Raw genomic sequence first — 57671 nt, 5'->3', positions numbered from 1 at the left:
CAACTTAATGAACATTTTGATTTCATCTATTGTCGCTTTGTGCTGCATCATTTGCATAGCCCACGGCTAGCCATTAACCTTTTTTATCAAGCCTTAAACAAAGAGGGAATTTATATCGCTGAAGAGGGGATTGTCAGTGCAGGATTTGCCTATCCCCCATCAAAAGCCTGGCAATATAATCGCCCACCAACCCTCCTCCCTGAGGAAGAAAAAGAAGGGACTCATCGTGATGGTGAGTTTGGAATGAAACTCTATTATTGGATGAAAAAATCAGGTTTCACTATTCGAGATGCAAAGCTAGTACAGCCCTTATTGATTACATATAAACAGAAAAAGAGGTTAGTCGATGGTCATGATGCCTATAAAAAGACCGCTCTTCTTCATGACCAAAGTGAGGCAGATTGGGAAGAACAAAGACAAGAACTCATGCGTTTAGCCAGCGATGACTTTTCGATCGTGGGCTTTTATCAATCTTGTCAGGTATGTGGTATTAAATCATGAACAATATGGGATTTCGAAAGAAAGCAAGGAGCTTACCTCATGATCATTTCATCTGCTTCTGATTATCGAGAAGCTGCAAAACGCAAACTGCCGCGTTTTTTGTTTGATTATATTGATGGTGGCTCCTATGCTGAACATACGTTAAAAGCTAACACCGCGGATCTTGAAAAAGTTACCCTACGACAGCGTGTTCTAAAAAACATAGACAGTTTGAGCCTCGAAACCGAATTATTTGGACAAAAGCTAGCAATGCCTATCGTATTAGCCCCAGTAGGTATTACCGGCATGTATGCGAAGCGCGGAGAGGTGCAAATGGCCAAAGCAGCTGCTAACAAAGGTATACCCTTCACATTATCCACGGTATCCGTTTGCTCTATAGAAGAAGTGTCTTCACAAAGCTCACAGCCTATCTGGTTTCAGCTGTATGTGCTTAAAGACCGCGGCTTTATGAAGAATGTACTTGAAAGAGCGCAAGCTGTTGGCGTGCAAAATCTTGTCTTTACAGTGGATATGTCAATGCCTGGCGCTCGCTATCGTGATGCGCATTCAGGAATGTCTGGCCCCTTCGCAACGGGAAGACGCATCCTTCAAGCCATTAGAAAACCCAGTTGGGCTCTCAAAGTTGGACTCATGGGACGTCCACATCACCTTGGGAATATCTCAGCGTATTTGCACAAAACCATAGGGTTGGAAAATTATATTGGCTGGTTGACTAAAAATTTTGATCCATCCATCAGCTGGAAAGATCTAGAATGGATTCGCAATTTCTGGAAAGGTTCAATGATAGTTAAAGGTATCCTGGATCCCGAAGATGCAAAGGAGGCAATCCAATTTGGGGCGGATGGCATCATTGTTTCCAATCATGGCGGTCGCCAACTGGATGGGGTATTGTCAACAGCAAACGCCTTACCTGCGATAGTAGACGCTGTGGGCAATGACCTTACTGTTCTAGTCGATTCTGGGATACGTTCAGGCCTTGATGTGGTTCGCATGCTGGCTCTTGGTGCAAAAACCGTACTGATTGGACGATCTGCCGTCTACTCTTTGGCGGCAGCAGGGCAAGCTGGTGTCGAAAATTTGCTGAATATCTTTGCCGATGAAATGCGCATTGCTATGGCTTTAACTGGAGTTACTGCTGTCGAGCAAATTACTCAATCAAATCTTGTCTATCCAAGACCAACGTACCCCCTGAAGAAAAACTAATCAAGCAAGGCATCCCTAAAGTTTTTAAAAACATGCTTGTTTTTTTTCCTATGGTTTCATTAAGATAGCGTGAATTGTTTTTGGATATTTTCTTCAGTGCAAAAAGCTAACAGACTAGACACTGCAAGCAGTGCTTTTTTTTCCTTAGGCTTTGTAGTCGCGCAGCTACGATACTCACCTTTTAGTCTGTTGTCGGCTCTGTCGAATATTGGTGCTTTATTCTTTTATTCAATTGGTTATGGACTATGGTTGCTTGCTTGTCAGTTGTACCCTAACTATCCGCGGCAAAAAGACCATTGGTATGGTTTTGCAGAAGTTAAGGATCAGCACATCATTGCAGCAGTAATAGGAGCAGCCGCTATTGCCTGTTGCATCGTAGGAATCTTGGTTCCTGCCGCCCTTGTGCCAGCAAGTTGGTTGTTCTTCCTAAGCAATGCGGTATGGTGTATCGCTGAGTATCACAAACAAAAAAATCCACCTAAAGACGATGACGAATACTCAGGAACCAAACAAAGTGCCTATGTGCGCTGTGCCTGCGTCAGCACATTAATGACACTGACACCAGCCATAGCAGCCACTATTTCCTTATTTTTTCCCCCGGCAGCGCTCATAGCATTTATAGCATCAACTACCCTCGGCGGTTGCTTAGGATCTGTTGCCATCTACTGTTGGGTAGAATATAACTTCAATTCGACTGACATCCCTCACAAAGAAAGCTATGAGGTATTTACCGAAACCCTTGGTTCTCCGAGGAAATCTGATGAGCTTCAACACGTGTCTCAAAGCCCCAAGAACGAAAAACATACCTCTCTATGGACAAAACCACCCACCATTAGTCCTGAAAAATCCTCGTCAGAGTTAAACTTATCCTTTGACCTGTAGCATTAGGGGAAAGAAAGTTGCCATCCTCATAATGCTCCTCGGGATCTGACTTATCCCCACAAATTTTTGTGATAACTTATTGTTTTTAAATAAAGCACATAATGCTTATATAGTGCCTACGTTCCGCGGCTTTGTCCGCGGAATCCATTCTGCGGGCTTGTGAAGATCGTTGAATGGATACCGCGCATAAAGCGCGGTACGTAGTGGTTTCAATTTCATGGGGATACATCAGCTCGTATAATGCTCTTTGGACATGAAGAATGACGCCGTTATATTTATTGCCTAGACTTAGGTTTCAGATAAAATGATGAGAGAGTCTGTCCAAAGGATAAAAAAGTTGCCTAATAAATAAGGATGTCTATTATGAGCAAGATTAGCGAGGAAGCTAGGAAAGCAATACAAAATTTAAGCAATGAACGTCTAAAAAATATCCTTCTTGCTCATCTTACAGATGATGCTCAAGATCAAACACAACTATTTACCAAGCAACACGCCTACGATAGACGTTTTCCAGATTTTGAGAGAGCAACCTACATCCTGCCTAGCGGTTTGACATTCGATCTTTTGCTAAATACGGTATATGTCTATGCACCAACTGCAGTTTGCCACGAATTAACGAACGCTCTTCTTGAATGTCAAGATACGGAAATTGTTAGTTTCCTATCTAAATCCAGTCAGCATCACAGTGATCCTAGAGCCAACGAATGGGTCATGGAAACAGTGATGAAATATGCTCCCGCAGAATCAAGAGCGCAAATCATACAAAAAGTGAAAACGTTCACGAATGAAAAAAACATCATAGATAGCCTTTTCGGAGATTTTTATAAGCGCGATTTTAATCATTTCATTCGTCTGTTAAATTTTGCGGATGAAGCAGCTTCTCTTTGTCTTATTGAGACCTTATCTACCCTTGATAAGCAGGTTTTATTTGGCCTTTTTCAAACATCCCCTTTCCCAGCTACGACTCATGATGCCTTAATCGATTTTTTTTCAACACGACCACCAGAAAAGCTAGCGTTCGCGGCTTTAAAATTGCTGTTTAAATTTGAGAGTGGTTATCTATCTAGATTGGTTTTTGGAGGTGGCTACTTCATTGGAAGTAGCAGCAATTTGCTGCATAGCATTTTTGAATCACAATCAGAGAACGTTGTTAGCGAAATTTTACTTTTTTTAATGCAAAAATTAAGCGAACAAGAAATCAAAAGCTTATTAATGCAAAAGGCAAGTAACGGCTCTCATAATACCCCTTTAGAGCTTGCCTTCCAACGCAAAGATAACATGGCGGTAGCAACAACAATAGCCAAAGCAATTTACCAAGTTCCTAATCTAAAGCCTCTACTGTCTGCTGTCTCCGTATCACAGTTTTATTCGGCTATGCACCTTGCAGCACAAAACAATAATACGGAGGTGATTACTTTTTTTGTTGAACACCCAGATGCCCCTATCGATCATACCGTTTATTCTCAATCCAGGACCATGATGGATCTCGCTAAAGAACAAGGCCATCAACCCACACTGAATGTCTTTCTGGCTTTAAAAATCTATCACTATATTTATCAGGCTGTGGATAAAGGCCCTCAATATGAAAGCTGGATTAAAGAGTTGCTCAGTCAAAACCCTGAAATTGTCCATTGTCGTTTCAGCGAGCAAAAAACACTTCTCTCCCATGCCGCGTCCAAAGGCCTTGCATCATTGGTCTCACTGCTATTGGAAATGGGGGCATTGCCAGAGCCAGATAGCAGAAACTTAACCCCAATTGACGAGGCACTAAAAAGCAATTTCTTGCAGGTCTTAAAAGCATTTACCAACTCGAAAATAAATCCTGAAATTATTGGTGAAGCACTCGTTCATTCACTTGCTAAAATAACTAAACCGACGCCCAGTTATCACGACCTAGGTCAAGCATTACAACAGACAAGCCAAAGTAACACCTGGGCAACTCAAATTGAAGATTATTGTTTTCAAAAAAATGACTGTTTTATTTTTCTGCTGTTTACGATAGCCGATTTATTATCAAAAACAGGCGAGGAAACACTGATTCAAGCTGTCAAAACCTTTGTTCTAGAAAGCTTACAAAAGCTAAACGGTGATGCGACCTATCTTGAGGCAAATGCAATCCAATTGCAGCTTGTCGTTTTACTTTTTTCCATGACGCCATGTCATTTTTTTTCATTGCTTTATTCTATAAATTTAGATGACAATGGCAAAAAAAAATTGCAATTGGTATTGTCTCGCGGATTAGTACAATCTGCTATTTTTTCTCGATTTACGCTTGAAGAACATCAGCTTTATTATAAATTTATCAGAGAATTAAGCCCGCAAGACGATCCTCTCCAAAGCATTGCTGCTATTCACTTTAAGTATTCACCATTATTCCTTCTACCAGCCATAATTCTCAGAGAACTAGCCGCATCCTTACCCGCTGAATCCTTATTGATTTGTAATGAACAACGACTTAACCCCTCGCTTATTGTTTTAACCATTGAAAAATTGCTGGAAAAAGATCCTGTTGATGAAGAAAAAATAAAAGGGCTATTTGCTAAGCTAGATAATGAATTGCAACTATTCAGTAAAAGCGCATCAATAAATCAAGCTGAGTTTCAGCAAATGCTAAATATCAGTTGTCATCCCAGGGTAAAAACACATATTAAAAAAAGTCTGATCACAAATAGTTCTCTCAAAGAAAAAGCAAAACTCCTCTGCACAAATTACAGAAAAAAAACCGTCATCATAGGTGATGGCTTATTGCATGACTTGCTTATGGAGTTCGCTAGCAATTCTGAATGGCTAAGCCAGAATGAAAATCATCGAGCTTTCATTGAACTTCTTACGACCTTAACGCCGGCGGATGTACAGAAGATAATTGGTAACCTACAGAATACACTACAGCCGCAGCGCGTGATTCTTGGCACATTAGCACCCGTTTTAATACCTTCCCCTACTCAAAACAACTTAAGCTTTTCCAATTGGATTTACAACCTTGAAAATAAAAGAAGACGGCTAGCAATCGCTCCTTTAGTCCACCATCTCGATTCTATGCAAGAACAAACCAGACAGTTACTTGCTCTCTTGGATAAAGAAAACCCCACGCCTCTGCAAACGTTCCTGAATAAATTAGCCGTCACTCTAGATGATTTGGCTACGAAATTATTTCAGACTCATCTTGCAAAAACCGGTCTGGTATGGAATGAAGATATTGCAGATGTCTTAAAAAAACTGGAACTAAATTTTGATACTGTTAAAAGAGCGTTGCAAAATAGCAGCGAGGTTTTGGATTTAAGAAATAAATTTCCACAAGAATATAGTCATTTTGACAACTTAATTTCTGCGGATAATGTCCATTCGCTTTGTCATCAAATCACTGTCATTCTGCAACAAATTGACACCGATAGTAATCAATTTGCAACAAACGTGGTCAATAAATTTGCAACCGAGCGAGATGGAAGTGATGTAACGCCATTTTTCGAACCTGATCCACAAGTATTTTCCACAGAGTTCACGGTCACCATGGCTACTCAATGCTCGAAAAAAACACAAATAATCAGTCAATGTGAGGAGCGTATTTTAGAGGGAGTTTTAGGCAATCCAGATCGCGCTCAGCTACTCCCACTACTTTGCGAGCGAGTGCAACGTTATGGCAGCTCTTCACATAAAAACCTTTTACTTGACAAGATGCCAGAGCTACTACAAACAACCTCCAAACAGAATTGGGTTAAAGTTAATCAACAGACCAATGAAATACTGATTGTAAGAGAGAACATTTCGCTTCTTTTATTAGATCTTCAAGTACTTAATCTTTCAACGTTTGAACTTAGTGAGTTATTGACCATTTTTTATGAGACCAAGGAAGAAATCCTTAATCAATTTGTAGCTTTTTGCTCTTCTCCCCAATTGTTTGATATTCGAAATATTGCAACGTATGTCTTGGAAGCAAAAAGGCAGCAAATTCCTTTGGACATCCTCAAATCGCAAAATCCACTTGCTTTCGGTGAAGATCTATCTCTATGGTTACAGCATAAACTGGAGGCCATAGAAAAACAGGCTATTCATGCCATGTCTTATAGAGTTATTGAAGCAGGATTGCTACGAGAACGTGAACCCGTTGGATCCCGTCTAGCTGCTTTGGATAGCGTCATTGAAGAGTATCATGTTAGTCCTAGTGCAAAAGCGTTCAACTTATTGATCTCCTCTTATTCTAATTTACTGCAAGCTAATCCCTCGATGGAAAGCCGTTCATTTCTCCTTTCTTTAAGCAACTTAATGAAAAAAATGAACGTCGAAACGATAAACGAAGCTATATCGCAAATGCCATCACCACTGGTAGAACATTTGGTTGCTCACTGTCTGGCGGGCTTAAACAGTGATGACCCTTCTCACGACCACGCTTGTAGACTGCTTTTGACTAATTTTTGCCAATTGCAATCCACCTCCAACAAACAAATGCTGGAACAAATTAAATGTCAGCTTGGCCAACAAGATTTAAGTCTCCTTGGTGAAAGTTCGCTGGTGGCAATTGCCCAAGATATTCTCAGAGCGAATGAGAGCGACCTCATGGACATGACCTTTAGTGGGATATGGATACAACGCCTGTTAACCTCGCCTCGTTTTGTAGCAGCTAGTAACCCACAGGTTATTAAGGCATTACTTGATCGTTATCGCCTTATTTCACTAACATTAAAACAAGATGAGTTTGACCAACTGAATCACTGGCTGAAAACAAAACTAGCCTTTCATGAACATCACCAGCAGAGCATGATCCGGCTTGAAAAATCGATCACGGTTAGCGATCCCAAGCGTCGAGAGTATTTCCTGCAAAAAAGAAAACGCCTTCTGGAGTTTCGTGCTGACGATAGTATCCGTGCTTTACTTACTCAATTGGAAGATCAGTGTATAGCGGAAAAACAAAGTAATCCTGAAATGGCTGAGGCTGCTTTGGATGTTCTATATACCCATTACAACAATAGTTTAACCAGCTTACGTTCCGATTTTCTCTTTAAGGTGGCGGATTTTATTGTTGGCCGTGTTTCTCGCAATAAAGGTGACCTGGAGAAAGCCCAAGATACGCTACTCAAATGGCTTTCCTATTATTTACCCCATAAAAATTTCGAGCAAACGGAGTTAACTCGAAAAACACATGTTACGCTCCATGATGCTGAAGGTACTCAAATTGGCTTTTTAAATGAGGGTAATCATGCCATGACGTTTATTGAAGATGAGCCCCGTTCACTCCTGGAGGTTCATGGCTCCTATGCTGGAATGCCACTTTATGATGATACTCGTTGTCTGATCGGATATTTGACCAGTTCTGGGGAAGTTAAGCGGGAAAATTTATTTCAGAAGGAAACCAGCGCCTTGTTAATCGCCAAAGTTCCTGCGGAGCAATTAAGCAAATCACCTGCCGCTCTTGAATTACTGATGACGGACGTTTTTACTGAAAATACCCTTGGGCAACTATACGCAAACAGTGAAGCTGATAAGCATGCTTGGATTGAAGAACAAATCTCTGCACACTTAACAGACACTAAAAAAATAATTCACAAAGACAACCTTGTGGTGATTGTGCAAAAACACTCTGCGAATGATACCTTTAGCCTGTTAGAAAAAATGAAATCAAAAGACAATGCGGCACAACTCTTTGAAGCGATATTAGATGATGAAGTCCAGCGCGATGAACTCTTTGATTCTAAACGACAAAACGCCGTGTTTTCATTTTTTGCACACAATAGTATTGAACAGCTTTTGGCTAATTATCTTTTAAAATATCATACTGCACCGTGGTTTAAGAATGGTTTGCAGTTATTTGCCAATTTTGCCCATACCCACTCACAGCCTGAATTACTAAGTAATGCCCTAACGGTACTTCAAAAGCGAACGTTTATACAGAAAAACATCACGGAAACCACTTATGATACCATCCTTAACAGCTTAATTGGTTCTGAAGCCTGCAGTAAAATCATATGGAACTCATTTCTTAATGGCCGTGACGACACCACAATTGATCAGATTGATTCTAAGTTAGGGGAAAATCTGAGTGGTTTTTTTTGGAAACACCATTGTATACCACTTATCAAAAGTGTGAATGAACAAAAAGATTGGTCGCGAAGCTCGCAGTATCGCATGCTTCTGCTTATCCTTGCCAAACAACGTAAGCAAATTTTTCAAGAGACCGAATTGCGTTATTCAGAAAAATTCGCCTGGTCCAGTCCTGAATTGCAGCAGGTAAGCCGTTTCGTTAGCCGCCATCTACGTCAACCCCAAAATCCCGATGCCAATCTGCACATGGGCAATAAGTTAATCAGTCAGCTGCTTTTCCGTTGCGCCAATTTTGGTCAAGTAGAATTGTTTTATGATAATAAAGGTCGGCTTGATGAGACTATCGCTGGGAAAATTATTGAACGTTCCTACCTTGATGCGATTGCTGCAAGAGATTATTTGCCAACAGCAATTAGAAATACCATTGACGGTATTGTTTCCCAGTTCAAAAGCTGGTTTGATGATAAACATCAAGAAAATGAACAATTAAGACAACTACTCAAACAAAATCAGGCGTTAATAGATTGGAAACAACTCTGTCAGCAAAGCTGGAATGTAAGCGACTCTACAACCGCTTTACCAGCAATTAGTGCTTATTTGCTGAACTATTCTGGTAAACCTGAGGCTTTAACACGATTGGTTAAGGACTATTTTGCAGCCAAGCCATTGCGAAGCGATCCGAAAAAACGCCAAGCTGTTTCCCAGGTCATGGCAAAATTCCCACAAAGGGATATAAGTAGTTCCCTATTTTTGATCCTTGAGGAAATTTTTACAGATCATCCGCAATTATTAGACCGCACGATGTTAACTCATATGGCTAAATTTTATACATATAAGTACAGTAAAAAAGAAGAGAAATCGCCAGAAATGGAAATTGAGCTGATAAAGCACTTTGGTTTGCAAAAAAAGTATCAGCTTGTGCAGCAATGTTGTGAATTATTAACTGGCTCCAAATCAAACGCATCGTATGAACAGCTCTTACAAAAAATACAACTTGAGGCTAAGGTAGAAGGACAATTAAGTAAATACTTAAGTTCTTGGTTTTTTAGTGTTATTTGTTTTTTCAAACGCTGGTGGCATTATGGTTTTGGTGGCGAAAAAAAATCCTCAAATTTGGTTAATTTCTGCGATGCACAGACCGATTATACCCACCCTGTTGGGCATTCAGAGAAAATTAAGACCCCAGTTCTTAGTGGACAGACCATAGCAACACAGTTAGAAACCGCTAAAAAGCTTAAAGCTCTTCGTGAACGGTATTCACAATTTCTTAAAAAATATCCACCGAAGGAAACCAGCAACTCTAAAAAACTCTTCCATGCTAAGGATGAATACAACGTTCCCAGAAACCCTATTTACGGAACAAAAGACAAAAGTACGCTCACCTTTTTTGACAACCTACCCAGCAACGATAACTTAGGCAACAATCCCTCTCATTTTGCAACAACGGGAATTCCTGAGGTTTTTGCTTAGAGAAAGTACCTTGGGAAACGGCCCCTGGTTTTAAAATTTCAACTATAGTTAAATTAGGGAGTCATTTGGAGAAACGTGATGAAAAGAGTTCTTCCACTTGCAACCTTGATCATTGCTAGTGCAGCTTTTGGTTTTCAACCAAATAGCACGAGCCCACAGAATCCAAGCATTCTCTTTTATCCGAGTTTGCAGGAAGGCTATGAATTGAGTCCTTTTAATCGCCCACCACAAAATAACGTTCTAACAGGCAATGACAAATCGACAACAACCTTCGATCAAAGTGGCTATATGGATACTACTCCCGTTGATGATACGGGTACAGAGAAAGATATTTATCATAAGCTACAACCTAATTGGGTAGTACCGATTCCATACTAAACTGACCTTTCGGCAAGCGTGCGTAACTAAAGACAAGTAGGTTGCTATACCTAATTCAGGTTATTAGACAGGTCTTCCTGAACCAACAAGTTCTTTTTCCCATTGTGCAAGCTCTGACCCTGCCTTATAGGTGGATTCCAAAAACATATACAAGTCTTCTTCGGGGTTTTGAGATTTTTGGACGTCATCATAATCAAGTATAAATAAACCCATGGAACTATCCCATCGTGCGGCGGCAGGTTTGATCTGACTTTGCTCAATTCCGTTTGGTTGTGGGTAAGTAAATGAATAATATGCCGGGCGAGGATAGTTTACACTTCCACTCCACCATCCCGTTTCAATCTGAGTTTCATTCATTGCATTTCGACGAATATATTCGGCATTGATTCCTGTGGTAGGAACAGAAACTCCCTGGTAACGCGCATCTCTCAAATCAAAAGTGCCCCACATCAAACCAATAGGCGGTGTTTTACCATTAAATTTCGCATGATATCGCTGCATAACCCGATATGAACTAACTAAGATTCGCCACCATGCGTTAGCAAGTGTCGTGCTGTAAGTCCGTTGTTTTGTGTCTTTATTAAAAGGGATGGGAGAGGCAATTTCCTGTGGCATAAGATTTATTTCTATTTTTATACCCGTCTCAGACAATAGCTTAAACAATGATTGCGTAAATTCAGCCACAGACATGGAGTGCAACTTAAATTCATTCATAGATTGCCAGCTGGTAGTGCAAATAATTATATGAGCAATGAAATCAATGTCTATTGAAAAGATTCCTGTGTCATATGGAATCGGGCCCGTTGTGAGACCACGACTGGTTATCCAAAGCGGGACATTTGCCCATTGTGGTTCAAATGGAGTGGTTAATTTTAATTTGCCAATAACCTGCATGCCCATATGCAATAAATATGCTGTTGGCACAAAATCTTTATAAGGTAGCTCAGGCCATGGTTCATATTTAAATTGTTGTAGTCCGTCCATATGTATTTCCTTATACAATATGTGTTAATTATAAATGATTATACAAGGTAGGAATTCATCAACTACCGTAGCCTGGCTGCTTGCAGCCAGGATCTACTGATGCGTACAGTTAATGCAAGCAGCCAGATACGCAAATTTTTAGAGGCAGAGATAACGATACCCTAGACTTGTAAGCCCAATTGATAATGAGTATAGTCTCCCACCTATCTAGGAGTAATACATGGTCGAGTTAACAAAAGCAATGATAAGGCATGCAAGGGAAGTCTTGGAGAATGCTTATGCACCCTACTCCAATTACAAAGTGGCTTCATGCTTATCTAGTGAAGATGACAATTTCTATGTCGGCGTTAACGTGGAAAATGCCGCCTATGGCCTGTCTGTTTGTGCTGAAACATCAGCCATTAGCCAGATGATTGCAGCAGGAAAAAGAAAAATTAAACATCTTGTTGTGCTCAACAATGCTCATGTTATTTGCTCACCATGTGGAGCTTGTCGTCAGCGAATTTTTGAGTTTTCTACACCAGAGACAACAATTCATTTATGTAATGGGGAGAGTGTAATAGAATCCATGCGTATTGATGAATTATTACCCAATGCTTTTAGATTTAAACCTTAAGCAGGACTAACAACCATGACGCAAACAAATATGACTTCCGCCCATTTAGCCGCGGAACAAATAAAGAAAAAGGTTCCTCACTTCAAGCCGGTTATAGGAATTGTCTTAGGATCAGGTTTGGGCAGTTTTGCTGAGCAATTAGAAGATGCCGTTTCCATTCCTTATGAAGAACTACCAGGCTTTCCTAAACTGACCGTACAGGGACATGGGGGGAAGCTGGTTTTGGGGTATTTGTCAGGAGTGGGTGTAGTGTGCCTCCAAGGACGTGCTCACACTTATGAGGGAAATAGCTACGACGCGGTGAAAACGTATGTGCGCACCCTGAAATTGCTCGGATGTGAGTATTTTTTTGCCACCAATGCTTCTGGTTCACTTCGTGAAGACGTTGGCCCAGGTGAATTGATGTTAATCACGGATCACATTAACATGCAACCTGGGAATCCTTTGGTTGGTGCGAATGACGATGAATTTGGTCCTCGCTTTTTCCCTTTAGATAATGCCTATGATCAAGAGACTCGAGAAAATTTATTGCATATTGCCCATAAAGAAAACATTTCTCTCAATCAAGGTGTGTATCTTTCAGTCCTAGGCCCTAACTATGAAACCGCCGCCGAGATCAGAGCATTTCGCATTCTTGGGGCTGATGCTGTGGGAATGTCAACCGTACCTGAGGTTTTAGTAGCTAATCATTGCGGAATGAAAGTTGCGGTCATTGCAACGATAACAAATTATGCAACCGGTCTTGCCCATACTAGCCATAGCCATGAAGCGGTAGTCCTTATGGCCTCTAAGGGCGCCGAAAAACTCAATCGCCTGCTCAAACATTTTATCGAGAACTTAGCATGACTCTCGAAAGCCAATTTTTAGCGGCTCTTGGCTCCATGAATGAAGCTGCCTGGGATACCGTAGAGCTTAAATCTAAAGCCATTTCATTGATTGATTTAACTTTACTTAATGAAGCAGCTACTGCTCAAACGATACAGTCTCTTAAGCATAAGGCTCGTACCCATCATGTGGCAGCTATCTGTGTTCTGCCACAACATATACAGCTGCTTGCTCCTGCAGAGCCCATCAAAGTTGCTACAGTGGTTAACTTTCCTACCGGTAATGCAACAACCAGAGAAGTGCTATCAGAGATTGATGAAATCACAGCAAATACAATCATCGATGAAATAGATTACGTTTTCCCCTACCAAAGTTATTTAGCAGGAAAACAAGCGTTTGCGCTATCGCAATGTCAGCAGGTCTATTCTCATTGTAAGAAGCATGAGCTAACCTTCAAAGTAATTTTAGAAACAGGCGCTTTGCCTAACTTAGATTGCATTTATCAGTTAAGTTCAGAAGTGATCATGAATGGCTGCGATTTCTTGAAAACTTCAACGGGCAAAATAAGTAAAGGGGCTAGTCCTGCAGCAGCGTTTGCCATGCTAAAGGCTATACACGATAGCAAACGCCCTTGTGGCTTTAAGGTTTCCGGGGGCATCAGACAGCCTGCGCAAGCTTGTACCTATATATGCCTCGCTAAGCAAATGCTTCATCGTGAATTAGATCCATCTTGGTTTCGCATTGGCGCAAGCAGTTTACTAGATGCTCTGGTAGATAAATTCGGGACCATTCATTAAACTGTTAAACTGGGTCATTCTCGCGTAGGCGGGAATCTATTCTGGAATGGCATGAGGCTTTAATCAGGATGGATCCCCGCCTGCGCGGGGATGACATAAAGCGAGGATGCACATAAAATGAGTCGATACCTCAGTCCTTGGGCTTTGGGCGGGGACGGATATCAAAAGGCGTTGGCGCTGTTGGCTTGTTTTCTTCATTTGACAACACTGCCTGAACAAGTGCCGATGGTCCCACATTTTTGTCTCGTAGCTGTAAGGCAGCATCTGGATGATGTGGCAGTAAATTTTTATTCATCAATCGCGTAATAAACAAATCAAAATACTGAGGATTAGGAATCTTAATGGATAGTGTATTGTGATCCCGCACCATCGTGATAGGTCCGATTTCTATATTCTTTGCTTTTAGCTCCATCTTGAAGTTATTTAACTCATCCTCGATGGCATCAAAAAGCGCATCTAAGTCGTTTTGCTCATCTTCCTTTAAGTCCTTCTTGCCTTGGAGTACCAATGAGCCATTCTCCATGTCAAGTGTAATTTTCAACAGAGGATTTTCAAATTTAAAAATCAGATCTGCATCTTCTTCTAGGAACCAAACCTGACTTTCGTTCAGGTATTCTATAAGTGCCGGAACAGGCGAAAGCTCTAAATGATACGGAGCACTCCCCGCACGTGAAGCGTCATCCTTTAGATCATTAGAAGAGTCTGAACCACCTCCCCCTCCACTACCGCCTCCACCACGGCAACGGCAAACAGGAAGACGCTTTGCACGACAAATGCCACAGGGATTTGTTTTAATTGCGCGCTCCCGCTCATCTTTTTCCATATCTGGTTTTGCAGAATTAGTTGACATATTAAAAACCCATGCTGTTAATTGAGGAAAATTATAAGAATAAAACGATATTGTATTTTAATAATACAGTATATTTTGCAAAAAATTTACACTTGCACTAGGGTCTGGTGACATTTTGCTTTAAAGATGAAAAGGAATCCCTTTCTGATTCTTACATTGTTCGATAACAATATGATTTGCAGCTAAAAAATTTTTGAGTTCTTCATATTGGTAAAAATAGGTTACCCCCCACGAAACACCATAAGAATGAGATTGACTTTCAAAAAAATAAAAATGTCCGGGATCAGACCGATCATAGCGGATAAATTTTCCAGAAGCACAAACAAAATCATTGGGTTGCGCACTGTAATATTTTGCCTGTTGTTGACGATATTTATTACTTATACTGCGCTCCTGAGATAGGGCATAGATTGCCGGAAGCAAACAAATGAGAGGAATAACTAAAATAACCATTGAATGAATAGTACCTTTTGCAAATTTGCGAGAAAAATATAGACAAAAGAATACAATCAATGGATATAGCCAGATGTAGTAACCCCAAATTTGCACACCTATTTTTGTTCTCATTTCCTCTGCTTCTGGCCCGCCGCACAGCCCTGCATAACAAGCATAGGCAATCAGCGCATAGGGAACGATCAATAAAGATAGCCACAAGAAGGTGATCAAAATAGTCCGAAAAAAAGCGTACATACTAGATATCCTCCTCCCATTCGTTATCGACTACGAATAGCTCGTAGTTCGGGTATTCAAATAACAACGAATCACGGCAATCATCAAAGGCACAACTCCAAACACAATAAAGATTAAATCGGCAGGTGTCCGCAGCCACTCAATAAGTCGCGCGGATTTCTGGCCAGTATAATCCAGGCTTCTGGCATGCCAATATCCATTATTTAAAACATCCAATAATTGGAGAACACCGCCAGGGAATAAACTGGAAACCAACATCAGAAAAAGACCAAGATTTAAGCCAATAAAAGAAATTTTTACGTACTTTTCCAGCTTGTGCCATTGGGAGTCGCTAGAAACATGGCGTATTGAAAAAACAAGCAGGGCCATTGCCAACATCCCAAACACACCCATCATGGCGGCATGACCATGGTTAGGTGTAAGCATTGTGCCAATTTCAAAATAACTGACGATAGGCAAATTAATGAGAAAACCAAAAACACCAGCACCCACGAAGTTCCAAAAACCCACCGCCATAATAAAATAAAAAGTCCATTTATGTGGAATATGAACATGCTCACCCGAAGGTAAACGCTCCATCTCGGTGACTCGGATAAAATCCCAAGCATCTAGTGTCAGCAGTGTTAATGGAATCACTTCCATAGCGGAAAAAATAGCGCTTAAAGCCATGTTAGCCTCGCTATGACCATTAAAGTACCAGTGATGACCAGTTCCCACTACTCCGCCGCCAAAATACAAGATGGCATCCAAATAAATAACGCGGGTGCCTGTTGCTCGAGTCACGACACCAAGCCCCATTAATATCAAAGCGACCAATACTGTAACGAAGAATTCAAAAAACCCTTCAACCCATAAATGGATAATCCAGAACCGCCAGGTATCTACGATGGAAAAATGAGTAGCACTATCAAAAAACATGGCGGGCAAATAGAAAAGCGGGATGGCAAGCGCTGCAAAAAAGAACAAACGAGAAATTTCCGATAATTCAGGGTCGTTCAACACTGGAATGATATTTCTCACCAACAAAACTAGCCAGAAAACCAATCCTATTGCAAGACCTATCTGCCATACACGGCCAAGCTCTAAATATTCCCAACCTTGCTGACCAAACCAAAACCAGTATTTGCCCAGCCACTGAAATGTGCCGGCCCACTCCCCTAATAAACTACCCACTACAACAATAAATAGCGCAGTAAACAGCAGATGAATAAGCTGCGTTTGATATTTTGCTTCGCGACCGCCTAACTCACGGGATAATAACAAAGCACCCGCCACATAAGAGGTTGCTATCCAGAAAATAGCGAGTTGTAAATGCCAGGTACGCACTACATTACTTGGAAATATTTCTGATATATCGTAACCATAAAAATCGCCTGGTTCCGCACGGTAATGCGCAGTTAGTCCGCCTACCAGAGTTTGTGCCAAAAACAGGAACATCACGATAACGAAAAATTTTATTGTAGCTCTTTGGCTGGAAGTCGGTTGGCCAATTTTAAATCGCGGAAGGATTTTTTCCTTACTTCGCTTCCATCCCAGATAGTCAAATTTCCCAAATGCCAGCAACACTAGAGCCGTTCCGCCGAGTAATGCGATCAAACTGATGGCGCTCCAAAAAGTAGCAGCGCCACTTGGCAAATTTCCTGCTTGCGGATCGTAGGGAAAATTATTGGTATAGGTAACGGACTGTCCGGGTCTATTTGTGACAGAAGCCCAAGCAGTCCAGGCAAAAAACGCTACTAAATCATTTAACTCATCACCTTTTGTAATAAAATTCGCTGGCAAACCACCATTCCCCGACGATTTTGCAAAATAACGCGCCCACCAATCTATCTGGTTATGATAGGATACGGCTTCTCCTTCAGTATAAATCAATCGGCCAGTTTGGGGATCATAACGATTCTTTTTTAGTGCGCTACGAGTGAGAGAACGCACAATCGTTTGTTCTTCCTCATTGAGTTGGTCAAATGCCCGCTGATACTGCTTTTCGGAGATAGTTTTATCCATTGTTTGCGTCAAATTATGTAAATAGTTTGCTGAAAAATCCGGACCAAGATAAGCACCATGCCCCCAAACGCTACCATTGTCCATCAAACCATATTTGAGAAAAACGGCCTGCCCGGCCATAATATTTTTTTTACCAAAAAGCACATTGCCCTGAGGATTCATCACCTTTTCAGGAATTGGAGGCGCATCTTGATAGACCTTGGTCGTGAGCAAAAGAAGAATTGAAAATCCAATAGCCATGGTAATCAGCACGGCTCTTCGCCACCAAGGTGATGTCTCTTCAGTATTCCCATTTGATTTAATTGTTGTTTGCATTCAAATTCCTTTTGCCTATATATCCTCTGGTGTGCATCCTCGCATGCCTCATTTCTATCAGTAAGCATTAAAATAATACAAAATTAGGCGGCCACACTGTAGTAATAGCAATCCACATTATTAACCCATACCAATGGTTGGATGAAAATGCTCTTAAGCAATCTGCTGGTTTACGTTTGCTTAGAAGCTTTTGTTGATAGAGTAAATTTAAGCCCGCAATTCCCCAGCAAAACCAAAATGACAATGACGTCAACATCACGCCTAGAGGCAGCCAGCAAAAATGAAATAGGAACTGCAAGATAGCAATAATCAACTTGTCATAAGCGGCAAAGAGAATGGCAGTCGATTTGACACCAATGCGTAAATCATCCTCACGATCAACCATCGCATATTCCGTGTCATAAGCGATAATCCACAGGAAATTAATCAGTAATAAGATTAACATTGTTTTGTCGGGCATACGATTTGAAGCCGCATAGGCCATTGGAATACCCATTGAAAACGCGATGCCAAGAACAAGCTGTGGGCTTTGGAGAAAGCGTTTACAGAAGGGATATAAAACAGTAATAGATACGGCCATTAAAGCGTAATAAAAGCAAACCTTGGGCAATTGCAGCAAAATCAGCAATGAAACAAACAGTAACATACAAAGTAAAACCAAAGCTTCAAGCAAACCCACGTCCCCAGCGGTCAAAGGTCTGTTTTTTGTGCGTTGAACATGCAGGTCAATGTGTCTATCAGCAATATCATTCACCACACAGCCCGCCGCGCGCATGAAAATAGTGCCTAGCAGGAATAAAACAATTAATGGCAGAGGAGGGCTACCCTGATGAGCAAGCCAAAGCGCCCAAGCAGTCGGCCACCATAGGAGCAAAATGCCTATTGGCCTATGAAAACGCATTAATTTTAAATAGGCTCGCCAGTTCAACATCTTATCCTTATTACGCCAGGCAAAAGTATTTCTACAAGATAAAATGGATCATCTTTCATTAATGAAAACACGGATAACCGGGCCCAGAGATAATCACATCGCTCTGTCAAGAAATCACAACACCAATGATATTCTAAGGAAGATGAATTAACAGGATAATAAAACATCTGATGACGTTTAACTGCAGCCGTATTAAAAATGATACTCCCTAAAGATTCTTGCTTTAATCTGGCAAAAAATCCAGGATTAGCTTGATAAGAATGTTCAGGAATAATCGTTCTAGCGTACCAACAAGTTGTATCATTAGCACACATCAATATTTCTCGATGAATCACTAATTGTGAAGGGGATAAGTCTAAAATAAATCTATCCCACCAGATTGGACTATTCCAGCGTTGCTTAAGAACGCTTAGCTTGGCTTCCCCTACCTCCCTTTTTAGTTTGTCAGTTAACGATTGTTCATATATAAGCCAAGGTAACAATTCTGCAGGTGGACTGCAAGCGAATGTTAGTAGTTTTGTGGCTTCAATGAGCATGATTGATAGGTTGCCTGAATAAAAATGGTAAGATTATATAGTATTTGCTCTGCTAAAGAACTATTATCCAAAAACCGAATTACCGTGGCTTAACCACGGTATCCAAAGAGCTTCAATGATCATGGATACCGTGGTCAAGCCACGGTAATTCGATATCTAAAGGTCAAGCGATAAAAACTTGATGATTTAAGCAATAGACCCCTAACTCACTCTACAGCTTGCTTGCTCACTCGGCCAAATCGATTAACCACTAATTTTACCTGCTTAGATTGCGCGGTGAGGAGAGCAAAATGTCCCGTTGTAGCCGCATGTTTTAAATCGCTAGAAAATAAAAGGTAAGCATTCGATTGAAACCCCCTCCATCTCACTCGCAATCTTGGATGATGCCATTGCCATTGATGAATAACCTGATCCCCTGGTTGGTATTTGTGGTTCTTGTTATCAACAAAAAGAATCATGCCATAAGACCAATCCTCAGTGCCTGACAAGGGGGCTAAAGCCAAGCGACTTCCATGAAGTAAAGCCATATCTCTGGCATAATGTATTGCCATCGTTATTTCATTCTCCACAGTCTCTAATTGATTCCTGGTAAGAAGAAATACACCAGACGGAAGGCTAATAAGAAACAATAGACCTAACACTATCAAGCAGCATATTAACTCGAAGAATGTCAAACCTTGCATCTTTTTCACGATTTTTCCGCTAAGAATTGTTTTACAGCCCTGAGATCAATATAAGCTTTTTTCTTATCGATGGGGTTGCGCAATAAATAAGCTGGGTGATAACTCACCATAAACGGGAAGTTATTGTATTTGTGAATCTGCTGACGCAACTTATTGAGAGGTAGTAATTGATTCATTAAAAACTGGCCAGCAAATCGACCGAGTGCAAGAATGAGGTGTGGGTTAATTAATTCAATTTGTCTGGTCAGATAAGAACTGCATTGAGAAATTTCTTCCGGTTTGGGATCGCGATTCTCAGGGGGCCTGCACTTCAAAACATTAGCAATATAAACATCGTTCTCAGTTAAACCAATGCTTTGCAGCATTTGATTTAATAACATACCGGCCTTCCCCACAAAAGGTAGACCCTGTTTGTCCTCATAAAAGCCTGGGGCTTCCCCAATAATCATTAATTTTGCCTGAGGATTCCCACGAGAAAATACTGTTTGGCTGCGTGTTTTATGTAACACACATCGCTCACAGGAGGCCACTTGTAGTGCTAAATGTGATAACTGAGCTGTGCAGGAAGAAGAGTGTTTGCGTTCAAGCCAAACGTCCACGCCCATGGTTTGCAAATAATAAGGATGCAGTGTATGTGACATGTAAAAAATCAAAAAACATTAATAATCAATTATGACAAATTAAGTTACGCTTGCGAAGGGAATAGTAGTCGGGAATACCCCTCTTGCAAAATAACCACCTATATCGACAATCAGTCAGATACAATAAGATAAACGGCGCTTAGTATAATGGAGAATGCTTAAGAATTTCTTAGCAATGTAGGCCGGGTGAAACGAAGTGAACCCGGGTTGCGGTCCTTCGGACCTCCACCCAGGCTTGTATCTTTAAAAAGTGGGCAGAAAAGCTTAATCTCAAGGGCACTTGGGATGGGAGAAGAGATCTTGTACCCAGGCAAGGCATAAAGCCTGATGTGTAGATTAGGACCTTCTCCCCACTTATCAATCGACCGAACAGTATCTTAGGCCGCTCTCATCAAAGTAAGCCTGTATTTGCAAGCTTGGTCAACGATAAATAACCCCAAGTATTTTTACAGCCATTGGAGATTAACATGAGTGCATATGAATTTGTAGGTATTGATATTGCCAAGGATAAATTTGATAGTGCTCTAAGCATCGATAATCGCTATAAACATGCTGTCTTCTCAAATTCAAAGAAAGGCTATGAAGATTTCCTTAAATGGCTTAATCAATATGCATCATCTCCTTGGGTGTGCATGGAAGCAACAGGTCATTATAGTGAGGGACTTGCTGATTTCTTAGTGGAGAAAGGTGTTCGCGTCAGTGTTGTAAATCCCTTCCAGGTTAAGAGTTTTGCTAAAGCCTGCCTAGCCCGTAATAAAAATGATACGATTGACGCTAAAATCACCGCTCAATTTTGTCAACGAATGGAACCACGCATTTATCAATCCAGCTCTGCAGAGCAAAAGGAAATCAAAGAATTAACCAAAGTATTGGATATGTTGAAAGTTCAGGTTATTCAATTAACAAACCAACTGCATAGTATTAGAGGTCGTGCGGCACAGAAAAGCTTAAAGAAAATGATAGAAAAACGTAAGCAAGAAATAAAAGCGATTCAACAACAAATTGATGAGTTAATTAGCAATAATCAACAACTTCAAGAAAAATTGGACTTGTTACTTTCTATCAAAGGCATAGGCAAACTCACTGCTTATTATGTGCTGGCACGAATGCCTGATATCCAGTGCTTTCAAACAGCCAAACAATTTGCCGCCTATATAGGTATCACCCCCAAACAACATCAATCCGGCTCTCTCATTGGCAAAACAACTCTCTCAAGACTCGGAGATAGTCGATTAAGAAAGGCTCTTTACATGGCTGCTTTAGTCGCCAAACGCTACAATAAAGCTTTGGATGGCTTTGTCAAAAGACTCCAATGCAATGGAAAAACTCCAAAAACTATAATTTGTGCCGTGATGCGTAAATTGGCTCATATCATTTTTGGAGTCCTAAAAAATAAGCAACCTTTTAACGAAAATTTAGGTTGCTTTTGAAGACAGTATCTACATTGCTTACTTTGGCTGGATAGTCAGCTCGATCGGTTCATTAGAGGAATTTATCAGAGCCTTTTTTTGCTCCAATTCGGCTTTTAACTCTTGGTATCTGGTACTCATATCTGCAATTACCTTTTCTGGCTGAGCTTGCTTAATCTTTACGTCTAAGTCATCGATTTCTTTTTTTAGTTCAGCAAGCTGTGTGCCTAAAGAAACTGATGGTTTACTTGCATATTTTTTTGCAAACTCTTCATATAAAGCATGTTGAGTTTCAACAAAGCTGAGAACCTCTTGGAAGGTGCTAATATGATTATCAATGTCTTTTTTTAACTGTTGTAATGATGCTTCCGCCTGCGCTATACGCGCAAGACGCAAGTTACGCTCAGTTTCACGTAAGAGTTTATTATAGGTGGTATAACCAGCTCCCTTTTCAAAGAATACCATGCTTTATACTCCAGAAAACTATACATTGCTACTATCTAATTTTGTACTTAAATCTAACTTTTCGCCTTCAGGTTCTACTTCTTTTTTCTTAGTCACAACAACATCGGTTGATGATATACCAGTCGGTACACCCTTAACAGCTTTTTCTGCAGTATCCAGAGAGGAATCGTCTACGACCACCTCTACCTTGTGTTGCATCTGAACAAATTTTTCATGATCAACCACAAGCGATGATTCCTCATCATCCTCAATCACAAGAGGTTTCTCTTCAACCGCCACTACTGCGGCTTTCTGCACTGTTTCAAAGAGCTTATTAAACTCGTCTTCACTAAAATTCGCACCCAAAATTGCCCGCATGACGGCTTCAGAATCATTTGGTAAGTCAACCTCTAGATTTCCTGCAACTTCAGCCAACATTTCAATGGTAATTTTCCCCTTACCAAACTGACTAATGTCAATATTAGGATTAATCTCTTTAAGTTTTCTTTGAAAATTGGCATTAACTGATAGGCTTTCTTGTTCTGCCTCCAATTCTTGCTGATAAGTGGATAACTTATTTTCATCTACGCCCACTTTTATCGCGCTTGCCCCTGCCGTAATAGCAGCACCTCCCCCTACGACCGCGGTAACAATGGTCGTTATCAATCCTAAAGTCAAACCTAGAGGAGCAAGAACACCCGTTAAAATTAAAATAGCACTGACCAAAAAAAGTAGTGATATGACAATACCGGTGAGAGGGCCAGCATTTCTACGTAGAAATGACTTTTCTGCCTCTTTATCCATTGCCTCATCATGAAGGCTTAGTTCGTATTCGTGATACCAAGGACGTAATTCTGATTCATACCACCCTAGAGCTTTAACGACGTTTTGTTTTTGCTTTTGTATCAAGGCCTCTTTTACGATTGCTACTTGCTCACTTGTTAGCTCCTTCCATTGCTTTTGATTCAAAACTGTTTTTATTACGTCTTGATGTTTCTCTTTTAACTCATTCCAATGCTCTTTTTGCAAAATCTCATCGACAAGTGGCCACTCTCTGTCCGGAAGATCTAACTGCCATTTCTTTAAACCTTTTTTTAGGGTTGTAAATTCCTCGTCAGATAATTCCCCTTGCTCGTCCCAAGCCTTTTTGATTGCCACTTGTTCCTTGGTTAACTCATTCCAACTCTCCATCTTTGCATATTGGCTCTTTAGGGAGCTAACTTTACTTGTTTCGTTATCTTCACGTTCAGGCTTATAGTGGGGAATTAATTCTTTTAGTTTTTCAATATCAACAAGCCCGTCTCTTATAAAGATACCGTCTAGTTCTCTTTGAATTTGTTTGGAGTTCAAAAAATCGTAAAATAAAGCAACAGCAGTCTGAGAACTATCTAGTTGATCACCCTGTTTGCTTTTAATAATATCTTCAGGGCTTAGAATTAGTACCTCTCTGTCTTTAGGCTCACCAGTGGGGTTTCGTATAACAGCTGCAGTCCAAAGTTCAGGATCTAATTTTGAGTAATGAATGCTTACACCGCAAAGAACTCCATCATCATCATAAAAGGAAAAACTTAAGTTATCTCTGTTGTCACCATGATAATAGCTCTTTTCGTTAGTCGAAACCCGAGTCTCTTCTGTGCGTGGAACAACCCCTTCTTTTACTTCCTCTTTGGGGAATTTATCACTAATCATGATGAACGTTTGAAGAATCGTTAGATAGAATGAACCCGTCATGTTTCCTTGAGAAAAGGATCTGGATGCACTTGGAGACAACCAGGTGGCCAGATAGTCGTCATAAGTGCGACCATTTGATGGAACGAAAGTGTTGCGAGATAAGTCTTTTAAAATCTCAAAAGAGGGGTTCGGAGAATGTGCTAACCAAGCTTGTTTATTCTGAGGCCCATATGCATTGAGATCTCTATCCAAAACACTGTCATAAGTACCAGTAATTACTCTAACTTTAGGCATGATATTCAACCTATTTATAGCTACTATTAAGGAAAACTATAGCATGTCAAGCTTAAGGAAAGATTAAAAAATAAGCAGATTTTTTTCAAATCTTTAAATCCTTACAAATTTCCTCACTTACGTGCCTGATATTTGCTCCAAAGCTCTTTCACAGGACCATCTATCGTTAGCAGCTCTGATGTTTGCCCATCGGCAATGATTTCACCCTGATCAAGCATGATGATACGATCAAATTGTGGCAGTAAATGCAGCCGATGGAGTGAAACAATCATCGTTGCATCGTGATAATTGCCAATGACACCCGAAAGTATCTTTTTCTCCGTTGCCAGATCAACACTGGATGTCGGTTCATCCATTAAAATCAATGAACTAAACCGTGCTGCAAACAATCCGCGTGCCAGCGCAAGCCTTTGTTTTTGACCGACTGAAAGGTTTAGCCCTTTTTCTCTGATATCTGTTTCAAGCCCCAAAGGAAGTTTTTCTAAAATGGGCAAGAAACATGATAATTTAACCACCTTTTCAATGACGTTTGGTTCTGCTTCGAGATCCATGGTGATATTAAAAGCAATGGTATTCTCAAAAATTTCTGGTTCTTGCGGAATCAATGTTGTGATGGCATGCATGGGTTCAAGTGAATTAAATTCAATGCCGTCTATCAGAAGCTTGACGTTGTCAGGGACATATAGACCCGACAAGAGGTTAAGTAAGGTACTTTTTCCCGCACCACTTGAGCCAATTAAGGCAATTTTTTCGCCGCGGTTAATGGTTAGATTTAAATGGCGGATAATAGCATGTTCGTGACCATTATGTGAGAAATTGAGGTCAACAATCGCTATCTTATGCCATTTTTCAGCGACAGAGGCACCAGGTATGCGGTGAGCCAAGCGATGAATATCATCAAGAATCGGCTGCACACCCCTAACGTCTGTATTCATACGCACTAATTCACTGTAATGCATACTCAAACTATAAAAGACTTCGCTGAGATCCCACTGATAGCGAAAAATCATCACCACGGTGCCAATCAGAACAGCATCTGCCGCTTTTAAATGGTAAACAATATACCCAATTAAAATAATCGACTGCGCAACAGTCAATAACATGTTCATTGCAAACCATTTTACTTCATTGAGCACAGCCTCTCTTCTAAAGAATGGCCAAATGGCCAACAGTCGCTGAAATAGATTGTGTTGAGTTAATTGTGCCAGGCGAAGCGTTAACACGGTGGTGATGTTACTAATGTAATCGAACAGTCCTGCTCCAATATGATTTTCAACGTCATTTTCAGACTCATACAATGGAATTAATTTGCGATCGAATAAAATAACCGTCATTGCGGCTATCACACAGGAGAGAGCACTTAAAATGCCCACAGGTAATGAAATCCAAAACAAGAAGGCGATAGAAACAACAAATTTTATGATGATTTCTATATAAATAAATTGCTCTTCGGCAAATCGCTTTAGTGAGGAAGCAGAACGATTTAATCGGGTAATGATATTGCCGGAATGATGATCTTGATGCCACTTTAAGGGTAACTGTGTGAGTTTTTTATAAATATCCAATAGAAAAGATTGCTGAACTTTTAAAGCCACTTTACGCTCAACAACTCGCGCGGGTCCATGAAAAATCCAAAAAAGAGGATGCAATACAACACCAAAAACAAGCCAGAAAATGACTTCATGCAGTCTTCCTGGCTGAAAATGTTGTAATACATCGATTGTTCTACCAAAAGCATAAGGGTTTAAACCCATTAAACTTTGCGCCACAATATAAGCTAAATAATAACCAACAATTGTGCGGCGCCAGGGTTTACCATTTTCCCAGACTGTTTGGATTAAATTAAAATATGGGTTCATAGGGTGATTATCTTGGAAAACTTCTTATGGCTTAAAAATACTATTTGATCATACCCGTTAAGAATAAGCAATTTAAATAAAGATAGATAGTATTTCTCTTTGCGCAGACAGATTGCTCATATATTTGTCTGCTACTTACGAGAAATCTCACCAATGAATCCCCGCGGCATTTGACCTTCCAATTAGCCTTAAGTTTTAGTTGACAAGCTGGTTGCAATGTGGTTTTTTAATATCCCTCCAACCCGTTCATGCTGAGGAGGCGCTTTAGCGCCGTCTCGAAGCATTATTGGAACATCGTTATAAGGATGAGAATTAAATCATGTTTTTTGTCTACATTCTTCAATGTCGGGATAAAAGTTATTACACAGGTCATACTGATAACCTTGAAAATCGATTATATCAACATCAAAATAAACTGCTTCCAAATTGTTATACCAGCACACGGCTGCCAGTTAATTTGATGTATTCACAAGCATTTCCCTCACGAGAAGAGGCACTTGCTGCAGAGCAACAAATCAAAGGATGGACTCGTAGAAAAAAAGAAGCGCTCATCCATCAAAATTGGCAATCGCTGTCAAACTATGCGAAGCGTGCTTCGAGACGGCGCTAAAGCGCCTCCTCAGCATGAACGAAGTATCCTAGCAATAAAAACTTAGGCTAATTGGAAGGTCGATGCCGCGGGGATTCGTTGGTGAGACTTTCCTCTGCATTAGATTTCTCAATCATGCTGGAGAACGACCGGGCGAGAAAATTCAAACCCCCAAAAACATTAACAATGCTTTTTGTACATGTAACCGATTTTCACTTTGCAAAAAGATGATGGAACACGGACTATCTGGCAATGTTACTGATACTTCTTTACCACGCTCCATCGGCATGCAATGCATGAAAACAGCCTCTGGTTTTGCCTGAGACATTAACGATTCATTCACCTGGAATCCATGAAAATGGTTTTCGCTCCGCTGTTGTTCAAAACCCATACTTGTCCAAACATCGGTATAGACAGCATGAGCATTCTGAACAGCGTCCTCAGGAATGGAATAATTGGTAACCATCGAATCAAATAAGTTCTTACTGTACGATAAGATGTCTGGATCAGGCTGATGTTCGGTAGGACAGCAATAGTTAATTTTTACCCCTACCTGAGGAGCCATGAGCAACAGACTGTGGAGAACATTGTTACCATCACCAATATAAGCCAGAGTTAAACCATTAAGTGCGCCAAAGCACTCCTGTAAGGAAAGTAAATCGGCGAGAACCTGGCAAGGATGATATAAAGCCGATAAACCATTAATGATGGGTATGGTTGCATATCTTGCCATTTCTTCTAAACCCTTGTCGTCATGCGTGCGCACCATAACAAAATCGCAATAGCCATTTAATACGCGTATTAAATCACCTGGCTCCTCATGCTTGCGCGTGTTGCTAATACTTTCTATCGCTCTTCCACCCAAATTCTCCATGGCTAGAGTAAAACTTAACCTGGTACGAAAGGAGGGTTTTTCAAAAATCATAGCTAAGTTTTTGCCAACAAGAGCATTGTGATAATGGGAGGGATTTTTTTTAATGGCAGCAGCTAATTTGAGTATTTTTAAAATATCATCGGGACTTAACTCTTTACCAGTTAACAGATGCTTGAGTTTACTGGAATGTTTAACTTGTGCTTGCAACGGAAATAACGACATTGTATTTTTCTCTCATGAATAAATATTCAATAAAAATATAAAATATGCATTAATATGCATATTTATGTCATATTAAACCTTTTATTGAATATAGGCAACCGTTTGCTGCCGCCTAGCACAGGATTAAAACAATCAATGACACTCGATCTTCAAAGTTTTTTAATTTGCCAAAAACAAAAAAACCGAATTACCGTGGCTTGACCACGGTATCCAGCGATCTTCAGGAATTATGGATACCGTGGTCAAGCCACGGTAATTCGGGGTCATGAAAAGTTAATATTGAGAAATAAAAAAAGCGATTATTTTTTGAGAATAACACCCTTGACTCCTATTCTGACTTCTTTCTTCCTCCATGAAGAAAGGCAGTAATTCTTCTACTGATTCTGAAGGGTGAAATGGCAGCACTGTAAGCAAGTGTTTTATTGATAAAGCCAGGAATGATAAATAATTTGTTTTTTTGTAAGCCACGATAGGCAAGTTTAGCTACTTTCTCAGCCGACATAACACCTAAAACACCTCTGGCTAGAAAACTCTCATCCATACTTGCAGCATGAAAAAATTCTGTCTGCGTAGGCCCTGGGCAAAGAATGGAGATATTTACCCCTGTGTCTTTCAGTTCATACGCTAATCCTTCAGATAAGGAAGCAACATAAGCTTTTGAAGCATAATAAGCAGCCATGAATGGGCCAGGTTGAAACGCTGCTGTAGAGGACACTTGCAAAATTTTTCCCCTTCCTGCCTCTATAAATTTTTTTGCGAAATAACGTGTTAATTCGGAAACCGTCACCATATTTAACTGCAACATTTGATTGAGATAATGAGGATCCATGTCTACAAAATCACCCAAGTAACCCACACCAGCATTGTTTACCAAGCAATCTATCTCATAACCTTCAGTCTCAATGCGCTCAATCAATTGGGATGCACTATTGCTTAATCCTAAGTCCATGCCAATACAATTCACATTTACAGCATATTGCTGCTTTACGGACGTTGCTAAATCTTGTAACAGCGTTTGGTTGCGGGCTGAGATCAGCAGATCGTGACCATGTTTGGCAAATTCAAAGGCTAAAGCATGCCCTATTCCCTTCGATGCCCCAGTTATTAGCGTTATCATCCTCTACTCCTTGTATAGGATCATCAACTATCCTAAAAGTCTGGAGAGGCTCCTCCCCTTGTTTTAAGGAGGTGCACAACTCTATCGCCTCTTCCCAATTCTGATTATTCATTAAATTCAATACCCGAGTACATTGTCTTGGTAATAGATCCCATTTGCCAAAAAAAGAGGGCTGTTTAAGTTTTTCACCCCGTTGCAGGGCCGTAGCTAATAAACTGAATTTATCCAAAACGTCTTCAATATTCGCGCGATGAGCATTCTGCAAAAGCTGAATGAAAATATACAAAAGAACATGGACCTCACCCTTAATTTCCCGCAGATACCTTAAACCAGCCAAAGGATGATTTAAATTAAGACTGTGCCTGGCTATTTTAAATAATTTCAAATCTTGGCCAATGGTAAAAAATGAGGCGGACAACTTATGGAAGATTGGATAAATAGCCTCAAATAGTTGCATGTTCCTAATTATCCATTGCTTTTCTGAGATGCTTCCGGATAACCTGAGGGGGAAATTTACATCAGAGACCGTGGGTTCTGATGTATCATCTACTGCATCACATTCATCATTTGACTCTGCTGATGATGACGTGAAGTACAATTCACGTAATTTTTGTATTTTTTGTTCGCTCATACCATTGCGCATTGCTTCGGGAGCGATTTTGTTAAACCAATCCAAATGCCCGCGATAACAGCAAAAATATAATAACTCCTCAAAGGAAGCAAAGGTTGAGTACATGAGTTCTGCATTTTTTCCAGTTCCACTACTACAGAATCGTGGAGCAATATAATTTTTTGCAGCCTGATAGCCATTCTCTACCAAAATATTTTGCATATCGGGTTCTATATCAAATTGTGTCGTAGAAATGTTACCTACAGGAATAAGTACGACTTGGTTACTGTGTTGTAATAATTTCAGGCGATCTTGCTCCCATCCACTGACAGGATCTTTAACTCCAGTCAAGAACCCGTAGATCCAGTTCCACACAAAATTTTCACGATAGACTCTTTCAGCAAGTTTATCCAGTAAACTTCTCTCATAACCATGATCAAATTGAAAAGCGACTAAACTCAAACAATTTCCATGTTCTGATTCAAGTAAAGTCGAAAGATCTCCTTTGAATACCTCCGTGGGCAGGTTACTTAAAATGCCACCGTCCTTATGAGGCGTGCCCTCGACAAGTGTAGGTTTGAAGATCACAGGAAGACATGCAGATGCTTGCCCAGCTTTACTTGGCTCCATCCATGGGGTGGTTTCGTATGAAAAATAACGCGTTTTTCTTCGTTCCACATTTGTAGCTGTAAGAATTAATTTTTCCCCCAAGCTACAATCAGGATAGCGTTTTTTTAAAAGATGTAATGATTCAAAGGTAATTTTGCCACGCTTAAATACACTATCTGCTAGAAACCTCCTACCTTCTGGCGTTTTATCAATACTGTATTTACGAATAATCTCATTCACCTTTTTCGTAATCATGTAGTCCAGTGCAGCCTTCATTGCTTGGGCATCTGAAAGACCAGAACTGTCAATGTCATAATGAATCAGGTTATCTTGTTTAAGAGTTTGAAAAAACCTAAGAATATCGGCAGAAGAACAACCAAGATAACTTAAAATTGCCATAATGCCCCCAGCGGAGCTGCCAGCAAATTTATTCAATTCGATATGTGCTTCCTCAAAGGCTTTCTTAGCCCCAACATGAGCAAAAATCTTTGCTCCTCCACCACAATAAACAACACTATCTAACTCTGGACGCTTTTCCGTAACAAAAATCTGGCTATCATTTTCACGCTTGAAAACTCGAACACCATTATCCTCAAAAAGCAATTGGTATTTTTTGCTCCCAAAATGCATTTCCTCCAACTCGATTTTCTGTTCTGGGGTTACAAACCAATGTTTGATCCAGTCAAAAAGTCTTACGTACCAAGATTTCGTGCTCAATAATCGTTGTGTAAACCGATATTCACGCATATCAAGCATGCGTTTTCCATATGACACCACATCAATAGCGAAAGGATGGGGATTATAGATCATGGAATTAAAATCTTGAGAATTCAGATCACAAGTGACTAATTTACTCACCATCTCGTCAGTTAAGAGGACCCGCTTAGTATTCCGCAGTGGCTCAGTTTGATTATCATCTGGTTCCCGATATTTCGCCCCTTTATTATCTTCAATAGAAAATTGATTTAATCCGATGAGTAAGCCATGGCTATCTTGACATATCTCAAGACCAGTCAATTGATAATTTAAAGAAAGCTCAAATTGAGCCAGATGCCAGTGATAGGATTTCTTACGATAATAAATTAAATTTGTAATCCTACCCCACCAACTTAGACCAACTTCTGCAGTGTAGCCCCTATAGTTATTGGTAGCGACCCCACTTAGTAGTTCCATATGCGCATCACCACGGTGAGGCACTAAAAACCAATCCAGGAATTTCTCACGGGCTTGCTCGCTCATTCGTGTAAAATCGATGATTACACGTTCGTTGTCGAGTAAATAATCACCCAAAGTAAAGGTGACATCAGGTGACAGGCCATTTACGCGAAACCATCCATAATGGACAGTAAGAATAAATTTTTTTAGCAAGAGGATATTCGGATTATAGTCGATATCCTTGCCCAACAATGCACTTAACACATCTTCTCGTGGCATAATCTAGTCCTTTAGTTACGAGTCATGTAAGACACGTGCAGAAACACTATGCGCCCGTGCACTGAGAATTAATTCTGCTAAATTATTTAACTAACTTTATAACTAACATAAATCAATGAATAAATAAATACCACGTGTATTTTTCTCGATCAGATTATTTACCTAGTGAGGAAATGATTTGTTGCAGTGTCAGTAAAGGTGTTGGGGAACGAGTAATGGGACGCCCGATGACTAAATAGTCACTTCCAAGCTCAATGGCCTGTGCGGGGGTCATGATTCGGGATTGATCATCACTGGGGTTTTCTGGTAAACGAATACCAGGAGTCACTGTAAGAAAAGCAGAACCGCAGGATGCTTTTATTGTGGGTACCTCTAAAGGAGAGCAAACAACACCGTCCAGTTCCGCTTGCTGGGCCAGTTTCGCCAACCTTTGAACTTGCTCATCAATTGAAGTCTCTAACCCAACGGCCAATAAATCATTAACATTCATACTCGTAAGGACAGTAACTGCAATCAAAAGCGGACGACTATGCCCATAGGAACTTAAAGCTTCTTTCGCTGCTTGCATCATGGTTAAACCACCTGAAGCATGAACATTGAGCATCCATACACCAAGTTCTGCGCAAGCACGACAGGCTTGAGCTACCGTATTTGGAATATCATAAAATTTTAAGTCAAGAAAAACCTTAAATCCTTTTTTTATAAGTAGATGAACAAATGTTGTACCAAACAAAGTAAACATTTCACTACCTACTTTTAGCGCACATTGGTTAGGATCAAGCTGCTCAACAAGTGTTAAGGCATCCTCTTGCTTACAGAAATCAAGGGCTACAATTAATTTTGAGTTCATTTACACTCCGAGCAACTCGTGAGAAAGGCAAGACTTCACCGCATGAACAATTTTTTGTTGATCGTCCAAAGTTAAGTATGGGTGCATCGGTAAACTGACCACATACCTACTGGCCCTCTCAGCATTAGGAAAATCACCTCGCTTATAGCCAAGATAAGCTAAGGCCTCTTGTTCATGCATGGCAACAGGATAATGGACCGCTGTTGGTATACCCAGTGCCTGCATTTGTTTCTGGAATTGATCTCGATTCGGCACCTCTATCGTATATTGTGCAAAAACACTGGTATTTCCTGGCATAACAGCTGGCGTTTTTACAATGCCTGATAGTAATTGCTCATAGCGTTGTGCCACTCTTTGACGCATGGCAATTTCATCAGGAAACAATTTCATCTTTTCAATTAAAATGGCTGCTTGTATCGTATCCATGCGACCATTGATACCTATTCTGCGGTGGCAATACCTGGTATTCTGACCATGAACACGTATTTCGAGCATTCTTTCCGCCAGCACATCATCATCGGTGAAACACGCTCCCGAATCTCCATAACCTCCTAAAGGTTTAGAAGGGAAAAAGCTGGTACAAGCAATCGTCGATAAAGCACAAGAGTAAACACCATGCTGCGTTGCCCCGAAACTTTGAGCAGCATCTTCAATAACGGGCAAACCATGTTGCCTCGCAATAGCACCGATGGCTTTCATGTCCGCGCACTGCCCATATAAGCTCACCGGCATGATAGCCTTTGTCTTAGGCGTTATGGCTGCTGTAATTTTTGTTGGATCAATATTGTAAGTATGAGGATCAATATCTACAAAGACAGGCTTAGCCTGACACAGAGCGATCACTTCCGCAGTAGCAAAAAAACTGAATGGACTAGTAATGACTTCATCACCAGGTTCTAATTCCAGAGCCAATAAGGCCATCAATAATGCATCTGTTCCACTTGAGTTAACAATGGCATGTCTCACACCTAAGAATTGTGCCAGTTGTTGTTCTAGCTTAGTTATTTCGGGTCCCATAATATATTGACCGTGCTCTAGAACAGTTTGGATACACTGTAGAATGTTTTTTTCAATTAATTTATATTGCTGTTTAAGATCAATAAATTGCATAATTTTCTCAAAAATTTAATCGTGGAAGAGATTAGCGAAGTCGTAGTCCAGAGAGTGTTTAGCCAAAACGTGTCATCCCGCGTAGGCGGGCATCCATCCTGATTAAAGCCTCGTGCCATTTCAGAATGGATTCCCACTTGCGCGGGAATGACATCGTTTAATGAACAGTTTCACAGTCCCTAACTTACCTAAACTAATCCCCTTCCAACCCATGAACTGGCTTCATTCTACCCCACTGTTTACAACTTGGGCAATGCCAATGCAAATGTTTCCCACCAAATCCACAATGCCCGCAGCGATAGATGGGTTTATTATCTAAAAATTTGCTAGTAATATCATAAAGCATCTGTAGCTTATTTCTTACTTTCCCATGTGCGGTTTCAAGATGCCAGAAGATGAGTCGATTTAATCCTCGAATCGAAGAGTGCGCACTTAATTGATCGGATACAAAGTCTATAGCAACATCCACACCTTTTTGGTTACGTAAAAACTCACCAATCACAAAAATTGTGGAGGCACGAGGGTGTTCTGCAAGCGTTTGTTGCAAATACTCTACACATTCCCCCATGGTGTCTAATTCTCGATGACAAGTGACTAAAGGCTCAATGATTTCACCTAAAAATTCAGGATCTTGTTCTGGAACCCTTCTCAGTGAGCGAATAGCTTGTTTGAAACGACCATTTTGCATATCTAGATTAGCCTGCATCAGACTGGCCCGCACACACATTTTATCCACAACAAGCGCTTGCTTAATGGCATTTTGTGCTTTCTCTGGGGAATTTGCTTTTAAGGCTTGGGCAGCAATTTCACAGTAGTAGTGCGCAGCTTGTGTATGCATGCTTTGCCCCAAAGAAAGCTCTATTTTCTTGGTAATATCCAGGGCTTTTTCCCATGCCTTTTCTTGCTGATAAATGGCTAGCAATCCTTGCAAACTGCAGGTTTCACTTCCCCCACCAAGCTCAACAACTTCTAAAAAAATACGTTCTGCTCTGTCGAATACACCAGCACTCATATAATCTTGTCCGAGCGCCATGAGGGCTTCTTTTCGCTCTCGCAAACTCAATTGGGGACGAGCGATAAGATTTTGATGAATGCGAATGGCCCTATCCACCTCTCCACGTCGCCTGAATAAACTGCCAAGCGCCAAATGTGTTTCGACGGTGTCACTGTCAACCTCAAGAAGTTTAATAAAAATATCTACTGCTTTATCAGGTTGTTCATTCAATAAATAATTCAAACCAACAACATACTCGCGCGATAAACGATTATTAAAACGTGTTTCTTTGCCAGAATAATTACGGCTAGCAACCCACCAGCCAGACCAAGCCGCTGCAGGTAACAATAATGGCCATAAATTAATCATTAAAGATCTCCATTATCTCGTTTGCTCAAAAGCAGATAGCACGTAGCAATAAAATTCTAGATTCTGAATCATCTCATCCTTATCGTCAATTCACTCTATTCAGTGGGGGCAATTTAATTTAAGGTTTTATTCTCAATAATTCTCGACGTCCTGCTCCCGGACTTGATCCGGGAGCAGGACGTCGGCCAAGAAAACCGCACTTTCAATCACACCCCATCAGTGCTGATCCTGCAAAGGTATCGATCTTAGATTTTTTATTTCTTTTTCTATCAGCTTGGATTGATTTTTTAATTTTAAATATTCTACTTTTAGGCGCCAATAACGATATAAGAATAAGAGGAATCCCAAAAGTAAGCCTATGCCTAGCATGATTGTCATTAACACTGATATCGGCATGGTGAGTTTGGTGAAGTAGAAATTTACTTGGACTGACGAAGCATTTAAGGCAGCAAAAGTGACTCCTAATAATATTAAAAACAAATAAAATATGATCATAAAGAGACGCATTGAATTATCCTTAACGATTCACTGAAAATGGGTAAAAGCCCAGGCCGATTTCATCAAAAGTCCAATTTATAAACACTTTGATGGGATAATTTGTAGGTTGGGCCTTGGTACAACAATTTAGAACATCGTACCAAGGTTCAACCTACTTTTACTTGATCCTAAGTTTTTCAGTAATACTCTATCATCTCAATAAAATTTAACAATTAAAATTGATAATAAAAGGAAAAAAAAAGCGTAGTTTAACTACGCTTTTTTGAAAGAGAAGAAAATTATTCGCCTTCTTTGCTTGCCATTTTTTCTTTGAGCAAATCACCTAATGTGGTTGAAGCAACTTCTCCACTGCGAGAGTATTTCTTGATTGCTTCGGCCTGATCTTGAGCATCTTTAGCTTTCACCGAAAGTGCTATTGTGCGATTTTTCTTATCAATATTGATAATCTTGGCCTCAACTTCATCCCCTTCCTTGAAAAGGGTGGTAGCATCATCAACTTTTTCTTCAGACAATTCATTGGCTCGAATAGTGCCAACAACCTCTGGAGCTAAGTCAATGGTCACTGATTTGGCGTCCACAGCAGATACTGTACCTTTAACGATTGCTCCTTTAGCATGTTCTTCGACATAGGTAGTAAATGCATCGCCTTCAAGTTGCTTCAAGCCTAAAGAAATACGCTCACGCTCAGCATCAATAGCCAGAATAACTGCTTCTAATTCTTGACCTTTCTTGAATTGTTTCACAGCTTCTTCGCCAGGAGTATTCCAAGAGATATCAGACAAGTGTACCAGGCCATCAATATCACCCTCTAGACCAATGAAAATTCCAAAGTCAGTAATAGAGCGAATCTTACCCTTAACTTTTTGTCCTTTACTATGCGTTTGTGAGAATTGATGCCATGGATTACCCACACATTGCTTCATACCAAGAGATATACGGCGACGTTCCTCATCAATTTCAAGAACCATTACATCAACAACATCACCCATGGAAACGACTTTGCTAGGATGTACGTTTTTGTTAGTCCAATCCATTTCAGACATGTGGACCAAGCCTTCTACGCCTTCTTCAATTTCAACGAAGCAGCCATAATCTGTAATGTTAGTTACTTTACCCTGTAGCTTTTTACCGACAGGATAACGCTCGACCAAATCAACCCAAGGATCATTACCCAATTGTTTCATGCCTAAAGAAACACGGTTGCGTTCGCTATCAAAGCTCAATACCTTAACACGAACATCTTGGCCAACGGTTAATACTTCACTTGGGTGTTTAACACGTTTCCAAGAAATATCAGTGATGTGTAACAACCCATCAATACCACCTAAATCAATAAAGGCACCGTAGTCGGTAAGATTTTTTACAATACCATTAAGTTCTTGACCTTCGTGCAATGACTCCAGGAGCGCTTGTCTGTCTGCACTACTTTCTTCCTCAACAACAGCACGACGAGAGACGACGATATTGTTGCGCTTGAGATCCATCTTAATGACTTTGAATTCTAATTCTTTACCTTCGAGATATGACGGATCACGAACCGGTCTGACATCGACCAAAGAACCAGGTAAAAATGCACGAATTGAGCCGATTTCAACAGTGAAGCCACCTTTGACTTTACCAGAAATTAGACCTGTTACTGTTTCGTTATTTTCATGGCATTTAGACAATTTGCGCCATGCTTCTTGGCGTTTCGCTTTTTCCCTAGAGAGCAAAGTTTCACCATAGCCATCTTCAACTGAATCCAAGGCCACTTCCACAGTATCCCCTAGATGAACTTCCAACTCCCCATTCTTATCTTGGAATTCTTCAACGGCTACTATACCCTCTGATTTTAAACCGGCATTTAAGGTTACATAATCATCGTCGATACCGATGACTTTTGCGGTAATAATTGCGCCAGGATAAAACTGTGCACCAGCAATACTTTGCTCAAATAGTTCTTTGAAACTTTCAGACATATTAATAAACTCTTTAGTAAAAAAATAGAAGTACGAGATCCCCTCGCCTTCCCCCAAATTTAACGAAAAAACAAGTGCTCATCGACCAATTTTAATACATTATTGAACACTTGTACAATCGTTAAGCCAGTTGTATCGATAAAAGCCGCGTCCTCTGCTGGCTTTAAGGGCGCATGCAGCCGAGAAGTGTCCCTTGCATCGCGTTTAGCCAACTCATCAACAACTTCGGCGAGGCTAGCATCAATTCCCTTTTCTTTCAACTGTAAATAACGTCTATGTGCTCTTTCTTCAGGAGAAGCATATAAATATATTTTTAAAACAGCCTTAGGGAACACCACAGTGCCCATATCTCGACCATCAGTCACTAAACCAGGAAGCTCCGCAAAGGCGCGTTGGCGTGCAAGTAACGCTTTGCGTACTGCAGGCAAAACCGCAATTTTAGATGCATTCTGCCCACACTCCTCACTTCTTATTTCCTCTGTAACATCTTCACCATCAAGAAATATTTGCATTTTTTCATGCGGATTCGTTGCAAACTTCAAATTGAGGTTATGCGCAAGCTCAGCTAAAGCATGTTCATTATTAAAATCGACTCCCTTTCTTTTAGCTGCCAGAGCTAACACTCGATAAATACAGCCGCTGTCCAATACATTCCAATTTAAATGATTTGCAAGCATGTGACAGATGGTTCCTTTGCCTGTACCACTTGGCCCATCCAAAGTAATGACTGGAACATTTTTATCAGACGGCATCTTCAATTTCCTTAATGACCAAATGCGTTTTATTTGCTATTTGCACAAATGTAGGGAATGAAGTTGCTACATTGGCACAATTTTTTATAGTGACTGGATTTTGAGCAACAGCGCCTGCGATAGCAAAAGCCATTGCTATACGATGATCATGGAAACTATTGACTTCTCCACCTTGAAACTTACCGCCATTGATGTGCAAACCATCCTCAAAAGCTTGAGCTTCAATCCCTAGATTTTGTAAACCCTCAACCATCGCCCCAATTCTGTCACTTTCTTTGCACCGTAACTCCCGTGCCCCATGTAACAGTGTTTGGCCTTTAGCACAAGCTGCTGCAATAAAAATGATTGGGAACTCGTCAATAGCGAGGGGCACCAACTCAGAAGGAATATCAATGCCTTCGAGGGAAGCATATTTCACACAAAGATCAGCAACTAACTCTTCGCCACAAAGTCGCTTATTATTCAAAGTGATATTAGCACCCATAAGGCCTAAAATCTGGATGATGCCTGTCCTTGTGGGATTGATACCCACATTGCGAATAACAAGCTCAGAGTCAGGAATAATCGTCGCCGCCACAATAAAAAAAGCAGCGGAGGAAATATCACCAGGAACAATAATATCTGTGCCTAAACATTCGCTTTCAGAATTAATAATAATGGTATCTTCTGCTTTTTGAATGGGATAAGAAAAGGTGGTTAACATCCTTTCAGTGTGATCTCTTGTAAACCCCGGTTCAATAACCCTTGTTTCTCCTTGAGCATAAAGTCCCGCCAACAAAAGGCAGGATTTCACCTGTGCACTTGCTACAGGCATCTCGTAGGTAATCCCCTGCAACGAATGCCCCCCACGAATAAATAATGGCGGCTTACCTTCGGTAGTCATTATATCCGCTCCCATCTGTATGAGAGGACGACTTACACGCTCCATTGGTCGCTTTAGCAGACTTTGATCACCTGTTAATTCACTGTCAAAGGGTTGAGCTGCGAGAAGACCTGCCAGCAAACGTATAGTTGTACCCGAGTTACCACAATCGATGATACCTTTGGGTTTCTGTAAACCATGCTTACCAACCCCATGGATAACCACTCTCTGAGCAACGGGTCCCTCGATCGCTACCCCCATCGACTGAAATGCTTTTAAGGTTGCAAGACAATCTTCTCCCTCCAAAAACCCATTTATCGTAGTAGTCCCTTTAGCAATGGCTCCCAAAATGATAGCCCGATGAGAAATGGATTTGTCCCCTGGAACTGTGATATCACCCTGCAATCTTTTCACTGGGTGACTCACAAAATGCAGCATTGTCATTGATATTCCTCAGCAAAATCGCACATAAATTCGATTAAACTATCTATACCTGCCATAGGCATCGCATTATAAATACTGGCACGCAATCCACCAACAGCCCGGTGACCTTTCAAAGCCAATAGGCCCCGTTGCTGTGCGCGATTGATAAATAATTCTTCAAGATTCGGGTTTCTTAGATTAAAGCAAACATTCATTAACGATCGTGCTTCCTCAACAACTTTACAATAATAAAATGATGAAGAATCGATATATTGATAAAGCTTAGCTGCTTTTTTACGATTCATGGCGTAGATGGCATCAATCCCCCCTTGCTGTTTAAGCCAATCAAACATTTTCAGTGCCAGATAGCAATTAAACGTTGGCGGCGTCGCATACATGGATTGCTCTTTTGTATGAGTCCGATAATCCATCATTATAGGGATTGTTTTATCGCCAATTGTGTCCAAAAATTGATCGCTGACAATAACTACCGTTAATCCAGCGTTGGCAATATTTTTTTGAGCACCTGCAAAGATTAATGCGTAATTTTGGACATCGATGGGTTCGCTAAGAAGACTGGATGTCATATCTGCAACGAGAGGAACATTAATACCTTTAGGCTCTTTAGGAAAACGCACACCATTTATCGTTTCGTTAGAAGTAAAATACAAATAACGCGTTTCAGCTCGAACTTGCCATTCATTATCGGCAGGAACATAGGTAAATCCTGTATCTTCGCTGCTTGCCACACAGTAAGCTGTCTTTAGATGACAAGCTTCTTGATAAGCGAGAGAAGACCAAAGGCCAGTAACGAGATAACCTGCTTGTTCTGATTCATTTAAAAAATTTAATGGAATCATGCCAAAATGCGTTCTTGCAGCTCCACCTAAAAGTAAAACATGGTAATTAGCAGGAATATTTAACAGATCGCGAAGACCTTGCTGGGCTTGTTCCATCAGATGGATAAATTCTGGGGTACGGTGGCCAATTTCCATAATGGACATCCCCGAATTTTGCCAATTTAATAACTCTTCTTGCGCCTCTCTTAGAATTGGCTCGGGCAACATCGCAGGGCCCGCGCCAAAATTATATTTCCTATTCATTATCGTCTTCGTGAGTGTAATGTTCAGAAGAGGTATCGTCATCGCTTATTTCTTCTATATCCCCAGATTCTTCTGAGTCCTCTTCTTCACCGATATCCTCAATTCGTTGCATTCCTACTACAAGTTCACCTGAACTTACATTGATAAGTCGAACCCCTTGGGTATTACGACCAATGATAGATAGTTCAGAGACTTTAAACCGTACAAGCGTGCCTTTGTCAGTAATGAGCATTGCTTCATCACCGTCTTCAACCTGCAAAGCACGGACAACTTTACCATTACGTTCATTGACTTGAATAGAAATTACCCCTTGTCCTCCACGTCCCGAAACACGGTATTCTTCTACATCAGTGCGTTTACCGTAACCATTTTCAGTAGCGGTTAAAATGGTACCATGCGGTTTAGCAACAACCAGTGAAATGACCGATTGTTTTGGCTTTAAGCGGATACCACGAACCCCCCGAGCCGTTCTACCCATCGGACGAACCAGATTCTCATCAAAGCGAATCACTTTTCCTGCATCAGTAAACAACATAATATCTTTGCTACCGTCAGTAATATCAACACCCACTAGGCGATCGTCCTCGTTTAAGTCGATGGCAATTATTCCTGATGAACGTGGGCGACTAAAGGCCTCTAAAGGAACTTTCTTTACAGTACCGGCTTTTGTTGCCATAAAGACAAAATACCCTTCTGTGTATTCACGCACAGGAAGCATGGCATTGATGGACTCATCGTCTGCAAGGGGAAGAATGTTCACAATAGGTTTACCACGAGAAATCCTGCTTGCAAGCGGTAACTGGTAAGCTTTAAGCCAATATAATTTCCCGTAGTCAGAAAAACATAATAACGTATCATGCGTATTGGCAATAATCAGACGCTCTATAAAATCCTCATCTTTGACATTGGTCGCTGATTTCCCCTTGCCACCCCGACGTTGTGCCTGGTAGGCAGAAATAGGTTGATATTTCACATAACCTTGATGAGAGAGCGTAACAACAACACTTTCTTCTGTAATCAGATCTTCAATGGTTAAATCTTCTTGTGATGCAATGATTTCAGTTCGCCGTTTATCACCAAATTGGGTTTTAACTTCTAACAATTCTTCTCGAATTACTTGCATAAGACGCTCGGGAGAAGCCAAAATATCCAATAACTCTTTAATAACTCCCAAAAGTTCTTCAAATTCGTTAATTATTTTGTCCTGTTCCAATGCGGTCAAGCGATGCAATCTTAACTCAAGGATAGCCTGAGCTTGATCCGGCGATAAACGGTAACCGCTATCGATCAGGCCAAAGTCGCTTCCCAGATCATCTGGTCGACAAGCATCGCTACTGGCATTTTGCAACATTGCTTTAACTAAGCCAGGCTCCCATGTCCGCGCTAACAAAGCGCCTTTAGCATCCTGCGGAGTGGCAGACTGCTTAATTAGGTCGATCATTTCATCAATGTTCGCTAAGGCAATTCCCAAACCTTCCAAAATATGTGCACGGTTTCTAGCTTTCTTGAGTTCAAATATCGTACGGCGAGTAACAACTTCTCTTCTGTGTTTAATAAAACACTCAAGTATTTCTTTTAAATTCAAGGTGCGAGGTTGACCATCGACCAAAGCGACCATGTTAATACCAAATACATTCTGCATTTGGGTATGAGCATAAAGGTTGTTTAAGATGACTTCCGCAACTTCACCACGCTTGAGTTCAATAACAACTCGCATCCCCTGCTTGTCAGACTCATCTCGAAGACCAGAAATCCCCTCTAGGCGCTTTTCACGCACAAGCTCAGCGATTTTTTCCACCAAGCGTGCCTTATTAACCTGGTAAGGCAACTCACTAATGATGATGGATTGACGACCGGTTTGTTCATCCGTCTCTATTTCTGTACGTGCACGAACATATATTCGACCTCGGCCAGTACGATAGGCTTCTATAATACCTGCCTTCCCATTGATGATGGCGGCCGTGGGAAAATCAGGCCCTGGAATATGAGCCGCCATTATATCTTCTAGACTTAAATCCGGGTTTTCCACCAAGGCTATGCAAGCATCAATAACTTCATTTAAATTGTGCGGCGGGATATTCGTTGCCATACCAACGGCGATACCTGAGGAACCATTAACCAGAAGATTAGGGATCCTTGCCGGTAACACAACGGGAGCAAACTCGGTTTCGTCGTAGTTAGGACTAAAATCAACTGTTTCTTTTTCCAAATCAGCGAGTAAAGCATGAGCCACTTTCGACATTCTGACTTCGGTATAACGCATAGCTGCGGCGAAATCACCATCGACTGATCCAAAGTTCCCTTGGCCATCAATGAGCATATAGCGCATTGAAAATGGCTGAGCCATACGCACAATGGTATCGTAAACAGCGGTATCCCCATGAGGGTGGTATTTACCAATGACATCCCCCACTACACGGGCAGATTTTTTATAGGGTTTATTCCAATCATTACCCAATTCGCTCATGGCAAAAAGTACCCGCCGATGCACGGGCTTTAAACCATCACGGACATCTGGCAATGCCCGTCCCACAATGACGCTCATAGCGTAGTCCAAATAGGACTGTTTTAATTCATCTTCAATATTAACTGGTATAATTTCTTTGGCTAAATAAACCATAACGAGGATGTTTCCTTATGCAATTGTTTGCAAATAAATAGTGTGAAATGATACCACACAGAGCAATCTAATTGACAGTGGACTTTGTCATGACGTGCCTCTTACCTAAAAACCAAAGGTATGCGCTCCAGAAAGCTAATGATGAGTTTATCAATGCTTATTCTTATATTGCTTAAAAATTCACCCGTTAGTCGGTTTGCTAAAACCACACTAATGGATAAACAGCGATGACCTAATAAACCACCAAGTCCGAGTATAGCAGCTGTTTCCATCTCGAGGTTGGTTATCCCTAGTCCTGAGAAATGAAATTCATTGAGTTTGCTTAAAAAATTCGGATACCGCAAAGGCAATCGCAATCGTCTTCCTTGTGGCCCATAAAAACCTCCACAAGTGGCTGTTATTCCCAAAGAACCCAAGGGTTTAAATCCTATAGCCAATTCTTTATCTGCCTCACTGACAAAGAAAGAACCCGCTTCCTCTTGCATATGATTCTCTAGAGCTGCGTTTAGCTCACATAATTCTGGCGATAATTGTTGTTGATAATAATGAAGAAGTGTATCGAATCCAATTGCATACTGACTGATAATCACATCTCCAGGACGACAATCAGGCTTAATTCCTCCTGTAGTTCCCAAGCGAAAAATCGTTAGTTGTCGCGTTTTTTCTCTAACTGTGCGAGTTTCCAAATCAATATTGGCAAGAGCGTCCAGTTCCGTAAGTACGATGTCAATATTGGGCATACCAATGCCAGTTGAAACCACACTAAGCCTATGATGACCGATGTAACCCGTGTGTGTGACAAATTCGCGATGGGTTCTTTGGAATTCAATTTTATCAAAATACTGACTCACCTGTTGTACACGCCCAGGGTCACCAACAGTAATCACCAGATCGGCTAACTCTTCTGTATGTAAATCTAAATGGTAAACCGCCCCACGCTTATTAAATGGCAACTCCGCTGGTCTTATCATTATTCTTCCCTATCCAAAAATACTCTATTGTTCCATACTTAACCATATACTAATACTTAACGATCGAGTAAAAAATCAATTTGCCATTAGACAAATTGACTGTAAAGGGGCATTTTTATATAGTTCTGCGCACTGAAGCAAGTGAGTAGGCTATGAGAAGCCATAAACTTAGGAGACGCGATGACCACAAAAGTTGCACAACTTAATATTGACGGCCATGATCCGATTGAGCTTCCAATATATAGCCCAACTCTTGGTAACGATGTTATTGACATCAATAAGCTAGCTGCACAAGGCTATTTTACTTTCGATCCTGGCTTTGTTGCGACAGCTTCTTGCGAGTCCAAAATTACTTATATCGATGGTGATAACGGCATATTGCTTTATCGAGGTTATCCTATTGAGCAATTAGCTGAGAAAAAAGATTTTCTTGATGTTAGTTACCTCCTCCTCAATGGGGAACTACCTAATGAGAAGGAAAAAAAGGATTTTATTAGCTTGATTAATAACCACACCATGGTCCATCAGCAAATGTACAATTTTTTAAATGGGTTCCGTCGTGATGCACATCCGATGGCAATTATGGTGGGAATTGTAGGTGCGTTATCAGCGTTTTATCATGATTCTATAGACTTAAATAACCAGAACGATCGCTATATTTCAGCCATTCGTTTAATTGCCAAAATGCCTACCTTGGCTGCAATGAGTTACAAATATTCTGTAGGCCAACCCTACATGTACCCACAAAATAGAATGTCTTATGCGGAAAATTTCTTACACATGATGTTTGGGGTACCCTCCGAAGACGTTGAACCCAATCCTGTTATAGTCAATGCCATGGATACCATTTTTACGCTTCATGCCGATCATGAACAGAATGCATCCACATCCACTGTACGCCTTGCTGGATCGACAGGAGCCAATCCCTATGCTTGCATCTCGGCTGGAATCGGCGCTCTTTGGGGTCCTGCTCATGGCGGTGCAAATGAAGCTTGCCTCAATATGTTAAAGGAAATTGGTGATGTCAAGCACATCAATCATTATATCCAACGCGCAAAAGACAAAGATGATCCTTTCCGCTTGATGGGCTTTGGACATCGTGTCTATAAAAGCTATGATCCCCGTGCGAAAGTGATGCGCAAAACCTGTTACGAAGTGCTCAATGCTGTTGGTGCACATGAGGCTCCCTTATTCAAGTTAGCACTGGAACTTGAGCGTATTGCACTAGAAGATGAGTATTTCGTAGAGAAAAAACTCTACCCTAACGTTGACTTTTATTCTGGTATCACTTTAAGTGCAATTGGTATTCCCACTAACATGTATACGGTTATCTTTGCTCTAGCCAGAACGGTTGGATGGATGTCTCATTGGATGGAAATGGTCTCCAATAAGTCAAAAATTGGCCGCCCTCGCCAACTCTACACAGGCGAAAAGCAACGGGATGTACAATAAATAAAGAGCAGCTTCAACAATAAAAAGATAGTGCAAAGAATTTTTTGCTTTTTTTGCCGTTCGGGCTGAGGAAGCGCTTTAGCGCTGTCTCGAAGCCATGCTGGTCTTGCGGAAAGGCCCTTCGAGAGCCTCAGGACAGGCTTCGAGACGGCATAAATGCCTCCTCAGCCCGAACGACTATGGAGTGATAAATGCAAAAGATTTGCTTTTTCGACAGCCATTTTCATATCATTGATCCTCGCTTCCCTTTAATCCCCAATGATAATTTTTTGCCTTCATGGTTTACAGCTAGTCAGTATTTCGCTCGCCTAAAAAAATTCAATCTATTAGGAGGAGCAATTGTTTCAGGCTCCTTCCAAGCGTTTGATCAAAGCTATCTTTTAACCAGCTTAAAAGAGTTAGGGCCTACATTTGTCGGGGTTACTCAGCTACCCTTCTCTACTTCAGATGAGGACATTTTAAGCTTAAATGAGGCCGGCGTTCGGGCTCTGCGCTTCAATGTCAAGCGCACAGGTGTAGACATTACCAAACTGTCATCCTTTGCGCACAGAGTATATGAGATTGCGGGTTGGCATGTTGAGTTATACATCAATGCGCAGGATTTACCGGAACTTACAAACCTTATCCTGGAATTACCTGCCGTAAGCATTGATCATTTAGGTTTAACAAAAGAAGGCTTTACAACATTGCTGCAATTGGTTGAGCATGGAGTTAAGGTCAAAGCAACAGGGTTTGGCAGGGTTGATTTTGATGTTTCACAGGCAATAAAAGATATTAACCACGCTAATCCAGATGCTTTAATGTTTGGCACCGATTTGCCCTCAACGCGAGCACCACGTCCTTTCAAGGATGAAGATGTTAGTTTGATTCTAGATAGCTTTGACATTCAGCAGGCTGAAAAAATTCTGTATTTAAATGCGCTTAGCTTTTATCGTATTCCAATTATGAGAGTTAGGTAGCCCAGTTGCTTGCAACCGGGAATTCATCGTCAGCGATCCCTGGCTGCAAGCAGCCAGGCTACACAACTACACTTAATTGGCTAAATCACCTTACCTTTTATCATCTCTAAAGCTGCTTTCCATCCTTGATAATCAGCCTCTACCGTCTCAGTTTCTGTGCTCGCATAAAACTCTTTCTCACAAATCCAGCTCTCTTCTAGAGCATCCATAGAACTCACTAAACCACAACCCAATGCTGCAAGCATCGCTGCTCCCTGTGCAGTGGTTTCAATATCTTGAGGCCGCTGCACTGTTAACCCACATTGCGAAGCCAAGAATTGCAAAAACCATTGATTGACTGCCATACCCCCATCCACACGCAATAAACCTAACTTAAGCCCGCTATCATCCCGCATGCAGGAGAGAACATCTCTAGTTAAGTAACCAACACTTTCAAGTGCAGCTCGGGCGAAATGTGCTCTGTTGCTTGTTCTAATTAACCCTATGATGGTCGCACCTGACGTTGAAAGCCAATGAGGAGCACCCAAACCTGTAAATGTCGGCAGTAAATACACTCCCTCATTGCTGTCCAAACTTTTCGCGAGAGCTTCAGTTTCTGCTGCAGTTTCAATCAACTTCATTTCATCACGCAACCATTTTACAGTAGTACCCGCATGATAGAGACTGCCTTCTAATCCATAAGCCAGATCTCCTTTGATTTGATAAGCTATTGTGGTTAACAAACGATGTTCTGACCTTACTGGTTTCGAACCAGTATTCATCAACAAAAACCCGCCAGTCCCAAAGGTAGCTTTTATCATCCCATTGGCAAAACAACGTTGCCCAATCAAAGCGGCTTGCTGGTCACCTGCCACTCCGGTGATAGGAATAGGTGCTCCTAAATGCTCTTTATCGATTACTCCAAACTGAGCGTCACTAGGGCAAACCTCTGGTAAAACCGACATGGGGATCTGAAACAACGCTAATAATTCTTCATCCCACTGACGGTTATGAATATTAAACAACAAGGTTCTTGAGGCATTCGTCACGTCAGTTAAATGGGATCGCCCATTGGTAAGACGCCAGATTAGGAAGCTATCTATCGTACCAAATGCGAGTTGATTTTTGGTAGCCAAAGTACGCGCTTCTGGGATATTTTCTAAGAGCCAATGCAATTTGCTAGCTGAAAAGTAAGGATCTGGCAATAAGCCTGCTTTTTGTTGCAATAAATTGCTTAAATCGGAAAGGGATTGACAAAATGCTTCTGTGCGCCTGTCTTGCCAAACGATGGCATGCGCTAAGCATTTTCCCGACTGTTTATCCCAAACAACGGTGGTCTCACGTTGGTTCGTGATCCCACAAGCAAGGACTTTTTCTGCTCCAACGTTTGTTACCACATCTTTTATAGCCTGTAGGGTTTTCTTCCAAATTTCCTCAGGATCATGTTCTACCCAACCAGGCTGAGGATAGAGTTGCGTCAGAGAATATTGACTAGAGGTTATTAGTTGACCTGTAGGGCTGTAAATCATTGCCCTGGTGCTGCTTGTTCCCTGATCAATGGCAAGAAGATAGTTCATTGCTTTAATTTCCTAATAATGATAATTAGATCCTTATCTAGGATAACTTCTCTTAAAACTAACTAAACTTAGAGAACGTCCCCTAGCTCAATCAGTCCTAGAATCAACTGAATTTACAACAAATTTGCATGGTTTTACATGTTTTCGGAGATCATGAATGGAACAGGTTTTTGACGTGGCCGTGATAGGCGGAGGCATCAATGGCTGTGGTACAGCTGCCGATGCTGCGCTGCGTGGTTTGTCAGTCATCCTTTTGGAAAAAGATGACCTTGCTTCTAAAACCTCATCCAGTAGCAGTAAATTAATTCATGGTGGATTACGCTATCTTGAACACTACGATTTTCGGTTGGTCAAAAAAGCGTTGGATGAGCGTCAGAATTTGTTACGGTTGGCTCCCCATCTCGTGCACCCTATACCTTTCGTGCTACCCTACCAGGAAAACATGCGCCCAGCTTGGTTATTACGAACAGGATTGTTCCTCTACGATAATTTGAGCCGCAAAAATAAATTACCGCGAAGTAAATTCATCTTGCGAAAAAAAAGCTCAACCTATTTTTCTCCTCTGCAAGAACAATTGAGAAAAGGATTTCTCTTTTATGATTGTACGACTGATGATTCCAGATTAACAATTACAAATGCGCTTCAGGCAAAGGATCATGGTGCAATTATTTGCAATTATACCAAGATCACAACAGCTAACGTTGTGAATGGGATCTGGCATTTGGATATTACAAATCAAGAAGGTCGAAAAGGTTGCGTCAAGGCAAAAGCAGTTATTAATGCCTCAGGCCCCTGGGTAGAACCCATGAATCGGCTATTAAATATTCCTGATAAATTCAAAATGTCTCTGGTGAAGGGAAGCCATCTGGTTGTGCATAAACTGTACGAGGGGAAGCATGCATATCTGCTGCAACATAAGGATCAAAGGATTGTATTCATTGTGCCTTACCAAGGTTATACCATGATAGGAACAACCGATGTAGCCTTTAATGGCTCCTTGGACGAGGTTCATATCTCAGCGGAAGAAGTTGACTATCTACGTAACTTGGTGAACAGTTACCTTAGATGCGAGATCCAAAAAGAGGATATTATTTATACTTGGAGTGGTGTAAGACCATTGATCGCAGCAGATGGAGAACTCAAAACCTTAAGCCGAGATTACTCTTATTCTTACAATGCATCACCAGCACCATCGGTAACCATTTATGGGGGAAAAATTACTACTTATCGCCAACTTGCTTCGGAAGTTGTCGATGAGTTAAAAACCGTTTTCCCTTACCTCAAAGAATCGCAGAGTAATGACATTGTATTGCCAGGCTCAGAGCTTAATGGCATGTCTTATAAAGATTATTTGATCTACGCAAGAGAAAAATACCACTGGCTCACAAATGAGATTAAAGAGCATTATCTTGCAAGTTATGGAACACGTACTGAATTGCTGTTAGCTGATTGCAGCCAAATGTCTCATCTAGGCCAGGATTTCAGCAATGGATTATACCAAATAGAAGTAGATTACCTCTGTCGTGAAGAATGGGCGCAAAATTGTGAGGATATTCTATGGCGACGGACGAAAAAAGGCTTAAATTTTGGTTCAGAAAATATTGAGATTCTTACCGATTACCTGTCCTCTAAGAGCTTGTTAATTAATTCGCTAAAAATAGAACAATAGACGTTATTTGCGAGCATCGCAGCGCAGTTTACACGAGAGTAAATGAGCAGCGAAGCGCAGCAAATGACGGCTAGTGTTCATTTTTAGTAGAATTAATTAACAAGCTCTAAAGTTCACCCTTATCAATTTTTGCACGAATGTCACTAACATCGGCATTAAGAGCTTGCTTTACGAGATCGTTTAGAACAGATTCCGGCATACTGCCTGCTTCAGAATAAATAACTATTCCTTCTTTAAAAATTATAAGATGAGGAATTGAGCGTATTTGAAACGTTTCTGCTAATTCTGACTCTTCTTCAATATTCACTTTGGTAAATTGAATGAGCGGGTTTTCCTTGGCTATTTTTTCATAGATCTTTGCAAATTGCTTACAGGGGGCGCACCATTCCGCCCAAAAATCGATAAATACCAGTTTATTATTTTCAATTAATTCTTCAAATTGTTCTGTTTTTAAATTGTTAACTGGCATGGGCTTCCTTTATGTTCCTTTATGATGGATACAAGCTAAGATTTGCGAAAAAATATCATCAACTGAGCCAACTCCAGTAACCCGATGAAATTCAGGTGCATCGGGACTCTTCGTTTGTGCCCACTGCTGATAATAATGAATTAGAGGCTCTGTTTGCTGATGATAAACCGCCAACCGCTTTTTAATTGTCTCTTCCTTATCATCATCGCGTTGGGTTAAAGGTTCACCTGTAATATCATCAATGAAGTCTTTCTTCGGGGGGCGCGACTGCAAATGATATACTCGCCCTGAGGGCAAATGGACAAGCCGACCACTGATGCGATTAATGATTTCCTCATCAGGAACTACCATTTCAATAACATGATCAATCTTGATGTGCGCGTTCTTTAATGCATCCGCTTGTGGGATAGTTCGAGGGAAACCATCAAATAGAAAACCATTGCTACAATCCGGTTGTTGTATACGTTCTTTCACCAAGCCAATGATAATATCATCTGAAACCAGTTTTCCTTCATCCATTATTTTTTTTGCGCTTTTACCCAATTCGGTTCCAGCAGCAACTGCAGCACGCAACATGTCCCCAGTGGAGATTTGGGGAATGTTAAAATGTTGAATTAATTTCAGCGCCTGAGTTCCTTTACCTGCACCTGGCCCACCCAAAAGCATTAAACGCATTAAAAACTCCTACTTAAATTTGCTCACTATCCTACCGTTTTGGGAAGCGGATGTCATTAGTTAGCCCAATGTATATGACAAGATACTAGTGTCTAAGCCACGATCGTCTGGGCAAACTACCTCGACATTGATTTAATTGGGCCTGGAAGATTTGTGAACGCGTCTTAACTTTGCGCGCAACCTGAATCAACCACGGTTTTCTTAAGTAAGTGCGGCGTTGATAACCACCGATTCCCTCATGGTAGGCTAAATATAGCTGATAGGCATCGTTACGTGGAATACCCGCACGTTTATTCGCTTCATTCGCATACCAGCCAACAAAATCAACCGCATCAGAAAACGCACCGCGTGAAGCCCACATACTACCGCCATTGGAGGCATTTTTATAAACAGCCCACGTGGAACGAAGCGCTTGGGTGTAGCCATAAGCTGTAGAGGGTCTCTTCCAGGGAATAACCCACAATAATTTTCTACGCGGTGGTTTTGCCCTACCATTAAACTTTGATTCTTGATGAATAATTGCCATCTGTACAGCCACAGGCACCTTCCAACGACGTTCAACGTCTGCGGCAGCACGATACCATTTAGGATATTGATGGAACACACTACAAATATTGTTCACATCACGTGGAGGACGAGAGGCACAAGAGACAAGTAATAGAGTACAGATGGCCAAACCTAATAATCTTAATTTCATTTTTATTATTATTACTACTATTATTGATGAGCGTATTAGTAACAAAAATACGGGTAAATTGAAACTCGATCGCCAAGTTTTTTAATTTGATAAATTTAAAACCCGAATTACCATAGCTTGACCGTCCTGAGCGCAGCGCTGTATCTTATACAAGAATCACGTCATGACGGGTTCTCATCGAACTTGTGTGTAGAAGAGACAGAAATATTCGAGAAAAATATTCAAGAATGATAACTCCTTTGGTAGATTAATGAGCACTTTAGTATTCGATATAGAAACCATCCCCGACGTTGAGACGGGGAGAAAATTATATGACTTGCAAAACTTATCCGATGAAGACACTGCCCTCGCTCTCTTTGCCCTACGACGAATGAAATCTGGGAGCGATTTTCTTCCTCATTATCTACAAAAAATTGTTGCAATTTCCCTGGTATTGAGCCAAGGTTCTCAGCTTAAAGTTTGGTCATTGGGCGATGAAGCATCTGATGAAAAAGATTTAATTCATCGTTTCTTTTCGGGTATCGAAAAATATACCCCCACCTTAGTGAGTTGGAATGGCTGTGGTTTTGACTTACCAGTGCTTCACTATCGTTCCCTTCTGCATGGTATTTCTGCTCCTATTTATTGGGAAAATGGAGAGAACCAGCAGCATTTTCGCTGGAACAATTATTTAAATCGTTTTCATTATCGTCATCTCGATCTTATGGATATATTGGCTGCTTATCAAAGCAAAGCCTATGCACCTCTTGATGAAATTGCCTCAATGCTAGGTTTTCCTGGAAAGATGGGTATGAGCGGTGCAAAAGTATGGGAACAATACCGTCTTGGGAATTTGAAGAATATTCGAGATTATTGTGAAACAGATGTTTTAAATACCTACTGTGTTTACCTACGCTTTGAATTAATGCGTGGAGCATTAATTCAGGATGAATATGCTCAAGCCATGCAGAATTTGCGTACTTATTTGCAAAATGAATCTGGAAAAAAACATCTACAAGAGTTTTTACAAAGATTGCAGTGAGCTCATTCTTCAATGAGCACCATAAATTTCTTTCAGCAAATAAGATATTTTACAAAATAAATTACTTTCGCTCCCCTTTTCTTTCCTTTAGCAGAAACTATAACTTTTTATAATTCAATAGCTTATCTCGTTATTCTTCCTCTTAATCATAAATTTTTATACAGACTATATGATCTTTCAATACGCCTTTTAAGGTTTTCTTAATGTTCATGCGGATATATTTGTGCTCAAAATTAAAACAATATTGACAACCAAATTAGAGGTAACTAGCTATGCGTAATAGATCCAATATGCAAACAATATTGGCAAGTGATAAATCAAAAATCTTACTCAATGAAGGGTCATCACTATTATTAGGACATTCTAGTTCTAATGATTTTGGTTATACTTGCTCACATCGATTGTTTTCAAGCACATCAAATGCGCCAATCATCTCAAGCACACCTGACATGTCAGGCGTGCTTCAGGGCCGCCTCCAACATCATTCAGAGATAACCGGAAATAATGACGCAGCGTTTCATCCAATGTCAGTCGTTTTTCGCGGTATACGAAGCCTTAAAAATTTAGAATTTTTAAACTTATATACCCCCAGAGGAGATAAGAATAGCATCGAAGATTATTCCACTGTTTTCAACGGAAACTATAAGTTCATTTCAACGACTAAGTACGACAACATAGCAGCAAACTTTGCCGGCATTGGAGGCATGGTTGTTGTAAGCAACGTGCCTAAAATTTCCATCGATGTCACAGAATCAGTAGAAAAATTAAAAGGTCAACGCGAGGTAACAGTTGCCAAAGATCAAGAAAAGGATTGGGATGTGGCTAAGGAGTGTGAAGTAAGTGGTGTTGTTCCTAATGGCAAAAAAAGTGTCATTGAGAAACACGACGTATTCATGATTAGAAAGGTAGCATCCAAATTAGGACTATATTATGGACCAGCCTATGTGAATCCAAACTATAAACAAACTCGTTTCACTATTCAAATCCCAGCCCTGAATGGTGCAGAGTTTAAAATGATCCAAAAAGTTACAAAAGAAACTTTAATTGACTTTACAGCAGCTAATCAACTTCTAGAAAGATTAGAAGAAATGGAAGGAAGATATTTAGAACCTTGCTTCGGTTTTCCGAGATCTCCAGTGATTAAAATCACTGACATGGAGCAAGCTGAATTTGTTCTAAAGAACTTTGAGCTTACTTTTATCGATGATAAGGTAGCAAGTAAGTTGATTAAAGAAGAGAAACAAGCAAAAGAGGAATACGGCCTTTACAGATTCTTTGGTCAAAGAGAACAATCATGGACACAAGTCAAGAGTATTTCTGAGTTGATTTCAGAATTTAATGTAGTCGTTTAATGAAAAGATTGCCGAATAGGTTTCAAACTATTCGGCTTTATTTTTGAGTAATTTTTGCTTACTAATGACCCTTTTCAAAAGAATAGCATCCTCTTCGCCATGCTCATCTTTATAATAGGCTTCTTTTACGGTATCTTTTTGAAAGCCAAATTTTTCATACAATCTCAATGCCGCTTTATTGCTTGGTCGAACTTCTAAAATGACAGTATCAAATTGAGAACCAGCAAGTGAATTCAATACTGCCTGTAATAATTTCTGGCCATAACCTTTTCTTTGAGCTGAAATATCAACACACAAATTAAGAATATGACAGATATTGAGGCTTTTACGACAAATGATATAACCGACTATTTGTTTAGCGGATTTAGTGATTGTTTCCAAAACGCGGCAATCATAACCAACTAATACACAATCACTCAATATATCACGACTCCAAGGAGCAAGGTGCGAAGACTTTTCAATCGTATACACCCTGTCTATATCGCTTTGTTGCATTGGGCGTATCTTAAATGTCATGTTGTATCTGCCTTAATCACTATTTAAAAATATACCACAAAGATAGTATGGTCGTTTCTAGGAAAAAAGAGAGTGAAGTTGAGAAAAAATCTGTTTCTGTTCTTTAAAAGCCCTTATGTTGCAAAACCATGAGGACCTTTGATGTATTACTCGACATTCAAGTTTTTATTGCTTGACTTTATAGCTCACCGAATTACCGTGGCTTGACCACGGTAATTCGACACATTCGTTTGTTATATTAACCTGAAGAGCGAGTATTAGCGTTAGAGCATTAGTCGATTATTCTTTCTTTTTCTTCGGTAAATACAAATCAGTAATTGTGCCTTCAAAAACCTCAGCCGCTAACGCTATTGACTCAGATAATGTAGGATGAGGATGAATTGTCAAGGCGATATCCTCCACATCACAACCCATTTCAATTGCCAATGAAGTTTCAGCAATTAAATCGCCGGCATTGATACCCACAACCCCAGCACCAAGAATACGATTGGTCTCAGGGCAGAAGAGCAATTTGGTCATTCCTTCTTCACGTCCCATGCTTAGAGCCCGTCCACTCGCAACCCAAGGGACCGTGCCTTTTTCATAGGCAATACCTTTCTCCTTGGCCTCTTTCTCAGTAAGCCCGGTCCATGCCACCTCAGGATCCGTATAAGCCACATTAGCAATACATTTGGGATCAAAGTAATGCTTCATACCAGCTATGACCTCTGCTGCCACTCGTCCTTCTGGGATAGCTTTGTGCGCTAACATGGGTTGACCAATCACATCACCGATCGCGAAAATATGTGTTACATTCGTGCGTAGCTGATTATCAACCTTAATGAAGCCCCGCTCATCGACATTGACACCAGCTTTATGCGCATCGATAGTGCCACCATTGGGCTTTCTTCCTACAGATACCAATACCTGTTGAAAACATAGTGGCTTGTCGGTGGCATGTTGGCCTTCCATAGACACATAAATGCCATCTTTTTTAGCTTCTACAGAAGTAACCTTAGTCTTCAATAAAATCTTGGTTCCTTTTTTAGTCATTCTCTTTTGTAAGACATTGACCAGATCAGCATCGGCGCCAGGCATTAATTGATCCATGAATTCAACCACTGTCACATCAACACCCATAGCTGAATAAACCGTTGCCATTTCAAGACCAATAATACCACCACCAATGACTAATAAATTTCCTTTAATATCAGCAAGCTCCAATGCCCCCGTTGAGCTAAAAATACGAGGATCTTCAGGAATGAAGGGGAGCTTTATCGACTCACTACCAACAGCAATGATAGCATTTTCAAAATCGACGGTTGTTTTGCCATCTTTTCCTTCAACAATCACCTGATGTGCACCAGAGAATTTCGCAATCCCAGTAACTACCTCAACTTTACGTTGCTTAGTGAGCACCTTTAACCCACCAGTAAGCTTACCAACCACAGAATTCTTCCAAGCAACCAACTTTTTATTGTCCAACTTTGGCTTACCAAAAGTAACACCTTGTTCTGCCATTTCATGAGCCTCATCGATTACTTTGGCAATATGAAGCAAGGCTTTCGAAGGGATACAACCGACGTTTAAACAAACACCCCCTAAAGAATCGAAGCGCTCAACAAGAACAACTTTCTTACCTAAATCGGCAGCACGAAATGCCGCTGTATAACCACCAGGACCACTACCTAACACGATTACTTCTGTTTTAATTCCAGCCATCTCACGCCTCTTTAATTATCAAACTACTTTAATTGTTAATTTCTCAGAGCAAAATCCGCCGAATATCTGCAAGTGACTCAGCAATGAATCGCGTAAATCGTGCAGCCTCAGCGCCATCAATCACTCGATGATCATAAGAAAGGGATAAGGGTAACATCAGTCGCGGTTTAAATTCCTCTTTCTCATACACAGGCTTCATGCTCGATCGTGAAAGACCTAGAATCGCAACCTCAGGACTATTTACGATTGGGGTAAATGCCGTTCCTCCCAGACCGCCCAAGCTTGAAATAGTAAAACAGCCCCCGCTCATATCTGCAGGCGTTAACCCTTTTTCACGAGCTTTAGCGCTTAATCGTCCCATCTCCAAAGCAATGTCGCTTACTGACAACCGATTAACATCGCGAATAACAGGAACCACCAAACCATTTGGCGTATCCACAGCGATGCCAATATGATAATAATGTTTGTAGATTAAATTCTCACCGGTTGCATCAAGAGAAGCATTGAATTGAGGATATACTGCCAATGCTTTACTGACTACTTTGGTGACAAAAGCAAGAATTGTTAGCTTGTAACCTGATTGTTTGGCGTTTTCTGTTTCTGACTTTCTAAATGCTTCTAGTTCAGTGATATCCGCTTCATCAAACTGAGTCACATGAGGAACGGTAATCCATGAACGATGAACATTGATCCCTGTTATACGTTTGATTTTATTTAATGGCTTCGTTTCAATTTCACCAAATTTGCTGAAGTCAATCGTAGGAGTTGATGGTAGTGAGAATCCTGCAGCTGGCTTTTCGCTTAATCTTGTTTTGACATAATGTTGAAGATCTTCTTTAGTAATTCTTGATTTTCGCCCACTACCTTGGACTTCAGCTAAGTTAATACCAAACTCTCGTGCCATTCGACGTACTGCTGGACCCGCAGGAATATTTATCCCCCTCCCTTCTGCCGTTGGTGGAACCGTCGAAGGCTGGGTTACAGGTTGCTGCACGTTTTCTTTTTCAATTTCCTTAGGCATCACTTCGGTTGCTGCAGAGGGCATAGATGGAGCTTCTGCAATATCTTGTTCTGTTTTAAGCATTAAAATGAGTGTGTCTTGAGAAACTTTATCGCCCACTTTGACAGCAATATCTTCAATAACGCCACTAGCAGGTGAAGGAATATCCATAGTCGCCTTATCCCCTTCAAGGGTAATAAGGGATTGCTCCTTCACAATGGTTTGCCCTGTACTTACCATAATGTCAATAACGTCAACATCCGTTGCCCCACCGATATCTGGCACACGAACCTCTATGGTTTGTCTACCTGGCGCAGGTACTTTCTCCGCTTCAAAGACCGGAGGTGCTTGCTTTATCTCGGCTTTCTCTGCAGGAGGAGACTTGGTTTCAAGAGATTGCTCAGGTTGCGACGGCTCTCCCACCAAAGTTAAAATGACATCACCTTCTGATACCTTATCTCCAAGTTTGACATGGATACCCTTGACCTTTCCTGCCTCTGGCGATGGAATTTCCATGCTTGCCTTGTCAGATTCCAGGGTAATTAGCGCTGTGTCCTTACTGATTTCATCCCCTGGCTTTACCATGATCTCAATCACATCAACGTTTGTTGCGCCACCAATAT

46 protein-coding genes (2 of these 46 running past the window's edge) are annotated in these 57671 nt (G+C 40.8%); 15 read left to right on the top strand and 31 right to left on the bottom strand.

The features are described from left to right. From CKV79_RS05330 to CKV79_RS05310, 5 genes are all read left to right on the top strand, one after another. On the top strand, positions 1 to 501 hold the 3' portion of the coding sequence (locus CKV79_RS05330; RefSeq protein WP_051546219.1) for a class I SAM-dependent methyltransferase. It extends 318 nt beyond the left edge of the window; 501 of the gene's 819 nt are visible here — the last part of the coding sequence; its start codon lies beyond the left edge, outside the window; its stop codon occupies positions 499 to 501. Positions 502 to 540: 39 nt separating this feature from the next. After that, positions 541 to 1704, top strand: coding sequence for an FMN-dependent L-lactate dehydrogenase LldD (lldD, locus tag CKV79_RS05325; protein ID WP_028373905.1), 1164 nt, complete (start codon positions 541 to 543; stop codon positions 1702 to 1704). Positions 1705 to 1800: 96 nt separating this feature from the next. Continuing rightward, positions 1801 to 2586, top strand: a complete 786-nt coding sequence (locus tag CKV79_RS05320) for a hypothetical protein (protein ID WP_035915918.1) — start codon at positions 1801 to 1803, stop codon at positions 2584 to 2586. A gap of 363 nt (positions 2587 to 2949) precedes the next feature. Continuing rightward, positions 2950 to 10089 carry an ankyrin repeat domain-containing protein gene (locus CKV79_RS05315; RefSeq protein ID WP_028373904.1) on the top strand — a complete coding sequence of 2380 codons (7140 nt, stop codon included), beginning with the start codon at positions 2950 to 2952 and terminating at the stop codon, positions 10087 to 10089. A 78-nt stretch (positions 10090 to 10167) separates the two neighbouring features. Next, on the top strand, positions 10168 to 10467 hold the full coding sequence (locus CKV79_RS05310) for a hypothetical protein (protein ID WP_028373903.1): 300 nt from the start codon (positions 10168 to 10170) through the stop codon (positions 10465 to 10467). Between the two features lie 63 nt (positions 10468 to 10530). Here CKV79_RS05310 and CKV79_RS05305 read toward each other — a convergent pair whose 3' ends face one another. Continuing rightward, the gene (locus CKV79_RS05305) at positions 10531 to 11451 is read right to left on the bottom strand and encodes a DUF5996 family protein (protein ID WP_028373902.1); all 921 of its coding nucleotides are present in this window, start codon (positions 11449 to 11451) and stop codon (positions 10531 to 10533) included. A gap of 220 nt (positions 11452 to 11671) precedes the next feature. Here CKV79_RS05305 and cdd point away from each other — a divergent pair, with 220 nt between their 5' ends. Genes cdd through deoC form a run of 3 tightly spaced genes read left to right on the top strand, consistent with a single transcriptional unit; the run spans position 11672 to position 13689 of the window. Further along, on the top strand, positions 11672 to 12067 hold the full coding sequence (cdd, locus tag CKV79_RS05300; protein ID WP_028373901.1) for a cytidine deaminase: 396 nt from the start codon (positions 11672 to 11674) through the stop codon (positions 12065 to 12067). Positions 12068 to 12082: 15 nt separating this feature from the next. Beyond that, on the top strand, positions 12083 to 12913 hold the full coding sequence (locus CKV79_RS05295; RefSeq protein WP_028373900.1) for a purine-nucleoside phosphorylase: 831 nt from the start codon (positions 12083 to 12085) through the stop codon (positions 12911 to 12913). Further along, complete coding sequence (deoC, locus tag CKV79_RS05290) at positions 12910 to 13689, top strand: deoxyribose-phosphate aldolase (protein WP_051546218.1); 780 nt, start codon at positions 12910 to 12912, stop codon at positions 13687 to 13689. Before CKV79_RS05295 ends, deoC begins: the two co-directional genes overlap by 4 nt. Before the next feature lie 130 nt (positions 13690 to 13819). Here the strand turns inward: deoC and CKV79_RS05285 are convergent, their stop codons facing one another. The 7 genes from CKV79_RS05285 to CKV79_RS05255 form a co-directional block, all read right to left on the bottom strand. Then, complete coding sequence (locus CKV79_RS05285) at positions 13820 to 14539, bottom strand: hypothetical protein (protein WP_028373898.1); 720 nt, start codon at positions 14537 to 14539, stop codon at positions 13820 to 13822. A 120-nt stretch (positions 14540 to 14659) separates the two neighbouring features. Beyond that, positions 14660 to 15229 carry a hypothetical protein gene (locus tag CKV79_RS05280; protein WP_028373897.1) on the bottom strand — a complete coding sequence of 190 codons (570 nt, stop codon included), beginning with the start codon at positions 15227 to 15229 and terminating at the stop codon, positions 14660 to 14662. A gap of 30 nt (positions 15230 to 15259) precedes the next feature. Further along, the gene (locus CKV79_RS05275; protein WP_051546217.1) at positions 15260 to 17548 is read right to left on the bottom strand and encodes a nitric-oxide reductase large subunit; all 2289 of its coding nucleotides are present in this window, start codon (positions 17546 to 17548) and stop codon (positions 15260 to 15262) included. Positions 17549 to 17615: 67 nt separating this feature from the next. Continuing rightward, a complete protein-coding gene (gene ubiA, locus CKV79_RS05270; RefSeq protein WP_081778105.1) occupies positions 17616 to 18479 on the bottom strand; it encodes a 4-hydroxybenzoate octaprenyltransferase in 864 nt (287 codons plus the stop codon). Continuing rightward, positions 18473 to 19015 (bottom strand): chorismate--pyruvate lyase family protein, encoded by a 543-nt coding sequence (locus CKV79_RS05265; protein ID WP_051546216.1) that lies wholly within the window; start codon positions 19013 to 19015, stop codon positions 18473 to 18475. The genes ubiA and CKV79_RS05265 overlap by 7 nt, the downstream gene beginning before the upstream one ends. 206 nt (positions 19016 to 19221) lie before the next feature. After that, positions 19222 to 19566, bottom strand: a complete 345-nt coding sequence (locus CKV79_RS05260; RefSeq protein WP_028373895.1) for a GspH/FimT family protein — start codon at positions 19564 to 19566, stop codon at positions 19222 to 19224. A gap of 137 nt (positions 19567 to 19703) precedes the next feature. Continuing rightward, the gene (locus CKV79_RS05255; protein ID WP_028373894.1) at positions 19704 to 20339 is read right to left on the bottom strand and encodes a uracil-DNA glycosylase; all 636 of its coding nucleotides are present in this window, start codon (positions 20337 to 20339) and stop codon (positions 19704 to 19706) included. Between the two features lie 467 nt (positions 20340 to 20806). On the opposite strand from CKV79_RS05255, the gene CKV79_RS05250 reads away from it, so the two are divergent. Then, entirely contained in the window at positions 20807 to 21769 is a 963-nt protein-coding gene (locus CKV79_RS05250) for an IS110 family RNA-guided transposase (RefSeq protein ID WP_058387152.1), read from the top strand. A gap of 18 nt (positions 21770 to 21787) precedes the next feature. Here CKV79_RS05250 and CKV79_RS05245 read toward each other — a convergent pair whose 3' ends face one another. The 3 genes from CKV79_RS05245 to CKV79_RS05235 form a co-directional block, all read right to left on the bottom strand. Continuing rightward, complete coding sequence (locus CKV79_RS05245; RefSeq protein WP_028374106.1) at positions 21788 to 22213, bottom strand: hypothetical protein; 426 nt, start codon at positions 22211 to 22213, stop codon at positions 21788 to 21790. Positions 22214 to 22231: 18 nt separating this feature from the next. Further along, positions 22232 to 24157, bottom strand: coding sequence for a hypothetical protein (locus CKV79_RS05240; protein WP_028374105.1), 1926 nt, complete (start codon positions 24155 to 24157; stop codon positions 22232 to 22234). A 113-nt stretch (positions 24158 to 24270) separates the two neighbouring features. After that, a complete protein-coding gene (locus tag CKV79_RS05235; RefSeq protein ID WP_028374104.1) occupies positions 24271 to 26016 on the bottom strand; it encodes an ABC transporter ATP-binding protein in 1746 nt (581 codons plus the stop codon). A 319-nt stretch (positions 26017 to 26335) separates the two neighbouring features. Here CKV79_RS05235 and CKV79_RS05230 point away from each other — a divergent pair, with 319 nt between their 5' ends. Beyond that, a complete protein-coding gene (locus CKV79_RS05230; RefSeq protein ID WP_028374103.1) occupies positions 26336 to 26626 on the top strand; it encodes a GIY-YIG nuclease family protein in 291 nt (96 codons plus the stop codon). 142 nt (positions 26627 to 26768) lie between these two features. Here CKV79_RS05230 and argF read toward each other — a convergent pair whose 3' ends face one another. The 13 genes from argF to CKV79_RS05165 all read right to left on the bottom strand — a co-directional run bounded on the left by argF (position 26769) and on the right by CKV79_RS05165 (position 43981). Continuing rightward, the gene (gene argF, locus CKV79_RS05225; RefSeq protein WP_035916092.1) at positions 26769 to 27701 is read right to left on the bottom strand and encodes an ornithine carbamoyltransferase; all 933 of its coding nucleotides are present in this window, start codon (positions 27699 to 27701) and stop codon (positions 26769 to 26771) included. A gap of 328 nt (positions 27702 to 28029) precedes the next feature. Next, on the bottom strand, positions 28030 to 28818 hold the full coding sequence (locus CKV79_RS05220; RefSeq protein ID WP_028374101.1) for an SDR family NAD(P)-dependent oxidoreductase: 789 nt from the start codon (positions 28816 to 28818) through the stop codon (positions 28030 to 28032). Further along, positions 28763 to 31471: a Dot/Icm T4SS effector VpdC gene (gene vpdC, locus CKV79_RS05215; RefSeq protein ID WP_035916089.1), complete on the bottom strand. Its 2709-nt coding sequence runs from the start codon at positions 31469 to 31471 to the stop codon at positions 28763 to 28765. The genes CKV79_RS05220 and vpdC overlap by 56 nt, the downstream gene beginning before the upstream one ends. A gap of 154 nt (positions 31472 to 31625) precedes the next feature. Continuing rightward, positions 31626 to 32321 carry an orotidine-5'-phosphate decarboxylase gene (gene pyrF / locus CKV79_RS05210; RefSeq protein WP_028374100.1) on the bottom strand — a complete coding sequence of 232 codons (696 nt, stop codon included), beginning with the start codon at positions 32319 to 32321 and terminating at the stop codon, positions 31626 to 31628. Further along, positions 32322 to 33431: a DegT/DnrJ/EryC1/StrS family aminotransferase gene (locus CKV79_RS05205; protein WP_028374099.1), complete on the bottom strand. Its 1110-nt coding sequence runs from the start codon at positions 33429 to 33431 to the stop codon at positions 32322 to 32324. It abuts the gene before it with no gap. A 193-nt stretch (positions 33432 to 33624) separates the two neighbouring features. Continuing rightward, the gene (lapB, locus tag CKV79_RS05200) at positions 33625 to 34794 is read right to left on the bottom strand and encodes a lipopolysaccharide assembly protein LapB (RefSeq protein ID WP_028374098.1); all 1170 of its coding nucleotides are present in this window, start codon (positions 34792 to 34794) and stop codon (positions 33625 to 33627) included. Positions 34795 to 35010: 216 nt separating this feature from the next. Beyond that, entirely contained in the window at positions 35011 to 35301 is a 291-nt protein-coding gene (locus tag CKV79_RS05195) for a lipopolysaccharide assembly protein LapA domain-containing protein (RefSeq protein ID WP_028374097.1), read from the bottom strand. A gap of 269 nt (positions 35302 to 35570) precedes the next feature. Then, a complete protein-coding gene (gene rpsA, locus CKV79_RS05190) occupies positions 35571 to 37250 on the bottom strand; it encodes a 30S ribosomal protein S1 (RefSeq protein WP_028374096.1) in 1680 nt (559 codons plus the stop codon). 59 nt (positions 37251 to 37309) lie between these two features. Then, positions 37310 to 38002, bottom strand: a complete 693-nt coding sequence (gene cmk / locus CKV79_RS05185; protein ID WP_028374095.1) for a (d)CMP kinase — start codon at positions 38000 to 38002, stop codon at positions 37310 to 37312. Next, positions 37992 to 39302 (bottom strand): 3-phosphoshikimate 1-carboxyvinyltransferase, encoded by a 1311-nt coding sequence (gene aroA / locus CKV79_RS05180; protein ID WP_028374094.1) that lies wholly within the window; start codon positions 39300 to 39302, stop codon positions 37992 to 37994. Before aroA ends, cmk begins: the two co-directional genes overlap by 11 nt. Before the next feature lie 2 nt (positions 39303 to 39304). Then, positions 39305 to 40390 carry a 3-phosphoserine/phosphohydroxythreonine transaminase gene (gene serC, locus CKV79_RS05175; protein WP_035916082.1) on the bottom strand — a complete coding sequence of 362 codons (1086 nt, stop codon included), beginning with the start codon at positions 40388 to 40390 and terminating at the stop codon, positions 39305 to 39307. Beyond that, the gene (gene gyrA / locus CKV79_RS05170; RefSeq protein ID WP_058387149.1) at positions 40383 to 43010 is read right to left on the bottom strand and encodes a DNA gyrase subunit A; all 2628 of its coding nucleotides are present in this window, start codon (positions 43008 to 43010) and stop codon (positions 40383 to 40385) included. The genes serC and gyrA overlap by 8 nt, the downstream gene beginning before the upstream one ends. 101 nt (positions 43011 to 43111) lie before the next feature. Further along, on the bottom strand, positions 43112 to 43981 hold the full coding sequence (locus CKV79_RS05165; protein WP_035916295.1) for a nucleoside phosphorylase: 870 nt from the start codon (positions 43979 to 43981) through the stop codon (positions 43112 to 43114). 180 nt (positions 43982 to 44161) lie between these two features. Between CKV79_RS05165 and gltA the strand changes: the two genes are divergently transcribed. Together gltA and CKV79_RS05155 are read left to right on the top strand one after the other, a co-directional pair. After that, positions 44162 to 45433 carry a citrate synthase gene (gene gltA / locus CKV79_RS05160; RefSeq protein WP_028374246.1) on the top strand — a complete coding sequence of 424 codons (1272 nt, stop codon included), beginning with the start codon at positions 44162 to 44164 and terminating at the stop codon, positions 45431 to 45433. Positions 45434 to 45624: 191 nt separating this feature from the next. Beyond that, positions 45625 to 46392: an amidohydrolase family protein gene (locus CKV79_RS05155; RefSeq protein ID WP_028374245.1), complete on the top strand. Its 768-nt coding sequence runs from the start codon at positions 45625 to 45627 to the stop codon at positions 46390 to 46392. Positions 46393 to 46472: 80 nt separating this feature from the next. Here the strand turns inward: CKV79_RS05155 and glpK are convergent, their stop codons facing one another. After that, entirely contained in the window at positions 46473 to 47948 is a 1476-nt protein-coding gene (gene glpK / locus CKV79_RS05150; RefSeq protein ID WP_058387150.1) for a glycerol kinase GlpK, read from the bottom strand. Positions 47949 to 48105: 157 nt separating this feature from the next. On the opposite strand from glpK, the gene glpD reads away from it, so the two are divergent. Further along, a complete protein-coding gene (glpD, locus tag CKV79_RS05145; RefSeq protein ID WP_028374047.1) occupies positions 48106 to 49617 on the top strand; it encodes a glycerol-3-phosphate dehydrogenase in 1512 nt (503 codons plus the stop codon). A 106-nt stretch (positions 49618 to 49723) separates the two neighbouring features. Here the strand turns inward: glpD and trxA are convergent, their stop codons facing one another. The 3 genes from trxA to CKV79_RS05130 form a co-directional block, all read right to left on the bottom strand. Beyond that, entirely contained in the window at positions 49724 to 50086 is a 363-nt protein-coding gene (gene trxA, locus CKV79_RS05140; protein ID WP_028374046.1) for a thioredoxin, read from the bottom strand. 9 nt (positions 50087 to 50095) lie between these two features. Next, entirely contained in the window at positions 50096 to 50761 is a 666-nt protein-coding gene (adk, locus tag CKV79_RS05135; RefSeq protein ID WP_028374045.1) for an adenylate kinase, read from the bottom strand. An 85-nt stretch (positions 50762 to 50846) separates the two neighbouring features. Next, the gene (locus CKV79_RS05130) at positions 50847 to 51458 is read right to left on the bottom strand and encodes a transglycosylase SLT domain-containing protein (RefSeq protein WP_028374044.1); all 612 of its coding nucleotides are present in this window, start codon (positions 51456 to 51458) and stop codon (positions 50847 to 50849) included. 250 nt (positions 51459 to 51708) lie between these two features. On the opposite strand from CKV79_RS05130, the gene CKV79_RS05125 reads away from it, so the two are divergent. Continuing rightward, a complete protein-coding gene (locus tag CKV79_RS05125) occupies positions 51709 to 52479 on the top strand; it encodes a 3'-5' exonuclease (RefSeq protein WP_028374043.1) in 771 nt (256 codons plus the stop codon). 290 nt (positions 52480 to 52769) lie between these two features. Further along, the gene (locus tag CKV79_RS05120; protein WP_028374042.1) at positions 52770 to 53831 is read left to right on the top strand and encodes a hypothetical protein; all 1062 of its coding nucleotides are present in this window, start codon (positions 52770 to 52772) and stop codon (positions 53829 to 53831) included. A 27-nt stretch (positions 53832 to 53858) separates the two neighbouring features. Here CKV79_RS05120 and rimI read toward each other — a convergent pair whose 3' ends face one another. The 3 genes from rimI to aceF all read right to left on the bottom strand — a co-directional run. Next, the gene (gene rimI / locus CKV79_RS05115; protein ID WP_028374041.1) at positions 53859 to 54347 is read right to left on the bottom strand and encodes a ribosomal protein S18-alanine N-acetyltransferase; all 489 of its coding nucleotides are present in this window, start codon (positions 54345 to 54347) and stop codon (positions 53859 to 53861) included. 279 nt (positions 54348 to 54626) lie between these two features. Then, positions 54627 to 56048 carry a dihydrolipoyl dehydrogenase gene (gene lpdA, locus CKV79_RS05110; protein ID WP_028374040.1) on the bottom strand — a complete coding sequence of 474 codons (1422 nt, stop codon included), beginning with the start codon at positions 56046 to 56048 and terminating at the stop codon, positions 54627 to 54629. A 43-nt stretch (positions 56049 to 56091) separates the two neighbouring features. Continuing rightward, positions 56092 to 57671: the 3' portion of a dihydrolipoyllysine-residue acetyltransferase gene (gene aceF, locus CKV79_RS05105; protein ID WP_028374039.1), read on the bottom strand. 31 nt of this gene lie beyond the right edge of the window; the window shows 1580 of its 1611 coding nt (coding positions 32-1611); its start codon lies off the right edge, out of view; it ends in the stop codon at positions 56092 to 56094.

The sequence above is a fragment of the Legionella lansingensis genome, from assembly GCF_900187355.1.
In the GTDB taxonomy this organism is placed as follows: domain Bacteria; phylum Pseudomonadota; class Gammaproteobacteria; order Legionellales; family Legionellaceae; genus Tatlockia; species Tatlockia lansingensis.
This window is presented reverse-complemented; position numbering and strand designations above follow the sequence as displayed.

Coding starts and splice junctions, on each gene's coding strand:
- cmk (WP_028374095.1), bottom strand. CDS start 38,002: ATGCCGTCTGATAAAAATGTTCCAGTCATTACTTTGGATGGGCCAAGT.
- rpsA (WP_028374096.1), bottom strand. CDS start 37,250: ATGTCTGAAAGTTTCAAAGAACTATTTGAGCAAAGTATTGCTGGTGCA.
- CKV79_RS05220 (WP_028374101.1), bottom strand. CDS start 28,818: ATGATAACGCTAATAACTGGGGCATCGAAGGGAATAGGGCATGCTTTA.
- CKV79_RS05155 (WP_028374245.1), top strand. CDS start 45,625: ATGCAAAAGATTTGCTTTTTCGACAGCCATTTTCATATCATTGATCCT.
- serC (WP_035916082.1), bottom strand. CDS start 40,390: ATGAATAGGAAATATAATTTTGGCGCGGGCCCTGCGATGTTGCCCGAG.
- CKV79_RS05275 (WP_051546217.1), bottom strand. CDS start 17,548: ATGCAAACAACAATTAAATCAAATGGGAATACTGAAGAGACATCACCT.
- deoC (WP_051546218.1), top strand. CDS start 12,910: ATGACTCTCGAAAGCCAATTTTTAGCGGCTCTTGGCTCCATGAATGAA.
- aroA (WP_028374094.1), bottom strand. CDS start 39,302: ATGCTGCATTTTGTGAGTCACCCAGTGAAAAGATTGCAGGGTGATATC.
- CKV79_RS05265 (WP_051546216.1), bottom strand. CDS start 19,015: ATGCTCATTGAAGCCACAAAACTACTAACATTCGCTTGCAGTCCACCT.
- CKV79_RS05305 (WP_028373902.1), bottom strand. CDS start 11,451: ATGGACGGACTACAACAATTTAAATATGAACCATGGCCTGAGCTACCT.
- CKV79_RS05315 (WP_028373904.1), top strand. CDS start 2,950: ATGAGCAAGATTAGCGAGGAAGCTAGGAAAGCAATACAAAATTTAAGC.
- CKV79_RS05295 (WP_028373900.1), top strand. CDS start 12,083: ATGACGCAAACAAATATGACTTCCGCCCATTTAGCCGCGGAACAAATA.
- CKV79_RS05250 (WP_058387152.1), top strand. CDS start 20,807: ATGAGTGCATATGAATTTGTAGGTATTGATATTGCCAAGGATAAATTT.
- CKV79_RS05280 (WP_028373897.1), bottom strand. CDS start 15,229: ATGTACGCTTTTTTTCGGACTATTTTGATCACCTTCTTGTGGCTATCT.
- CKV79_RS05240 (WP_028374105.1), bottom strand. CDS start 24,157: ATGCCTAAAGTTAGAGTAATTACTGGTACTTATGACAGTGTTTTGGAT.
- CKV79_RS05195 (WP_028374097.1), bottom strand. CDS start 35,301: ATGCGTCTCTTTATGATCATATTTTATTTGTTTTTAATATTATTAGGA.
- trxA (WP_028374046.1), bottom strand. CDS start 50,086: ATGCCAGTTAACAATTTAAAAACAGAACAATTTGAAGAATTAATTGAA.
- CKV79_RS05310 (WP_028373903.1), top strand. CDS start 10,168: ATGAAAAGAGTTCTTCCACTTGCAACCTTGATCATTGCTAGTGCAGCT.
- CKV79_RS05235 (WP_028374104.1), bottom strand. CDS start 26,016: ATGAACCCATATTTTAATTTAATCCAAACAGTCTGGGAAAATGGTAAA.
- cdd (WP_028373901.1), top strand. CDS start 11,672: ATGGTCGAGTTAACAAAAGCAATGATAAGGCATGCAAGGGAAGTCTTG.
- CKV79_RS05255 (WP_028373894.1), bottom strand. CDS start 20,339: ATGTCACATACACTGCATCCTTATTATTTGCAAACCATGGGCGTGGAC.
- argF (WP_035916092.1), bottom strand. CDS start 27,701: ATGTCGTTATTTCCGTTGCAAGCACAAGTTAAACATTCCAGTAAACTC.
- glpK (WP_058387150.1), bottom strand. CDS start 47,948: ATGAACTATCTTCTTGCCATTGATCAGGGAACAAGCAGCACCAGGGCA.
- CKV79_RS05230 (WP_028374103.1), top strand. CDS start 26,336: ATGTTTTTTGTCTACATTCTTCAATGTCGGGATAAAAGTTATTACACA.
- glpD (WP_028374047.1), top strand. CDS start 48,106: ATGGAACAGGTTTTTGACGTGGCCGTGATAGGCGGAGGCATCAATGGC.
- lldD (WP_028373905.1), top strand. CDS start 541: ATGATCATTTCATCTGCTTCTGATTATCGAGAAGCTGCAAAACGCAAA.
- vpdC (WP_035916089.1), bottom strand. CDS start 31,471: ATGCCACGAGAAGATGTGTTAAGTGCATTGTTGGGCAAGGATATCGAC.
- adk (WP_028374045.1), bottom strand. CDS start 50,761: ATGCGTTTAATGCTTTTGGGTGGGCCAGGTGCAGGTAAAGGAACTCAG.
- lapB (WP_028374098.1), bottom strand. CDS start 34,794: ATGATTAATTTATGGCCATTATTGTTACCTGCAGCGGCTTGGTCTGGC.
- CKV79_RS05285 (WP_028373898.1), bottom strand. CDS start 14,539: ATGTCAACTAATTCTGCAAAACCAGATATGGAAAAAGATGAGCGGGAG.
- CKV79_RS05120 (WP_028374042.1), top strand. CDS start 52,770: ATGCAAACAATATTGGCAAGTGATAAATCAAAAATCTTACTCAATGAA.
- gltA (WP_028374246.1), top strand. CDS start 44,162: ATGACCACAAAAGTTGCACAACTTAATATTGACGGCCATGATCCGATT.
- ubiA (WP_081778105.1), bottom strand. CDS start 18,479: ATGTTGAACTGGCGAGCCTATTTAAAATTAATGCGTTTTCATAGGCCA.
- gyrA (WP_058387149.1), bottom strand. CDS start 43,010: ATGGTTTATTTAGCCAAAGAAATTATACCAGTTAATATTGAAGATGAA.
- CKV79_RS05205 (WP_028374099.1), bottom strand. CDS start 33,431: ATGCAATTTATTGATCTTAAACAGCAATATAAATTAATTGAAAAAAAC.
- rimI (WP_028374041.1), bottom strand. CDS start 54,347: ATGACATTTAAGATACGCCCAATGCAACAAAGCGATATAGACAGGGTG.
- lpdA (WP_028374040.1), bottom strand. CDS start 56,048: ATGGCTGGAATTAAAACAGAAGTAATCGTGTTAGGTAGTGGTCCTGGT.
- CKV79_RS05125 (WP_028374043.1), top strand. CDS start 51,709: ATGAGCACTTTAGTATTCGATATAGAAACCATCCCCGACGTTGAGACG.
- CKV79_RS05130 (WP_028374044.1), bottom strand. CDS start 51,458: ATGAAATTAAGATTATTAGGTTTGGCCATCTGTACTCTATTACTTGTC.
- pyrF (WP_028374100.1), bottom strand. CDS start 32,321: ATGAACTCAAAATTAATTGTAGCCCTTGATTTCTGTAAGCAAGAGGAT.
- CKV79_RS05245 (WP_028374106.1), bottom strand. CDS start 22,213: ATGGTATTCTTTGAAAAGGGAGCTGGTTATACCACCTATAATAAACTC.
- CKV79_RS05165 (WP_035916295.1), bottom strand. CDS start 43,981: ATGATAAGACCAGCGGAGTTGCCATTTAATAAGCGTGGGGCGGTTTAC.
- CKV79_RS05260 (WP_028373895.1), bottom strand. CDS start 19,566: ATGGCAATACATTATGCCAGAGATATGGCTTTACTTCATGGAAGTCGC.